The following is a 57,138-nucleotide window of genomic DNA, read 5'->3' as shown; positions in this document are numbered from 1 at the left end:
CGACGCGCTGGAGACCCGAGGCCACCGACGGCGGGGACTCGACCTGGACGACGAGGTCCACCGCGCCCATGTCGATGCCGAGCTCGAGGCTGGAGGTCGCCACGACGGCGGGCAGCCGGCCCGCCTTGAGATCCTCCTCCACGAGCGCGCGCTGTTCCTTCGAGACCGAGCCGTGGTGGGCGCGCGCGATGACGGGCGGGGCGCCCTGGGCAGCACCCGAGCCACCCATGAGCTCCGCGGGCGAGTGGTGCTCGTCCAGCGGCTCGCCGGTGGCCCGCTCGTAGGCGATCTCGTTGAGCCGGTTGCACAGGCGTTCGGCGAGACGGCGGGAATTGGCGAACACGATGGTGGAGCGGTGGGCCTGGACGAGGTCGGCGATCCGCTCCTCGACATGCGGCCAGATCGACGGGCGCTCCGCCCCTTCCGAGCCTTCGGCGACCGGGGAGCCGCCCAGCTCGCCCAGATCCTCCACCGGGACGACGACCGAGAGGTCGAACTCCTTGCCGGACTTCGGCTGGACGATCTCCACCTTGCGCTGCGGGGAGAGGTAGCGCGCCACCTCGTCGACCGGCCGGACCGTGGCCGAGAGGCCGATGCGGCGGGCCGGCTTCGGCAGCAGTTCGTCCAACCGCTCCAGGGAGAGGGCCAGGTGCGCGCCGCGCTTGGTGCCCGCCACCGCGTGCACCTCGTCCAGGATCACCGTCTCGATGCCCGTCAGCGCGTCGCGCGTGGCCGATGTGAGCATCAGGAACAGCGACTCGGGGGTCGTGATCAGGATGTCCGGGGGGCGGGTGGACAGCGCGCGGCGCTCGGCGGGCGGGGTGTCGCCGGAGCGGATGCCGACCTTGACCTCGGGCTCGGGCAGGCCGAGACGCACGGACTCCTGACGGATGCCGGTCAGGGGGCTGCGCAGATTGCGCTCCACGTCGACCGCGAGCGCCTTGAGGGGGGAGACGTAGAGGACCCGGCAGCGCTTCTTCGGGTCGGCGGGAGGAGGTGTCGAGGCGAGCTGGTCCAGGGCGGCGAGGAAGGCGGCCAGGGTCTTCCCGGAGCCGGTCGGGGCCACCACCAGCACGTCCGCGCCCTCGCCGATGGCCTGCCACGCGCCCGCCTGGGCCGCGGTGGGCGCGGAGAACGCCCCCGTGAACCAGCCGCGGGTCGCGGGGGAGAAGCCGTCGAGGGCTCGGTGTGCGGAGCTGACCATGCGTCCATCCTGCACCCGGCCACTGACAATTGCTCTGACCTGCGCAGATACGGCGTTCCCGGGTCCAGGCTGTCGACGCCCTCCGTGCCGGTCTGCCGGTGCCCTCCGCGCCGGGCTGTCGGCGTTCGCCGTGCGGCGGGGCGCGGTGGGCCGGTGGCGCGGTGGTTCGGTGGTGCGTCGCGGAGAATGGGTGGGTGGTGCGTTCGGGTTCTGGTTCGGGTGAGCGGGCGCGGCACTGGCGGTATGCGGAACTGCCCGGTGTCGATCTGCTGCGGGCCCGGTATGTCCGAAAGACCTTCGTGCGGCACACCCACGAGCACTTCGTGATCGCCGCCATTGCCGAGGGCGTGGAGGTCTTTCACCACCGTGGGGCCGATCAGTACGCGGGAGCGGGGGCGCTCGCACTGGTCAACCCGGACACGCCGCACACCGGGCGGGCCGGCGTGCCGGAGGGCTGGCGGTACGGGGCCGTCTACCCGTCGCCCGACGTGGTGGCCGAGATCGCGGCCGAGACCACGACCCTTCGCGGCACCCCGGGATTCCTCAGCCCCGTGCTGGACGACGCGTACGCCGTCGGGCTGGTGCATCAGGTGCTCCGAGCCGCCGAGGAGGGCAATGCCCTGGCCGCCGACACGCTGCTGCGGGTGGCCGTGACGCGGCTGCTGCGGCTCAACGGCGGACCGCTGCCGCAACGGGAGGTGAGGTCGGCCGGGGCGCGGATCGCCGCACGCGCGCGTGGCGTGCTGGAGGAGCGGCTGGCCGATCCGCCGACGCTGGAGGCACTCGCCGCGGACCTGGGGACCAGCTCGTTCGCGCTGCTGCGGGCCTTCCGGGACGCGTACGGGTTGCCGCCCCATGCCTGGCTGACGGACGCCCGCGTGCGACGGGCGCGGCGGCTGCTGGACGCGGGGACCGCCCCCGCGGAGGCGGCCGTCGAGGTGGGATTCACCGACCAGCCGCACCTCAACCGCCACTTCGCCCGGATCGTCGGAGTCCCTCCAGGGGCGTACCAGCGTGAGCGCAAGAACGTACAAGACCCGCCCGGAGGGCTGCTCCTACCCTCGGGGTCGTGGCAGAACAGAAAGCTCTCACGGACATACGCGCCGACAGCGGGGGACGGCCGGACGCCGCCGTCGTACGGGACGCCCTCGGGGTCGGGGTCGCCGTAGGGCTCTCCGGGTTCGCCTTCGGGGTGACCTCGGCGGGCAGTGGACTCTCGGTGTGGCAGACCTGCGCGCTCAGTCTCCTGGTCTTCACGGGGGCGTCCCAGTTCGCGCTCGTCGGGGCGCTGGCAGCGGGTGGCAATCCCCTGACGGCGGCCGCGGGCGCGTTTTTCCTGGGTGCGCGCAACGCCTTCTACGGCCTGCGTCTGTCGCAGTCGCTGGCCCTCCCGCGCGCGGTGCGCCCGTTCGCCGCCCAATGGGTGATCGACGAGACGGCGGCGGTCTCGCTCGCCCAGACCGGGCGGCGTGCCGCGCGGATCGGCTTCGGCGTCACCGGGCTGACGCTGTACGTGCTGTGGAACCTCACCACGCTGCTGGGTGCCCTGGGCGCCGAGGCCATCGGGGACACGGACGCGTGGGGGCTCGACGCGGCCGGTCCTGCCGTCTTCCTCGCACTGCTCGCGCCCATGCTGAAGACCACCGCCGAGCGGGCCGTCGCCGGGCTCGCGGTGGTCCTGGGGCTGGGCCTGCTGCCTGTGCTGCCCGCAGGGGTGCCCGTGCTGACGGCCGCGCTCGCCGCGCCGGTCGTCCTGTACCTCGAGGGCAGGCGCCGGGCCGGTCGGACGGCCGGGCGCGTCGACACGGGGGAGGAGGAGCGTTGAACACCTGGATCGCGATCGGCGCGACCGCTCTCGGCTGCTATGCCGTCAAGCTCGCCGGACTGCTCGTCCCCGCAGGCATTCTCGAACGGCCTCTTGTCAGGCGGTTCGCCGCCCTGCTTCCCGTCGCCCTGCTCGCCGCCCTCACCGCCCAGCAGACCTTCGCGGACGGGCACGCGCTCGTGCTGGACGCGAGGGCCGCGGGGCTCGCCGCGGCCGTCGTCGCCCTCGTACTGCGAGCGCCCTTCCTGCTGGTCGTCGCGGCCGCCGTGGTGGTGACGGCGGGGGTGCGGGCCCTGGGCGGGTGAAGGACGAGAGGCAGGTCCGGCGCGGGGGGATGGGCGGGCTCCGCCGGGACGGGCGGGGTCAGCCGATGGCGCGGCCGTAGGCCCTGAGGGTGCGCAGGGCCTCGATCGTCACCATGGGGCGGGCCTCCAGGGCGGTGCCGGGTGCCCAGCGGCGCCACCGGATGGGCCAGCCGCCGTCCTGCTGCTGATCGTCGGCGAGGTGGTCCAGGGAGCGTGCGATCTCGTCGTCGGTGAACCACGCCCGCGCGAGGGAGTGCGGTGTCCGCGCGAAGTCGTACGGGAAGTGGTGCTCGCCGGGGGCGTAGCCGGGTGCGACCGGATACGCGTCCAGGTGGTCCGGGTCCAGCGCGGCGAGCCGGTGCGCGCGCACCAGGCGGCCCAGCCGGTCGGCGGCCGCCTCCGCGCGCGGGCGGTCGGTGGCGGAGTCCAGGAAGGCCACCGCGGCCTGGATCTCGTAGGGATGGGACCGCTCCAGGGAGTCGATCGCCTGCCAACAGAAGTCCGTGGCCCTGAACAGCCAGGCGTGCCACACGTCGTTGCGGTGCAACAGGCCCACCACCGGTCCGGTGGACAGGAGTTCGCTGGGCGGGTCGTCCACGATCGGAATGAAGGGTGCCGCCGGGTACCCGCGCTGGCTGGGATGGATCGCCGGCAGTGCGCCGTCGCCGGTGGAGACCGAGGTCAGATAGCGGCACACCCGCTCCACGCGCCGGCCGCCGAGGCGCCCGACGGAGTCCAGGACGCGCAGTGCCCGCACGGTGTGCAGGGGCTGGCTCACGGGGCCGCGCAGATCGGGCTCCAGCGCGTGGCCGTATCCGCCGTCCTCGTTGCGGTAGGCGTCGAGGGCGGTCTCGACGGGGTCGGCGGCGCCGTGCAGGAAGTCGTGCGCGAAGAGGCGCTGCTCCAGCACGCGCGCGGTGAGCCAGACGAAGTGCTCGGCGCGGAAGAGCGGGGAGCGCGCCGGGGGCGTCGGGGGGAGTGGGGATGCTCCGGATTCGGCCATGCGTCAGACCGTAGGGCGGAAAGCGGTCTCGGCAGGCGGTCCCGGCGAGGGGCACCCCCGCGCGCGGGATACTGGTGTCATGCGGTTGACGGTCTTCTGGCAGCGAATGGACGAGCACTTCGGTACGGGGTACGCGGAGACGTTCGCGCGCGATCACGTGATGGCGGAACTCGGCGGACGCACGGTGGACGAGGCGCTGGCCCACGGCTGGGAGGCCAAGGACGTGTGGCGCGTGGTGTGCACGGTGATGAACGTTCCACAGGAGATGCGCTGATCCCACAAGAAGGTCGGAGGCGGTTCTCCGATTGTCGGTGCCGTAGGCGAGACTTGGTCCGTGGCACCCACTGACGAGACCGGGCAGGTCGCCCGGCACACACCCCCGCTCGGCGCGAAGCCGCCCACCGGGCCGCCCCCGGCCGACGGCGGCGCCGAGCAGGGAGCGCGCATGCCGCGCTGGCTTCCGCGCGCCATGGTGCTCGCGCTCGCTCTCATCGGTGTGTTCCAGCTGGGCCTCTGGGCCTTCCACCAGCTCATCGGTCTGCTGCTCAACATCCTGATCGCGTTCTTCCTGGCCCTCGCCATAGAACCGGCGGTCAGCCGGATGGCGGCCCGCGGGATGCGCAGGGGGCTGGCCACCTTCCTGGTCTTCTTCGGCCTGCTGATCGTGGCCGCCGGCTTCTTCACGCTGCTCGGCTCGATGCTCGCGGGGCAGATCATCAAGATGATCGAGGGCTTCCCGGACTATCTCGACTCGGTGATCAACTGGATCAACACCACGTTCCACACCGAGCTCAGGCGCGTGGACATCCAGGAGGGCCTGCTCCACTCCGACTGGCTGAGGAAGTACGCGCAGAACAGCGCCGCCGGGGTGCTGGACGTCTCCACGCAGGTCCTCGGGGGTCTCTTCCGGCTGCTGACCATCGCCCTGTTCTCGTTCTACTTCGCCGCCGACGGACCCCGCCTGCGTCGCGCGCTGTGCTCCGTCCTGCCGCCCGCCCGGCAGGCCGAGGTGTTGCGGGCGTGGGAGATCGCCGTCGACAAGACCGGCGGCTATCTGTACTCGCGCGGACTGATGGCGTTGGTCTCCGGCGTCGCGCACTACGTACTGCTCGAGGCGCTCGGCATCCCGTACGCGCCCGTGCTCGCCGTCTGGGTGGGTGTGGTCTCGCAGTTCATCCCCACCATCGGCACCTATCTCGCGGGCGCCCTGCCCATGCTGATCGCCTTCACGGTCTCGCCCCTGTACGCGCTGTGGGTGCTTATTTTCGTCGTGGTCTACCAGCAGTTCGAGAACTACGTGCTTCAGCCCAAGCTGACCTCGAAGACCGTCGACATCCATCCCGCCGTCGCCTTCGGCTCCGTCATCGCGGGCACCGCCCTCCTCGGTGCCGTCGGCACGCTCGTCGCCATCCCGGCCGTCGCGACGCTCCAGGCGTTCCTGGGCGCCTATGTGAAGCGCTACGACGTCACGGACGACCCCCGCGTCCACGGACACCGGGGACGCGGGGAGGGGCCGGGCCCGCTCACGCGCGCGCGGCGGCTGTGGGGGCGGGTGCGGCACCGGCAGGACGGGTCGCGGGACGCGTCCGGCTGAGGGAGAGCGGCGGTCAGTATTCGAGGACCGCCCACACTCCGGCCGCGCCGACCGCGGCCGTGTGGCAACCCACCGCCGCGGCCACGATCCGCCGGCGTACGGCCTCGCTCCAGGGCGTGCGGGAGAGCAGCCAGGCCAGGGCGGGCAGCACCAGGACGGCGTGCAGGCACACCCCGTGCAGGGGCTTGAGCGAGGCCGTCGAGTGGTACGCCGCCTCCTGGTGTCCGGTGCGGGTGAGCACGACACCGCGCGCGATCATCGCCGCCCCCGAGGCGAGCGCGACGAGCAGGATCGCGAAACCGGAGCGCACCGCGAGGGCCATCCCGGCCGGGCCCGTCGGCCGGTGCCGGAAGGACGCCACGGCGAACCCGGCGAGCAGCACCACGAGAACCCCGCCGCCGACCGCCAACACCATGGACACGGCCGTGTCGAAGGGCGTCTCCACGTCCAGGTGCGAGGGCACTGCGCGCCACGCCTGGAGGGTGATGCCCGCGACCTCCACGACGCAGTCGGCGGCGAACACCCCGAGCAGCGCGGCGCGCAGCCGTGGTCCGACACGCACATACGAAGTGACCCGGACGACCGCGAGGAGTGTCACCCCGAAGGAGAGCCCGAAGGTCACCGGCTTGCGCCAGGAGACGGGTCCGTTCCAGGGGCCGCCGTCTACGGCGAACACCACGAGGTGGACGAGTCCGGAGAGGATCAGCAGGAGTGCCGTCGCCTCGTAGAGGTGGTATCGGCGGTGTCGGGGGTACCGGACGTACGGGTCGTCCTGGTCGTCGTGGCCGTCCTGGGGGTACGGGTGCGGGATCGGGTGCCCGGATCCCGCTGCGCCGCGGGCGTGCCCGGTCTTCTGCTGGTCCATGCACCGAGCGTCCCGGTCATGTCGGACGCAGTCGTCGTCCTGCCGAAGACACCCGCCGTACGCCCGGGGAAGTAGCCGGGAGCGTGCGGGACGGAGGCTCGCGCGAGAAGGATCGGGGGTGGTGTCGGCGTGTGAACGTAGCCTCGGAAGTGCCGCGTGGTGCGCTTGACACGGAAATCGAACATCCATTCTTATTAAGGCTCCGGTGAGACTCTGGTCGGGCGTTACGTCCAGGTTTGGGCTGATAAGCACCCGAGTTATCCACAGGCCGGACCGGCGTCGGGGCGCATTGTCAGTGGCAGGCGTTAGCGTCTTTGACGTGAAGCGATCGACTCAAGCAAACCGGGTGGAACCCATGGCAGGAACCGACCGCGAGAAGGCACTGGATGCCGCACTCGCACAGATTGAACGGCAGTTCGGCAAGGGCGCCGTGATGCGTCTCGGCGAGCGACCGAACGAGCCCATCGAGGTCATCCCCACCGGGTCGACCGCACTCGACGTCGCCCTCGGGGTCGGCGGGCTGCCGCGAGGCCGCGTGGTGGAGGTGTACGGCCCGGAGTCCTCCGGTAAGACGACGCTGACGCTGCACGCCGTGGCGAACGCGCAGAGGGCCGGCGGACAGGTCGCCTTCGTGGACGCGGAGCACGCCCTCGACCCCGAGTACGCGAAGAAGCTCGGCGTCGACATCGACAACCTGATCCTCTCGCAGCCGGACAACGGCGAGCAGGCCCTCGAGATCGTGGACATGCTGGTCCGTTCCGGCGCCCTCGACCTCATCGTCATCGACTCCGTCGCCGCGCTCGTCCCGCGCGCCGAGATCGAGGGCGAGATGGGCGACAGTCACGTCGGTCTCCAGGCCCGTCTGATGAGCCAGGCACTGCGGAAGATCACCAGCGCGCTCAACCAGTCCAAGACCACCGCGATCTTCATCAATCAGCTCCGCGAGAAGATCGGCGTGATGTTCGGCTCCCCGGAGACCACGACCGGTGGCCGGGCGCTGAAGTTCTACGCCTCGGTGCGCCTCGACATCCGGCGCATCGAGACGCTGAAGGACGGTACGGACGCGGTCGGCAACCGCACCCGCGTCAAGGTCGTCAAGAACAAGGTCGCGCCCCCCTTCAAGCAGGCCGAGTTCGACATCCTCTACGGGCAGGGCATCAGCCGCGAGGGCGGTCTGATCGACATGGGCGTGGAGAACGGCTTCGTCCGCAAGGCCGGTGCCTGGTACACGTACGAGGGCGACCAGCTGGGACAGGGCAAGGAGAACGCCCGTAACTTCCTGAAGGACAACCCCGACCTCGCCAACGAGATCGAGAGGAAGATCAAGGAGAAGCTGGGCGTCGGCGTGCGTCCGGAGGAGCCCGCCGCGGAGCCGACCGCGGCCGCCGCTACCGCGGGCACGCCCGCGGACGACGCCGCCAAGGCCGTTCCGGCTGCCGCGGCCAAGACGGCCAAGACCAAGGCCGCGGCTGCCAAGAGCTGATCCGTGACGCGACGAACGGACTGGGCCGAGTACGTCCACCCCGACACCCCCCGGGGGGCGGGGGGCGGGGCCGACGACGGCCCCGCCCAGGCCGGCGACGACCGGCCGGAGGGCGGCTCGCACCGCGGTGAGGGGACGGACGGCGACGACCGGCCCCGTGGCGGTCGGGCACGGCGCGGCGGCGACGGAGGTCCACGCGGTGGGCGCCGTCGGCGCGGCTTCGGAGAACCGTCCGCCGAGGACGAAGGCACCTCCTCCTCGTCGAGGGCCGAGCAGGGGGCGTCTTCAGGGGACCCGGCTGAGCGGGCACGGGCGATCTGTCTGCGCCTGCTCACCGGGACCCCGCGCACCCGGAAACAACTCGCCGACGCCCTGCGTAAACGCGAGATCCCGGACGAGGTGGCGGAGGAGGTGCTCTCGCGGTTCGAGGAGGTCGGGCTGATCAACGACGGCGCCTTCGCGGACGCCTGGGTCGAGTCCCGGCACCACGGTCGGGGGCTGGCCCGGCGAGCGCTCGCCCGGGAGCTGCGGACCAAGGGAGTCGACTCGGAGCTGATCGAGGAGGCCGTCGGCCGGCTCGACTCCGAGCAGGAAGAGGAGACGGCACGTGAGCTCGTCGCCCGCAAGCTGCGCTCGACCCGCGGCCTCGACCGCGACAAGAGGCTGCGCCGCCTCGCCGGCATGCTCGCGCGCAAGGGCTATCCCGAGGGCATGGCCCTGCGAGTGGTCCGGCAGGCGCTGGAGGAAGAGGGCCAGGACACGGAGTTCCTGGACGGCGAGGGATTCTGAGCGCGGGGTTCTGAACGCAGGGTCTCCGGTAGTGGGGTGGGGACAACCCCCCGCTGAAGACGCCGGACCACCGCAGTGCACAGGCACCTGTGCACAGACGAGTGTGTACGCATGCCCCAGGAATCCGGTGCCCACAAACTCCCGGAAGCGGAACCCACCTCGGCGGCCCCCTTGGAACTCGGCGACCTTGCCGCGCTCAGGGCGCTCGCCCAGCCACGCCGTCAGCGCATGCTCGAACACCTCACCCTGCACGGCCCGGCCACCTCGGCGACCCTCACCCGCGCCCTCGGCCTGAACACCGGATCCACCAGCTACCACCTGCGTGAGCTGGCCAGGTACGGCTTCGTCGAGGAGACCGACGCAGAGAAACCGTGGCACCGGGGCGAGCACCCGGCCGCAGCGAGGCGCGCGGAGCCGTCCACGCATCGGGAGCGCTGGTGGCGGGCGGTCCCCGGGGACCGCCGATTCCCCCCCGCGCAGTCGTCAGAGTCCCGAGATGCGGCTCGTCATGGACGAGCTGAACCACCATGCCTACGCAGCCGATCCGGACCTCTTCGAGCGGCTCCAGAGGGACGCGGAGGACGACGACCCGTGGGGGGACGCGTTCCCCTGCTCACGCGGCACCATCCGGCTCACACTGCCCGAACTCCGGGACTTCTTCGAGGAGTACATCGCTCTCCTCAACCGCTACAAGCGACCCGAATCGGCGACACCTCCCGGCGCGCGCACCCTGCTCACCCGTTTCCTCGCCTTCCCCGCCTGCCCCGCCTCCTCTTCCGGTCCCGCCTCCTCTTCCGGACCCATCCCTTCCGTGCCCCTCTCCGACAGTGAGGGAAGAGAGGCCGATCCCTCATGATGCTGCGCTATGCCCTGAAGACCGTCCGTGCCCGCAAGGCGGGCTTCCTCGGCGCCTTCCTCGCGCTGCTGTGCGCGGCCGCCCTGATCAGCGCGTGCGGCACCCTCCTGGAGACGGGGCTGCGAGGCACCATCCGCACCGAGCGTTATGCCGCGGCGCCGGTCGTCGTCTTTGCCGACCAGAACGTCCACCGGACCACCGTCACGCACAAGAAGGGCAAGACCAAGGTCAAGCACAAGGCCAAACCCATCGCCGAACGCGCCTGGCTCCCGGCCGGCCTGGAGCGCAGACTCGCCACCGCGCCCGGTGTCGCGCGCGTGATCCCCGAACTCACCTTCCTCGCCGAGCCGTTGATACCCGCCGGTGCATCGGGCGCCGACGGCAGGCCCGCCTACGGCCACGCCTGGGACTCCGCCGCGCTGACGCCCTACCGGCTCACCGCGGGCACCGCTCTGGCAACCGCCACCGACGTCGTCGTCGACAGTGACCTCGCCGCACGAGCCCGCCTCGCCCCCGGCGACCGGCTCACCGTCCAGTCGACACAGGCCCCCCGTACCTACCGCGTCTCCGGCATAGCCGCCCCCGCCACAGCCGTACGCCACCAGAGCGCCCTCTTCTTCTCCCACGGCGAGGCCCGCCGTCTCGCCGCACACCCCGGGCAGGTCACCGCCTTCGGCGTGCTGCCGAGGCCGGGCATCGACCCGGACCGGCTCCGCGAGGCCGTGGCCACGGCGCTGCACGGCACCGGAGCTCAGGTCGGCACCGGTGACGACCGAGGGCCCGTCGAGTTCCTGGACGCCGCCGCGGCCCGCATCAAGCTGGTCAGCATGGGCGGAGCGATGGGCGGCACCTCACTGCTCGTGGCGGTCCTGGTGGTCGTCGGGACCTTCGCGCTCTCCGCCCAGCAGCGCCACCGCGAACTCGCCCTGCTGCGGGCCATCGCCGCCACCTCCGGGCAGATCCGCCGCCTCCTCGGGCGCGAGGCCCTGATCGTCGCGCTCGCCGCGGGCACGGCCGGCGCGCTCCTGGGGCTTCCCCTGGGGGCCTGGCTGCACGGCAGGTTCGTCGCCCTGGGCGCGGTGCCCGCCACGCTTCAGCACACCGTGAGCGCGCTCCCGCCGCTCGCCGCGGTCGCCGCCACCTGTTCGGTGCCTGGGCCTCCGCGCGGATCGCCTCCCGCCGAGTGGCCCGGATCCGCCCGGCCGAGGCGCTGGCCGAGGCCCGGACCGAGCGCACCCGGCCCGGCTGGGGGCGCCTCCTCGCCGGCCTGTTGCTGCTCGCGGCCGGGGCGGTTCTCGTCACCCTGCTCGGTTTCCTGCGTACCGAACCCGCCTCGACGCTCGTGACCTTCCTCGCCGTCGTCGTACTGTCCACCTCCGTCGCGCTGCTCGGACCGCTCCTGGTCAAGGCGGCCGCGTTCCTCTTCGCCGGTCCGCTGCGCCTGACCGGTCCCGGCGGCAGGCTCGCCACCGCCAACCTCCGCGGAAACGCCGTCCGCATGGCCTCCGTCGTCACCCCGCTCACCCTGCTCATCGGCATGACCTGCACGGTGCTGTTCGTCCAGCCCACCCTCGGCGACGCGGCCCGCGCCCAGGTCCGCGAGGGCGTACGCGCCGACTGGGTCGTCACCGCCCAGGGGCCCGGTGTGCCCGGCGAAGCCGCTCGACGCCTGCGTACACACCACGATGTCGTCACCGAAGTGGTCCGCACGACCGTCCGGGTCGGCCTCGACAAGTACGCGGCTCAGGGCGTCACTCCGGCCGCCGTCAACCGCACCTGGGACCCCGAAGCCACCGGCGGCTTCCTCGACGGGCTCACCGCGCACACCGTCGCCGTCAGTGAACTGGCCGCGGACCAGCTTCACCTGGCGCCGGGAAGCACCCTGAAGCTCACGCTCGGCGACGGCACGCCCGCCACGCTCACCGTCGCCGCCGTCTATGCCAGGGGTCTCGGCTTCGGAGATCTCACCTTCGCGCACGACCTGGTCGCGCACCATGTCGACAACCCGCTCGCCTCCTCCCTGCTCGTCAGCACGGCCCGTACACAGACACAACTCGCGAGCACGCTGCGTGAGTTCCCGGGACTCCAGGTGATGTCGCCGACCGCGGCCGACTCGCTGCGGGCCGCGCGGGAGCAGGCGAACGCCGAGGTCAACTTCCTGGCCATGGGACTCGTGGTGGCGTTCACGGCGATCGCCGTGGTCAACACGCTCGCCATGTCGGTCGCCGAGCGGGTCCGGGAGTTCGCGCTGTTGCGCCTCGCGGGAGCGACGCGTCGGCAGGTGCTGCGCATGCTGCGTACCGAGGCCCTGGCGGTCCTGCTCCTCGCCGTCGCCCTCGGCAGCGCCATCGCCTTGGCGGTCCTGACCGCGTTCAGCATCGGTATGACCGGGCGGGCTGCGCCGGCGGTCGTACCGCTCGTGTACGCCACGGTGGTCGCCGGGGCCGGGCTTCTCGCGCTGGTCGCCACCGCTGTGCCGGGACGCGTGGCGTTGGGGGTGCGCGCGGTGACGGTGGCGACGGCGAATGAGTGAGCGATCCCCCGGTCCTCTGCCGGGAGGCGTGATCTTCGAGACCCCCGGGGAGCGCAGGATTACCTTGCGCTCCCGGAGGGGTGAGCTCGCCCGGCCTGCCGGTACCGTCTGCTGCCGCCCGTGAACCCCCGCCTGACTTGCGGGGGTTGTCTCCCGCACCTCCTGAAAGGCGGCCCCACCATGCCCGTGCCCACCCGCTCCCGAAGACCGCTCGTCGTGTCGGTCCTCGGCGCCGGTCTGCTGCTCACCGGCTGTGGAGTGTGGCCCTCGCAGGCCACGGCGCCCGCGGGCGCGGTCAAGGGGAGGATCACGCTGGGCTTCGTCAACGGCGGTACCACCGAGTTCCATACGTGCCTTCAGGAGTCCGTCGAGCGGACGGCCCGCAACAACGGCGTCCATCTCCTCACGGCCAACTCGCGCCAGGACGGCGACGCGGAGGTCTCCAACATCGAGGCCATGATCGCCCGCAAGGTGGACGCGCTGATAGTGCAGACCGTCGACGTCGAGGCCCTCAAGGGGGACATCGCCGAGGCGAAGGCGGCCGGGGTGCCGATCTTCCTCACCTCGGTCGCCCCCGACGACACGTCCGACCTGCTGGGGGCCGTCGTGGTCGACCTGAAGGAGGTGGGGGAGCTGGACGCCGAGTGGATCGAGCGGGACGCCGCCGGCCGCAAGGTGAGCGTCGCGGTGATCGCGGGAGCCCCCGGCGCCGCCTCCGACCTGCTCACCGAGGCCTTCACCCAGAAGCTGCCGGACAATGCCGGGGTGGTCGCGAGCCGGCCCGGCATGTACGACCCCGTCAAGGCGCGGACGGTCGCCGCAGCCATGATCAAGGAGAATCCCGGCCTGGACTACGCCTTCGTCGCCAATGAGGAGATGGCGTTCGCCGCCCGCAAGGCCTTCGACGCCGCCGGGGCCGAGGACGTCAGGATCGTGACGGTGAACGGCACCGACGAGGCACTGGCCGCGCTCAAGGCCGGCAGCCTCGCCGCCACCGTCTCCAACTCGGCGGCGGACACCGGTGAACTGGCGGTGCAGAACGTCGTCTCCCTGCTCCGCAAGGACCAGAGGGCCGACAGGATCGACAAGACGCCCGTCCGCCTGGTCACCCGGGACAACGCGGACACGGCCCCGCTGTACTGCCCGCTGGACTGAGCCCGCCGCGCCGGCAGCCCCGCTACGACGTCACGGGGAGCCCCGCCGCACGCCACGCCTGGAAACCGCCGACGAGGTCGGTGGCCCGGTGCAGCCCCAGTTGGTGCAGGGAAGCGGCGGCCAGGCTCGACGCGTAGCCCTCGTTGCAGATCACCACCGCCCGCACTTCATGACTCGTGGCCTCGGGGAGGCGATGGCTGCCCTGGGGGTCGAGGCGCCACTCCAGTTCGTTGCGCTCGACGACCAGGGCACCGGGGATCAGACCGTCCCGCTCGCGCAGGGCCGCGTACCGGATGTCGATCAGCAGTGCCTCACCCGCGCGGGCGGCCTCGTACGCCTCTCGTGCCTCCACGCGCGCGTACCCCGCACGCACCCGCTCGAGCAGCTCGTCCACGCCCGTCGGCCGGTCGCCGTCCGGCCGACGCTCCTGAGGTATGACCGGGCCGCTCACTGCCAGTCCTCCGGGCGCTCGACCTGCTCCAGCCGCAGCACGTGTCCCGTACGGCTGTACCGGCGGATGCGCGGCAGCGGGGGGTAGTAGGCGTGGACGGAGACGGCGTGTTCCTCGGTGGACCGGTTGAGGACCTCGTGGACGTGGTGCCGTCCGAAGGAGCGGCCCCGGCCGGCCTTCAGTGTGCGCTCCCGGTCCACGTCGTCCGTCAGCTCCAGGGTCTTCCAGCCGTCGGTGGGCAGCCGCGCGGCGAGCGAGTACTCCTTCAGCTCACCCTGTGCGGTCAGGAAGGCGCCGACCGAGTCGGCGTGGTCGTGCCAGCCGGTGCCGGTGCCGGGCGGCCAGCCGATCAGCCAGGCCTCGCTGCCGCCGGGGCCCTCCAGGCGCAACCAGGTGCGGCCCTCCGGGTCGAGCGGGAGCGAGGCGATCAGCTCGGCGTCGGCGGCCGTACGCCGGACGAAATCGAGGAGGTCCGCCTGCGATGGTGCGGCGACGGCGGTGCTGGGCACGGGGGAAGAGACAGACATGGAGACCGTCCTGAGAACGTTCGCGGGGAGCGCGCGGCGGCGCACGGGGTGAGGTGCGCATCGGCGGCACGCGCCGGTGGGACAGGGGATGCGAATTCAGCAGGACGGACGACACACGCAGCCCGCATAGCGGACGAGGTCCATATGGACCCTCCGCCACAGGCGCACATCGGTGTCGGTCACGATCCGGAGTACACCACGCCGGTGCACCCCGGTCAACTCACTGTCACCCTGTGGACCGCACAGTCACAGCCGGTGCGATCGTACGTTCGTCGTACGGCTCTTTTCAGGGTCTCGTCGGGTTCTCGTCTTCCGGTTCACGTCCGGTGGGCGGCCGGTCGCCTCCGGTTCTCGTACGGGCGGGCGCCGGGTGGGGCTGCCCCGGCACTTGGCCGGGGCCGTACCGTCAGTCACTTGGCCGCGGAGCCCGCCGCGGCCCCCGCGTCGGACGTCTCCCGTGCCCCGGTGGGCCCGCCCACGGTCGCCTCCGCCGCCGCGTACAGGTCGGCCGCGCGTACTCCGTCGAGCGCGGTGACCAGATGGCCGTCGGGCCGGATCAGCAGGACGGTGTGCGCGGCCGCGCCCGGATAGCTCTCGGCCACCAGCAGCTCGGCCGGGCTCGGCAGGGCCGTCACCGCGGCGGCGAGCCGGGGCATGATCCCGGCGCCCACCCAGTGCCTGCGCTCCCACACGCCGGTGCCCGGCGCGATCAGCAGGACGAGCAGGGCGCCGCGCCCCAGCCGGTCCCGCAGCCGTACGAACGAGCCGTCCTCCGCGGTCACGCGCACGTCCTCGACCGGCGCGCCGGGAGGCGTGCCCACGGGCACCTCCGCCTCCAGATGCCGGGGCGCGAGCGGCGAGCCGTCGTAGGTGCCCGGCGCGCCCAGTGGACCGCGGCCCAGGTGACCGTCGGTGAGCAGCACGTCGTGGCCGCGGGCCGTGCCGGGGACGTACGCCCTTATCCCCGCGCCGCCGCGCAGCACCGGCAGTGCCTGGTCGGCGGCGCGCAGCCGGGCGGCGACGGCCGCGCGCCGCTCCGCCTGGTAGCTGTCGAGCAGCGCCTCGTGCGACCCGTGATGCCAGGCCAGGGCCAGTTTCCAGGCCAGGTTGTCGGCGTCCCGCAGGCCCTCGTCGAGGCCCTGGGTGCCGAACGCGCCGAGCAGATGCGCGGCGTCCCCGGCGACGAAGACCCGCCCCACGCGCCAGCGGCGGGCCAGCCGGTGGTGCACGGTGTGGACACCGGTGTCGAGCAGCTCGTAGGCGGGTGTGGAACCGCCGCTCCAGCCCGCCAGCGTCTCGCGGACGCGGGCCACCAGCAGCTCGGGCGTGACGAGGTCCTTGCCGGGCGGCAGCAGCCAGTCCAGGCGCCAGACGCCGTCCGGCAGCGGGCGTCCGGTGACCTCCCCGGCGGAGGGGCCGGACACCCGCCACGGTGGTGTCCGATGGAGCAACGCCTCGTCGGGCCAAGGAAGTTCCGTGCGCAGCGCGGCCACGGCGTGTCGTTCCACCGCGGTACGGCCGGGAAAGCGGATGTCGAGGAGTTTGCGGACGGTGGAGCGCGGGCCGTCGCAGCCGACCAGGTGGCTGCCCCGCCACCAGGTGCCCTGGGGGCCGCGCGTGTGGGCCGTGACACCGGAAGGTTCCTGCTCGATGCCGTCCAGGCGGCTGTCCACGGCGATCTTCACCAGCCGCTGGCTCACGAGGGCTGCGCGCAGGACGCCCGTCAGCACATGCTGGGCGATGTGCAGGGGAGCGGGATCCGTCGCGTCGTCGAACCTGACCTCGCGTGTCACCTGCTTGCGCCGCATCGACCGCCATCCGGCCCAGTGGACCCCGGCCCCGTCGAGGGACGTTCCGGTGAGCCGCTCGATCAGGGCGGCGGTGTCCTCGCGCAGGACGACGGTGCGCGCGAGCCGTGGTTCGTCCTTGCCGGGGCCCTCGTCGAGGACCACGGACGGCACCTGCTGGCGCGCCAGCGCCAGGGCGAGCGTGAGCCCCACCGGCCCCGCTCCGACGATGATCACCGGGTCCACGGCGTGCCGCCCCCTGCCCACGACGGTGTCCTCAGGGACGTAAGGGAACAAGAGGTAGGAGCAGGGTGCACGATCACAGAACGTATGCAACCCATTGCCGCTGCTTGCGTCAAGTGACGGAGGCAGCGGCGCGCACGCCACTGCCTCCGTACAGGTCACACCACTTGAGCGGGCGTCAGGCGGACGCGCCGCTCCCGAAGCCGCCGCCGACCTCGGCCGCGTTCAGGTCGTCCACCTTGTCGACGCCGAGCACCGCGCCCGTGCTGCGCTTGCTGCGCCGCAGGTAGCGCTCCAGCCAGCTCGCGAAGCTGGTGAGGATGAAGTTGAGCACGATGAACATGATCGCGACGACGATGAAGCTCGGGATCACGTTGGCGTAGTTGGCCGCCAGCGTGCCGCGGGAGTTGAGCAGTTCGGGGAACCCGAGCATCACACCGCCGAGCGCGGTGTCCTTCACGATGACCACCAGCTGGCTGACGATCGCCGGGAGCATCGCGGTGACCGCCTGCGGAAGCAGGATGCTGCTCATCGTCTGGCCCTTGCGCAGGCCGATCGCGTACGCGGCCTCCGTCTGTCCCTTGGGCAGCGAGAGGATGCCGGCCCGGACGACCTCGGCGAGGACCGAGGCGTTGTAGAGCACCAGGCCGGTGACGACGGCGTAGAGGGGTCGGTCCCCGCTGGTGACGTCCGTGGAGCGGGCGTAGAACTCGTTGGCGAACAGCATCAGCAGCAGCACCGGGATCGACCGGAAGAACTCGACCACCGTGCCGGACACGGCCCGTACCCACCGGTGGTCGGACAGGCGGGCGATACCGAAGACCGCGCCGAGCGGGAGGGCGATCACCATCGAGAGCGCGGCCGCTTTGAGCGTGTTCTCGAGGCCGGGCAGCAGGTACGTCGTCCAGGCCTCGGACTCGGTGAACGGCTTCCACAGCGCGGAGGTGAGCTGGTCCTTCTCGTCCATCTTCTGCCACACCCACCACAGGAGCAGGGCGAGGAGGACGAAGAAGACCACCGAGAAGAGGACGTTGCGCCGCTTGGCGCGGGGTCCGGGAGTGTCGTAGAGGACCGAGCTCATCGCTTCACCGCCAGTCGCTTGCTGAGCCAGCCGAGGATGAGGCCGGTCGGCAGGGTCAGTACCACGAAGCCGAACGCGAAGACCGCGCCGATGAGCAGCGTCTGCGCCTCGTTCTCGATCATCGTCTTCATCAGGTAGGCGGCCTCGGCGACGCCGATGGCGGCCGCCACCGTGGTGTTCTTGGTCAGGGCGATCAGGACGTTGGCCAGCGGGCCGATGACCGAGCGGAACGCCTGCGGCAGCACGATGAGCGACAGGGTCTGGGTGAAGCTCAGCCCGATGGCCCGGGCCGCCTCCGCCTGCCCCATGGGCACCGTGTTGATGCCGGAGCGGATCGCCTCGCACACGAAGGCCGCGGTGTAGGCGGACAGACCGAGCACGGCGAGCCGGAAGCCCTGGATCTTGAAGTCCTGGGCGCCCAGGGTCATACCGAAGACGTCGGCCAGGCCGAGCGAGCTGAAGAGGATGATGACCGTCAGGGGGATGTTCCGGACGATGTTGACGTAGGCGGTGCCGAACCCGCGCATCAGGGGGACCGGGCTGACCCGCATCCCGGCCAGCAGGGTGCCCCAGACCAGGGAGCCCACGGCGGAGAGGGCGGTGAGCTTCACCGTCATCCAGAACGCCCCTAGGACGTCGTAACCTTCAAGAAAGTCGAACACGATCTCCCGCGCTTCCGGGTGGGTGGCCTATGTGGAGGGCGGGGCGCGCCGCCGCCGTGATCGCGACGGACGGCGGCGCACCGCGAATACCCCGCTTGCTGAGCTGTGGTTACGAGGCGTTCGGGACGATGACGCCGATCTTCGGGGCAGGCTCGTTCTTGTAGCCGGCCGGGCCGAAGTTGGCGTCGACGGCCTTCTGCCAGGCGCCGTCGCTGACCATCTGCTCCAGCGCCTTGTTGATCTTGTCCACGGTCGCGGAGTCGCCCTTCTTGACGCCGACGCCGTAGTTCTCGTTGCTGAGCTTCAGGCCCGCGAGCTTGAACTTGCCCTTGTACTGGTCCTGCGAGGCGAAGCCGGCGAGGATCGAGTCGTCGGTGGTGACCGCGTCCACGGAGCCGTTCTGGAGACCGGCGATGCACTCCGAGTAGGAGCTCACCTCCTTGAGGTTCGCCTTGGGCGCGATCGACTTCTGCACGTTCTGCGCCGAGGTCGAACCGGTCACGGAACACAGGTTCTTGCCGTTGAGGTCGTCACCCTTGGCGATCTTCGAGTCCGACTTGACCAGCAGGTCCTGGTGGGCCAGCAGGTACGGACCGGCGAAGTCGACCTTCTGCTTGCGCTCGTCGTTGATCGAGTAGGTGGCCGCGATGAACTTCACGTCACCGCGCGCGAGGGCGTTCTCGCGGTCGGCGCTCTTGGTCTCGACGAACTCGATCTGGTCCGGCTCGTAGCCGAGCTGCTTGGCGACGTAGGTTGCGACGTCCACGTCGAAGCCTGCGAAGGACCCGTCGGGCTTCTTCAGACCGAGGCCGGGCTGGTCGTACTTGATGCCGACCTTGATCTTGCCGCTGCCGCCGCTGGAGCTGCTGCTGCCGCTGTCGTCCTTGTTGTCGTCGCCGCCGCAGGCGGTGGCGGTCAGGGCGAGGACGAGGACTGCGGCGGAGGCGGCGGTGACCTTGCGAAGCTTCATGAGGAACTTCCTTAGAAGAGTGGTGAAGTACTGCGTGCGGTGCGGGTTCCGTCAGATGCAGGTCAGTGGTGCAGGATCTTCGACAGGAAGTCCTTGGCACGGTCGCTGCGCGGATTGCTGAAGAACTGGTCGGGCGCAGCCTCTTCGACGATGCGTCCGTCCGCCATGAACACCACGCGGTTTGCAGCCGATCGTGCGAAACCCATCTCGTGGGTGACGACGATCATCGTCATGCCGTCCCGGGCCAGCTGCTGCATGACTTCGAGGACCTCGTTGATCATCTCGGGGTCCAGAGCCGACGTCGGCTCGTCGAAGAGCATGACCTTCGGGTCCATCGCCAGCGCCCGCGCGATGGCGACGCGCTGCTGCTGACCGCCGGAGAGCTGTGCGGGGTACTTGTCGGCCTGGGTGGCCACACCGACCCGGTCGAGGAGGGCGCGCGCCTTCTCCTCGGCCTTCTTCTTGTCGGTCTTGCGGACCTTGATCTGGCCGAGCATCACGTTCTCGAGCACGGTCTTGTGCGCGAACAGGTTGAACGACTGGAACACCATGCCGACGTCGGCGCGCAACCGGGCCAGCGCCTTGCCCTCCTGGGGCAGCGGCTTCCCGTCGATGGTGATCGCGCCCTCGTCGATCGTCTCCAGGCGGTTGATGGTGCGGCACAGGGTCGACTTGCCGGACCCGGAGGGTCCGATGACCACGACGACCTCGCCGCGGTCGATCGTGAGGTCGATGTCCTGGAGAACGTGCAACGCGCCGAAGTGCTTGTTGACGCTCCTCAGGACGACCAGTTCACCGCTCGCGACCGCGTCTTCCTTGGTCACCGATACTTCGGTCATCGCTCTGGTGCTCCGTCCTCCTCGGTTTCGGAGGACAGTAGTGACCTGCCGCGACCAGCGTCATTACATCTGAGGGGAATCTGAGCATCACGATCCGATAGCAATCGGACACGTGTCGTAGCACTTGTGACCTGCGGGCGTATCGGGCGGATAACGGTGGCCCGGTGCAACCGGAACCCTCTTGACGGCGTCCTCGTCCATCAGCGTGACTGCCATGATGCACACACGCGTGTGCCCGTGTTCTCCCGACCGGAGAACCGAACGCCTGTTTTAGTGAGTCAGACCGTATGCCCGATGAACCGGAGGAGGCCGGCATGAGACTGCTGCTCGTCGAGGACGACAACCACGTCGCCGCCGCGCTGTCCGCGGTCCTGAAGCGGCACGGTTTCGACGTCACCCACGCGCGTAGCGGCGAGGAGGCCCTCCAGGCGCTCGTCCCGGAGGGCCCCGGCTTCGGGGTCGTGCTGCTCGACCTGGGCCTTCCCGACCAGGACGGGTACGAGGTCTGCGGCAAGATCCGCAAGCGCACCGCCACACCGGTGATCATGGTGACCGCCCGCTCCGACGTGCGCTCGCGCATCCACGGCCTCAACCTGGGCGCCGACGACTACGTGGTGAAGCCGTACGACACCGGGGAACTGCTCGCCCGTATCCACGCCGTCAGCCGCCGCACCGTGCACGAGGACGCGGAGGCCGGCGGGGAGGACGCGCTGCTCCTGGGCCCCGTGCACATCGAACTGCCCACCCGGCGCGTGACCGTGGACGGCGCGGTCGTCCAGCTGACCCGCAAGGAGTTCGACCTGCTGGCGCTGCTCGCCCAGCGTCCCGGTGTGGTCTTCCGCCGGGAACAGATCATCAGTGAGGTGTGGCGCACCAGCTGGGAGGGGACCGGGCGCACCCTGGAGGTGCACGTCGCCTCGCTGCGCGCCAAGCTGCGCATGCCCGCGCTGATCGAGACCGTGCGCGGCGTCGGCTACCGGCTCGTCGCCCCGGGCGCGTAGCGGGGACCGCGGTTGCGTACTCGTCTCCTGCCGCTGCTCATCGTGCTGATGGCGGCCGTACTGCTGGCCCTCGGGGTGCCGCTGGCCGTCAGCGTGGCGGGCGCCCAGCAACAGAACGTGGTCGTCGACCGCATCGACGACACCGCGCGGTTCGCTGCGCTCGCCCAGTTCGTCACCGCCTCGTCCGGCGTCAACGACTCCGCGTCGGCCACGGACGAGCGACGCGCGACGCTCAGCCGGGAGCTCGACAGCTACTACGACGTCTACGGCATTCGTGCCGGTGTCTTCTACGGCACCGACACTCCCATGGCTCATGCCCCGAGGGACTGGTACCTCCCCGAAACGGGGGAGGTGCGGGAAGCCTTCGAGGAGGCTCTGCTCAGCCGTCGCAGCCACGACCCCCGGCAGGTATGGCCATGGCAGCGCAACCGGCTCGTCGTGGCGTCGCCGGTCATCCGGGACGGTGATGTCGTCGCCGTCGTCGTCACCGACTCGCCCACCGGGCCGATGCGGTCGCGGATCCTGCACGGCTGGCTGGTGGTCGGCGCGGGCGAGATCGCCGCGATGCTGCTGGCCATCGGTGCCGCCCTGCGGCTGACCGGCTGGGTGCTGCGGCCGGTGCGGGTCCTGGACGCCACCACCCACGAGATCGCGAGCGGCCGCCTGAAGTCCCGGGTCGCGGTGGCCGGCGGGCCCCCGGAACTCCGGCGCCTGGCCGGGGCGTTCAACGAGATGGCGGACAACGTCGAGGACGTGCTGGAGCAGCAGCGCGCCTTCGTCGCCGACGCCTCGCACCAGCTGCGCAACCCGCTCGCCGCACTGCTGCTGCGCATCGAACTGCTCGGGTACGAACTCCCGGAGGGCAACGAGGAGATCGCCTCCGTCCAGAACGAGGGCAAGCGCCTGGCCCAGGTCCTGGACGACCTGCTCGACCTGGCCCTGGCCGAGCACGCGGATGCCGATCTGCGGGTCACCGACATCGGCGCGTTGGCCGCCGAGCGCGTGGCCGCCTGGGCGCCCACCGCCGCGGCCAAGGGCGTCCGGCTGGTCGGCGACTGCCCGCCCACCACGGCATGGGCCGACCCGGTGACGCTGTCCAGCGCGCTGGACGCCGTGATCGACAACGCGGTGAAGTTCACGCCGGAGGGAGAGAGCGTCACGGTCACGGTCACGGCCGACGGCGAGACCTCGACCGTCGTCGTCACCGACAACGGGCCCGGGCTGACCGACGAGGAACTCACCCGCGTGGGCGACCGTTTCTGGCGCAGCGGCCGTCACCAGAACATCAAGGGCTCGGGTCTGGGCCTGTCCATCTCCCGGGCCCTGCTCGCGGCGGGCGGTGGCTCCCTCTCGTACGGCCATCACGAGCCCAGTGGACTGACGGCGACCGTGTCGGTGCCGCGGTCGCCGACGTCGTAGCCGGGAGTCCTACGGCTTGACGGAGCGGTAGTAGCGGCGGGCGCCCTCGTGCAGCTTCAGCGGGTCGGTGTAGATGGCCGTACGCAGGTCGACAAGCTGCGCGGAGTGCACATGCGCACCGATGCCGTCCCGGCTCTTGATCACGGTCCGGGTCAGCCACTCGGTGAGGCGGGGCGCCATGTCCGTCCGGGTCATCAGCAGGTTGGACACCGCGATCGTCGCCACGGTCGAGCCGTTCTGGATGGTGGGGTACGCCGACTCCGGCATGTTCGTGGCCCGGTAGAAGCCGGTGGAGTCGTCCTGGTCGTGCATCTTGGCGACCAGGTCGGGGCCGATCGGCACGAACCGGAAGGTGAAGGTGTCGGCCAGCTTCTCCAGCCCGGCCGTCGGCACTCCGCCGGACCAGAAGAAGGCGTCGATCTTGCCCTTCTTCAGCTCCTCGGGGCCGGTGTCGATGCCCTGCGACGCGGCCGTGATGTCCTTCGCCGGGTCCAGGCCCGCAGCCTTGAGCACCCGCTCGGCGATCAGCCGCACGCCCGAGCGGGGCAGCCCGGTCGCCACGGTCCTGCCCCGTAGGTCGGCGACGGACCGGACGTCGGAGTCACGCGGCACCACGAGCTGGACGTAGTCGTCGTACAGGCGGGCCACCCCGCGCAGCCGGGCGGCCGAGCCGGGGTGCTGCCGTTCGTACGTCTCCACCGCGTCGGCCGCGGCGATCGTGAAGTCGGCCTCGCCGGTCGCCACGCGCGCGACGTTCTCCTGCGATCCGTTGCTGGTCGACAGCTTCACGTCCAGGTCGGGCATGTCACGGGCGAGCTCCGCGCGCAGGCGGCTGCCGTACTCGTAGTAGACGCCGCTCGTCGTGCCCGTGCTGAAGGTGATCGACCCGCTCGGCGGGTCCTCGCCCAGCGGCAGCAGCCACCACAGCAGCAGCCCGAGGACGACGACACCGGCTGCTGTGCCCTGGAGGGCACGGCGCCTGCCGATACGGGAGAACAACGGGGACATGGCCGCGATCCTGCCAGCCGGAACGCGGTGCTGACCAGGGCGGGGCTCACAGGGCCGGTTCCGGACCGGAGTGTCGGTGGCCGTCGTTACAGTCGGTGCATGAGTTCCTCGCCCGCCGAACTGGTCCGTGAGTTCCACCGTGCCTTCGGGCTCGACGCCCGCAGCACGCCGACGGAGGTGTCGCCCCGCCTCGCCGCGCACCGTGGCGAGCTCCTCGCCGAGGAGGCGGCGGAGGTCGCCGAGGTGTCGGTGAGCGGCCCGCTGGACCGGCTCGCGCACGAGCTGGCCGACGTCGTCTACGTCGCCTACGGCACGGCCCTGGTGCACGGGATCGATCTCGACGCGGTGCTCGCCGAGATCCACCGGTCCAACATGAGCAAGCTGGGCCCCGACGGCCAGGTCGCCCGTCGTGCCGACGGCAAGGTCCTCAAGGGGGAGCACTACGAGATACCGGACGTGTCCGCGGTGCTGCGCCGGCAGGGGTGGACCCCCGGCGGCGCGGCCTGAAGCCGGTGGACCGGTCAGGAGGGTGACCCGCCGCCCGCCGGCTTCCCCTCCCGGTGCAGCGCGCCCAGTGGGATGTCCCGCTGGAACACCGGCGTGCCGAAGATCGTCGGCTGGAGCCGCAGGGTGCCGCTCAGGTCGACACCGCCGTACACGGCCCAGGAAACGTCGGCATCGAACACCGAGTGCCGGTGACCGTGCCGGTGCCCTCGCCGCGGACACAGGGCGCCAGATCGGCGACGACGCCGGCGCTGCCGTACAGGCCGACCGTGGCCTGGGCGCCGAGGGCCGCCCGCCTGCTGCCGGCGGTGGTGACGGAGGTGTGCACCGCTGTGCTCGTCATGTCCGAGGAGCTGACGGGGGTCCAGCACCGGACGAGGCCGAAGGTGCCGCCTGCCTCGAGGTCGTCCTGGAGGCTCTGCTCCACGTCGACGGTGTTCCTGCCGTCGCCGCTCACCTGGATGCAGCAGGTCAGGTGCAGGTTGACCACGACGGGCACGGGCCGATCCGGAGGACCGGATCGGCGCGCCACGGGGCGCCCGCCGTGAGTGCCGTGGGCGTCCGGAGTGCGGTCCGGGCTCCCACCGCGCCTGTGGCACACCTCCATCGCTCACCTCCATCGCTCTCGTTCACCTCGGTCGCACACCTCAGTCGCGCACCGCCGTCTGCGTCCTCGCCTCGGGAAGTCGCTCGGTGGTGCCGTGGTCGGGAGGCGTCCGGCGTCGCGCCCACCAAGCCGCCAGTGGCTCTGTGTAGCGGGCCGTCAGCGGGCCCAGCACGACCAGGATCAGGACGTACGCCGTGGCCAGCGGTCCGAGAGAAGGCTCTATCCCCGCGGTGACCGCCAGCCCCGCGATGACGATCGAGAACTCCCCGCGCGCGACCAGCGCGCCGCCCGCACGCCAGCGCCCCTTGACCGAGATCCCGGACCGCCGGGCGGCCCAGTAGCCGGTGGCGATCTTGGTCGCGGCGGTGACGACGGCCAGCGCGAGGGCGGGCAGCAGGACGGGAGGGATGCTCGCCGGGTCGGTGTGCAGCCCGAAGAAGACGAAGAAGACGGCGGCGAACAGGTCGCGCAGCGGGCTCAGCAGCGTGTGCGCGCCCTCGGCGACCTCGCCGGACAGGGCGATGCCCACCAGGAACGCCCCCACGGCAGCCGACACCTGGAGCTGCTGTGCCACACCGGCGACCAGGATGGTGAGCCCCAGCACGACGAGCAGCAGCTTCTCCGGGTCGTCGCTCGACACGAACCGGGAGATGACCCGGCCGTAGCGCACCGCCGCGAACAGCACGAGCCCCGCGACGCCCAGCGCGATCGCCAGGGTGACGCTGCCGGCCGCCAGCCCGACCCCGGCCACCAGGGCGGTGACGATGGGCAGGTAGACCGCCATGGCCAGGTCCTCAAGGACCAGCACGCTGAGGATCACCGGGGTCTCCCGGTTGCCGACCCGGCCCAGGTCGCCCAGCACCTTGGCGATCACCCCGGACGAGGAGATCCAGGTGACGCCCGCCAGCACCACGGCCGCCACCGGCCCCCAGCCCAGCAGCAACGCGGCGGCCGCGCCCGGCAGGGCGTTGAGGGCGCAGTCGACGAGACCGGCCGGATAGTGGGCCTTGAGGTTGGAGACCAGATCGCTGGCCGTGTACTCCAGGCCGAGCATCAGCAGCAACAGGATGACGCCGATCTCGGCACCGGTGGCGACGAACTCCTCGCTCGCGCCGAGCGGCAGCAGCCCGCCCTCGCCGAAGGCCAGACCGGACAGCAGGTACAGCGGGATCGGCGAGAACCGGAAACGGGCGGCGAACCGGCCGAGCAGGCCGAGGCCGAGGATGATGGAACCGAACTCGATCAGCAGGACTGCGGAGTGCACTCGATCACTCCCTACCGAGTATGGCCGCGGCCGCGTCCACACCTTCGCGGGTGCCGATGACGATGAGGGTGTCGCCGCCCGCCAGACGGAAGTCCGGCGTCGGGGACGGGATCGCCTCGGCCCGCCGCAGCACCGCGACGATGGAGGTGCCGGTCTCCGTGCGCATCCGGGTGTCGCCCAGCAGCCGCCCGTTCCAGCGTGAGGTGGCCGCGACCTCGATGCGCTCGGCGACCAGCCCCAGGTCCGTCGTGTACAGCAGGCTCGCGCTGTGGTGGGACGGCATCAGCGCGTCGATCAGCGAACCCGCCTCGGCACCGGTCAGCCGCAGGGAATGGGCGCAGGAGTCGGGGTCGTCCGCCTGATAGAGACCGACCGTCCGCGTACCGTCGCGGTGGGCCACCACGGACAGGTGGCGCTGCTCCCGCGTCACGAGGTCGTACTGGACTCCGATGCCTGGCAGCGGTGTCGTCCGGAGGCGTGGAGCAGACACGTTTCTTCCCCTTGCTGGTCGTAGCTGGTCGTTTCCTGTGACGTCTGGGACGGGTGCCCAAAACCGCCATGCTGCCATTCCCCCGTACGGTGACGACATGGGTGTCGTGACGGATGGACAGGGCCGACGGTGGGCGGAGAGGCTGGTCACGGCAGTGCCCTGGAGAAGCAGAGGAGCGGCACGAGCCGAGCGAGTCGGACGAGACGGACGAGATCAGCCGGGCGGAAACGAAAAGCGAGACGGACGAGACGAGCCGGCCCGACACGACAAGCGAGACGCACGCGACACGGGAGTCGGACGAGACAGGCGAGTCGGTCGAGTCGGTCGAGCAGGGCAGGGAGGAGCCGCGCACATGTCACTGTTCTGGCGGATCTTCGTGCTCGACGCCGTCGGTCTGATCGTCGCGGCCGCGCTGCTGCTGGGCCCGGTCACCGTCTCCACGCCCATTCTGCCGGGCGAGGTGCTGGTCGTGGTCGCGGGTCTGGCCGCGCTGCTGACCGTCAACGCGGTCGTGCTGCGCGTAGGGCTGGCCCCGCTGGGGCGGCTGGGACGGGCCATGGCCGACGCCGACCTGCTGCACCCCGGGGCCCGTGCCGTGGTCTCGGGACCGGTCGAGACGGCCGAGCTGATCACGACCTACAACGCCATGCTGGACCGGCTGGAGGCCGAGCGCGCCGCCAGCGCGGCCGGGGTGCTGTCCGCCCAGGAACGTGAGCGCCACCGCATCGCCCGTGAACTCCACGACGAGGTCGGCCAGACCCTCACCGCCGTGTTGCTCCAGCTCAAGCGCGTCGCCGACCGGGCCCCTCGGGACCTGCGCGAGGAGTTGGGCCAGGCACAGGAGGCCACCCGGGCCGGCCTGGACGAGATCCGCCGTATCGCCCGTCGGCTGCGCCCGGGCGTCCTCGACGAACTCGGACTGCTCAGCGCCCTGCGCTCGCTCGCGGGAGAGTTCACCACCCATGGACTGACGGTGCGCCACGACCTTCGCACCGGGCTGCACCCGCTGACCGAGGAGACGGAACTCGTGCTCTACCGCGTGGCCCAGGAGGCCCTCACCAACACCGCCCGGCACTCCGGCGCCGACCGTGCCGAGCTGCGCCTGCGCCCGGTCACCGACGGCGTCGAGCTCCTCGTACAGGACAACGGGCGGGGTCTGGGCGCGGCGGCCGGGGAGGGCGCCGGGATCCGGGGGATGCGGGAGCGGGCCCTGTTGATCGGCGCGACCCTCACGGTGTCGTCGAGGGCCGACGGCGGCGGGACGGACATACGGCTGCGGGCGGCCGCGAGGGCCGGCCGGGCGGACGCCGCGGCCCCTGCGGGAGGCCGCTGATGGCGGACGGCACAGCACCGACCGCACCCGGGTCGGCGTCCTCTCCGACCCGCGTCCTGCTCGCCGACGACCACACCCTGGTACGCCGGGGGGTACGGCTCATCCTGGACGGCGAGCCCGATCTGACGGTGGTCGCCGAGGCCGGGGACGGCGCCGAGGCGGTCGAGCGCGCCCGGGCCGGGGACATCGACCTGGCCGTCCTCGACGTGGCCATGCCGCGGATGACCGGTCTTCAGGCGGCCCGGGAACTCTCCCGCCGCCTCCCGGCCCTGCGCATCCTCATCCTGACCATGTACGACAACGAGCAGTACTTCTTCGAGGCGCTCAAGGCCGGAGCCGGCGGGTACGTCCTGAAGTCGGTCGCCGACCGGGACCTGGTCGAGGCGTGCCGGGCGGTGGTGCGGGACGAGCCGTTCATCTATCCGGGCGCGGAGCGGGCCCTGGTCCGCTCGTACCTGGACCGGCTGCACCGCGGCGACGGTGTCGACGGACTGCCCGAGCGGCCCATCACCGAGCGCGAGGAGGAGATCCTCAAGCTCGTCGCGGAGGGGCACACCTCCAGGGAGATCGGCGCGCTGCTGTTCATCAGCGCCAAGACGGTGGAACGGCACCGCGCCAACCTCCTGCACAAACTCGGCATGCGCGACCGCCTGGAGCTCACCCGCTACGCGATCCGCGCGGGCCTCATCGACCCCTGACGCCCTGACGCCCTGAGAGCCTGGCGGCGGAGGGCGCAGAGGAGGCCGGGCGGGCGGGCGTTCCTCGGGGAGCGCCTACCCTTGAGCCATGACCAGCAGCAGCGACCGGAGCCTCGCAGTGGACGTTCACACACCCAAGAGCTATGAGATCCGCACCTACGGGTGCCAGATGAACGTCCATGACTCCGAGCGATTGTCCGGGCTGCTCGAAGAAGCCGGGTATGTGCGCGCCCCCGAGGGGTCCGACGGTGACGCGGACGTCGTCGTCTTCAACACCTGCGCGGTGCGCGAGAACGCCGACAACCGTCTCTACGGCAACCTCGGCCGGCTCGCGCCGAGGAAGGCGAGCCGGCCCGGGATGCAGATCGCGGTCGGCGGCTGTCTCGCCCAGAAGGACCGCGACACCATCGTGAAGAAGGCGCCCTGGGTGGACGTCGTCTTCGGCACGCACAACATCGGCAAGCTCCCCGTCCTGCTGGAACGCGCGCGCGTGCAGGAGGAGGCCCAGGTCGAGATCGCCGAGTCGCTCGAGGCCTTCCCCTCCACCCTGCCGACGCGGCGCGAGAGCGCCTACGCGGCGTGGGTGTCGATCTCCGTCGGGTGCAACAACACCTGCACCTTCTGCATCGTCCCGGCCCTGCGGGGCAAGGAGAAGGACCGCCGCACCGGCGACATCCTCGCCGAGATCGAGGCGCTGGTCGGCGAGGGCGTCTCCGAGATCACCCTGCTCGGCCAGAACGTCAACGCCTACGGCTCCGACATCGGCGACCGCGAGGCCTTCAGCAAGCTGCTCCGCGCGTGCGGCGCGATCGAGGGCCTGGAGCGCGTCCGCTTCACCTCCCCGCACCCGCGCGACTTCACCGACGACGTCATCGCGGCCATGGCCGAGACGCCCAACGTGATGCCGCAGCTGCACATGCCCCTCCAGTCCGGCTCGGACACGGTCCTGAAGGCGATGCGCCGGTCGTACCGGCAGGAGCGCTACCTGGGGATCATCGAGAAGGTGCGGGCCGCCATCCCGCACGCGGCGATCACCACCGACATCATCGTGGGCTTCCCCGGCGAGACCGAGGAGGACTTCGAGCAGACCCTGCACGCGGTCCGCGAGGCCCGTTTCGCGCAGGCGTTCACCTTCCAGTACTCCAAGCGCCCCGGCACCCCTGCCGCGACCATGGAGAACCAGATCCCCAAGGAGGTCGTGCAGGCGCGCTACGAGCGTCTCGTCGCCCTTCAGGAGGAGATCTCCTGGGAGGAGAACAAGAAGCAGGTCGGCCGCACCCTGGAGCTGATGGTGGCCGAGGGCGAGGGCCGCAAGGACGGCGCCACCCACCGCCTGTCCGGCCGCGCCGCCGACAACCGCCTGGTCCACTTCACCAAGCCGGAGCAGGAGGTGCGCCCAGGCGACGTCGTGACCGTCGAGGTGACGTACGCCGCCCCGCACCACCTGCTGGCCGAGGGCCCCGTCCTGGAGCTGCGCCGCACGCGCGCGGGGGACGCCTGGGAGAAGCGCACCGCCGAGAAGGCGGCGAAGCCGGCCGGCGTCCTGCTCGGCCTGCCCAAGATCGGCGCGCCCGCGCCGCTGCCGGTGGCCACGGGCAGCGGCTGCGGCTGCGACTGACAGCCGACGCCACGCCCGGTCGGTGGCCCCTCGGGTCCGGTACGGGGTTACCCTGCCGATCATGCTTGTCGCCGCCGCAGTCTGTCCCTGTCCGCCCCTGCTGGTACCCGAGGTCGCCGCGGGCGCCGCTGCCGAGCTGGACACCGCGCGAGCCGCTTGCTCGGACGCGCTGGCCGTGCTGGCCGCCGCCCGGCCCGACCGGCTCGTGGTCGTCGGGCCGGCCGAGCAGTTGGGGCGTGGCCCGCACCCGGAGGGCAGCCGGGGTTCGTTCGCCGGCTTCGGGGTGGATCTCGACGTACGGCTGGGCCGGGGCGGCGGGGACCCGCCGTCCGCACGCGAACTGCCGCCGTCCCTCGCCGTCGCCGCCTGGCTGCTCGACCGGACGGAGTGGTCGGCCGCTCCCGTCGAGGGACTCGGCGTCGGGGAACCGCTCGCGGCCGACCGGTGCGTCGAGGTCGGGCGGGGCATCGGCGCGGCGGCGGACCGGGTCGCGCTGCTGGTCATGGGCGACGCCAGCGCGTGCCGGACAGTGAAGGCGCCGGGCTACCTCGACGAGCGTGCGGCACCGTTCGACGCCGAGGTCGCACGGGCGCTCGGCACGGCGGACCTCGCGGCCCTCAAGGCGCTGGACGCCGAGCTGGCGTACGAGCTCAAGGCCTCGGGCCGGGCGCCCTGGCAGGTGCTGGCGGGCGCGGCCGAGGACGCCGGGCTGGCGGGCGCGCTGCTCTACGAGGACGCGCCCTACGGGGTGGGATACGTGGTCGCGACCTGGTCGTAGGCGGTCGGACGGCGGCGTCGTACGGCTCCCGGCCGAGCGGCGCCGACCAGCGGAACGGCGGACGGCCGCGAGCGTTTCCGCCGCGCGGCCGTCCGCCGATCGATGGGCCGGCGTGAGGTGTTGCTCAGGAGGCCGGCGGGGGAGTGCTCGGCGGGGTGAAGGTGTCGCCGCCCCCGGCAGATCCGTCCTTGTGCGCGAGCCGGTCCATGGCGCCCTTGGCCTTGCCGGTGCCCGTCTCGATCCGGTCGCTGTACTTGCCCTTGGTCTTCTCGTCGACGACCTTCGCGGCCTTGTCGAGACCGTGCTGGACCTTGTCCCCGTGCTGTTGGGCGAGGCCCGAGACCTTGCCCTTGGCCGGGGAGAGCCTGGCCTTCAAATTGTCCAAAAGACCCATGGAGCACCTTCCTCGCGGGTTCCGCTACGTGCGGGCGCCGTCGCCCGCTTCGCTGTCGGCCGCCTCTTCGGCGGACTGCTGCCGGGGAATCTCGACCCCGTCGGTGCCGGCCACGGCAACCGGTTCTGTCGTCTTTTCCGTCTCCGGCTCGGCCGCGTTCCCGGCCTGCTCGGCCTCGGCGGACTCCTGCGCCGTCGTCGGCTCGCCCGCCTGCTCCGCCCCGATGCCCTCCGCCGGAGTTCCGGTCGATGCGTCGGCCGCGCTCGCCGTCTCCGCCGTCGCTTCCTCCGCCGCCTTCGACCTCCGAAGAATTCGCGCCAATACGCCCATATCCACTCCATACGGTACTCGTGCGGGCGAAATCCCGCGTTGGCCGGTGCGTCCGTTTGCGCCACCGGGTCACCGCCTCCGCGAAGGGCGACGGGAATCTCGCAACGGGAACGACCTCGGAGCGACGTCGTCACGTAACTCGTTCGAGGGCGGTGGTCGGGGTTTGCGAGACTGGTGCCGTGAGCAGCGCACCCCCCGCCCCCCGCGTCATCGCCGTCGTCGGACCGACCGCGGCCGGAAAGTCCGATCTGGGCGTCTTTCTGGCCCAACGGCTCGGCGGCGAGGTCGTCAACGCCGACTCCATGCAGCTCTACCGAGGGATGGACATCGGTACCGCCAAGCTGACGCCCGAGGAGCGCGGCGGTGTCCCGCACCACCTCCTGGACGTCTGGGACGTGACGGAGACCGCCTCCGTCGCCGAGTATCAGCGGCTGGCCCGGGAAAGGATCGACGCCCTGCTCGCCGAGGGCCGTTGGCCGATCCTCGTCGGCGGCTCCGGGCTGTACGTCCGTGGCGCCGTCGACAACCTGGAGTTCCCCGGCACCGACCCCGAGGTCCGGGCCCGGCTGGAGGAGGAGCTCACGCTGCGCGGTTCAGGCGCGCTGCACGCCAGGCTGGCCGCCGCCGACCCCGAGGCCGCGCACGCCATCCTGCCCGGCAACGGCCGCCGTATCGTGCGGGCCCTCGAGGTGATCGAGATCACCGGCAAGCCCTTCACGGCCAACCTGCCCGGTCACGACTCGGTCTACGACACCGTCCAGATCGGCGTCGACGTGGCACGCCCCGAACTCGACGAGCGCATCGCCCGCCGCGTCGACCGGATGTGGGACGCGGGGCTGGTGGACGAGGTCCGCGCGCTGGAGGCGCAGGGCCTGCGGGAGGGGCGCACGGCCTCGCGCGCGCTCGGCTACCAGCAGGTCCTCACCGCCCTGACCGGCGAGTGCACACAGGAGGCGGCGCGCGCCGAGACGATCCGTGCCACCAAGCGCTTCGCGCGCCGTCAGGATTCGTGGTTCAGGCGCGATCCGCGGGTGCACTGGTTGAGTGGGGCCGCGGCTGACCTCACAGAACTTCCGGAGCTCGCGCTGGCGTTGGTGGAACGACCGGTCACAGCCTGATCACGTCATGGCATCGGGACGCCCAGGCCGTCATCCGGGCATCCAACGCCGTGCCATCATCGAGCTTCGATCGACCAAGTGGAGTCCGAGTTGGGAGGGCGCGTGGCGATGGAGGCCGGCCCTCGCGACACCGCAAAAGGCACCGAGCACCTCACCACCGAGCGTGGTGAACCGGAGCCCGAGGAAGGCAGTCTGAGCCCCGACGGGCCGGACGAGGACGACACCCGGGACGGCGTGAGCGACGACGGTCCCGAGCCCGAGGAGATGTACGCGGGCGGACCCGAGGTCGAGGTCGAGCTGCGCCCGCAGCGCCGGCTCCGTATCTGGCAGCTCGCGCCCATCGTGGCGCTGGCCGCCGGCGGCTCCCTGATGTTCGCCTTCCCGCTGGCCTTCGACTTCGGTGACAGCGGCGCCATGATCGCCATGCTCGGACTGCTGATCTGCTCCTGCGCGGCCGGCTGGGGCATGATGGCCGCGCGCCGCGTGGGTTACACGTGGCCCGGTCTGCCCCAGCGCGGCTCCGGGCGCCGTCCCGACTGGCGGGTGGTCCTCGCGTACGTCGTGATGGTCGCCGCGGTGGTGGCCCTGGCCGTCGGGCGGGTCGCCCGGCTGCGCTGAGATCCACGCGCGCGTGCCCACCGGCGCTGCCGCCCCGGGACGGGGTGTCCTGGCCACCCCGTACGATCGTGGAATGAGCACGCGGATCGCCTTCCTCAAGGGTCACGGCACCGAGAACGACTTCGTGATCGTCCCGGACCCCGAGAACGCCATCGACCTCCCCCCGGCCGCCGTCGCCGCCCTGTGCGACCGCCGCGCGGGCATCGGCGGTGACGGGCTGCTGCACGTCGTACGGTCCGTCGCGCACCCCGAGGCGAAGGACATGGCGGCCGAGGCGGAGTGGTTCATGGACTACCGCAACGGCGACGGCTCCGTCGCGGAGATGTGCGGCAACGGCGTCCGGGTGTTCGCGCGCTACCTCCAGTACGCCGGGCTCGTCACCGAGGGTGACATCGCGGTCGCCACGCGCGGGGGCGTGAAGCGCGCGCACCTCGACAAGGAGGGTGACGTCACCGTCGGCATGGGCAGGGCCCGCCTCCCCGAAGGGGACGTCACGGTGAGCGTCGGCGAGCGCAGCTGGCCCGCGCGGAACGTGAACATGGGCAACCCGCACGCCGTCGCCTTCGTGGCGGACCTCGCGCACGCGGGCGACCTGTCGGCCCCGCCGCCGTTCAGCCCCGCCTCGGCGTACCCGGACGGGGTCAACGTCGAGTTCGTCGTGGACCGCGGTCCGCAGCACGTCGCCCTGCGCGTGCACGAGCGCGGGGCCGGCGAGACCCGCTCGTGCGGCACGGGCGCGTGCGCCGTCGCCGTGGCGGCCGCGCGCCGGGACGGCGCCGACCCGGTGGCCACCGGTGTGCCGGCGACGTACGTCGTGGATGTCCCCGGCGGACGCCTGGTGATCACCGAGCGACCCGACGGCGAGATCGAGATGACCGGGCCCGCAGTGATCGTGGCCACAGGCGAGATCGATCCGGAGTGGCTGGAAACGGTCGCCCGCTGAGGCCACGGAGGCTTGGCATCGGAGGCGGGAGCGGCCTGACGGCCCGAAGGGTCGCCCTCGGGGGCCCGGTCGTGGGCTCGAATTCACGATCGAGATCAGGCCGGGTGGCGCAAAACCGTAAACCCCCGATCCGTCGCTCGAATGGGTGATCCGTTTCACGCTCGGCGAGAGGCGGTCGGTCACGCGTGGTGGGCTCGGTAGCATCAAGCACCGGCCCGGACGGGGGACCGTTCGCCAGTCCCCTGAGCCGTGTCCGCCCTGGGACACCCCGTCCGCCGGTCCACGCAGCCGGAGGTGCCCATGAGTGCGGAGGCCACGAATCCCGCGACCCCAGGCCCGGTAGTGCCTTCAGCGCCCCGCAGGCGCAGTCGCCCCCGGATCGACCTGCGTCGCCTCGGCCGGGCGGCGCTGCTCGGCCCGGCCTCCCGTGGCCGGCTGCCCGACGCGATCGGTCACGTGGTCGAGGCCCACCGCGCCCACCACCCCGACGCCGACCTGGAACCGCTGCACCGCGCCTATGTGCTCGCCGAGTCCTCGCACCGCGGCCAGATGCGCAAGAGCGGCGAGCCCTACATCACCCACCCGCTCGCCGTGACCCTGATCCTCGCCGAACTCGGCGCGGAAACCACGGCCCTGACGGCATCGCTGCTCCACGACACCGTCGAGGACACCGATGTGACGCTCGATCAGGTCGGCGAGGAGTTCGGCGCCGAGGTGCGCTATCTCGTCGACGGTGTCACGAAGTTGGAGAAGGTCGACTACGGCGCGGCCGCCGAGCCCGAGACGTTCCGCAAGATGCTCGTGGCCACCGGCAACGACGTCCGAGTGATGTCGATCAAACTCGCCGACCGACTGCACAACATGCGCACCCTGGGCGTGATGCGGCCCGAGAAACAGGAACGCATCGCCAAGGTCACCCGCGACGTCCTCATCCCGCTCGCCGAACGCCTCGGTGTCCAGGCCCTCAAGACCGAGCTGGAAGACCTCGTCTTCGCGATCCTCCATCCCGAGGAGTACCAGCACACCCGCGAAATGATCGTCGACAACGCCTCCCGCGCGGACGACCCCCTCGCGGAGTTCGCCGAGGCGATGCGCGCGGTCCTGCGCGACGCCGACATCCAGGCCGAAGTCCTCATCCGGCCACGGCACTTCGTCTCCGTGCACCGCGCGTCCCGCAAGCGCGGCCGGATGCGGGGCGCCGACTTCGGCCGGCTGCTGGTGCTGGTGAACGAGGACGCCGACTGTTACGCCGTCCTGGGCGAACTGCACACCTGTATGACGCCGGTCGTCTCGGAGTTCAAGGACTTCATCGCGGTTCCCAAGTTCAACCTGTACCAGTCGCTGCACACCGCCGTCGCCCGCGAGGACGGCCAGGTCGCCGAAGTCCTCATCCGCACCCACCAGATGCACAAGGTCGCCGAGGCCGGCGTCATCGCCCTCGGCAATCCCTACACGGCTCCCGCGGAGGAGCAGGCCCGGGGGCGGGTCCCGGCCGACGAGGAACGCGTCGACCCGACCCGGCCCGGCTGGCTCTCCCGCCTCCTGGACTGGCAGGAGGCGGCGCCCGATCCCGACACCTTCTGGTCCACCCTGCGCGAGGACCTCGCCCAGGACCGCGAGATCACCGTCTTCCGCCCCGACGGCGGCACGCTCGGCCTGCCCGACGGCGCCACCTGCGTCGACGCCGCGTACGCGCAGTACGGCGAGGACGCCCACGCCTGCATCGGCGCCCGGGTGAACGGCCGTCTGGCGACCCTCAGCACCGTTCTGCGGGACGGCGACACCGTCCAGCTCCTCATGGGCCAGGACCCCGCCTCGGAACCCTCCAGGGAGTGGCTGGAGCACGCCCACACACCCGCCGCCCGCATCGCCATCCAACGGTGGCTGGCGACGCACCCCGCCCCGGCCGAGCACGAGGGCGCCGAGCCGGCGGAGGACTCCGGGGTCACCAAGGCCGCCGAGGCGACGGCCCGGCCCGCGGCCGACACGGCCACGCCAGGCGTCCCCGTCTCGCGGCCCGGCGCCGCGATCACGGTCGTCGACCGGCCCGACGCGAGCGTCCGGCTCGCCGGGTGCTGCACGCCCGTGCCCTTCGACGAGGTCACCGGCTTCGCGGTGCGCGGGGGAGTGGTGACCGTGCACCGCGCCGAGTGTTCCGCCGTGGCGCGCATGGCGAACGCGGGGCGCGAAGAGGTCGACGTGCGCTGGGGCGACGCCAGCGGCTGCCGGGTCACCCTGGTCGCCGAATCGTTCGGCCGCCCCCATCTGCTCGCCGACCTCACCGAGGCCATGGCACTGGAGGGCGCCGAGATCGTCTCCGCGACCGTCGAGCCCCCGAGCCAGCAGCGGGTGCGCCACACGTACACCGTGCAACTCCCGGACGCCGGCCACCTGCCCACCCTCCTGCGCGCCATGCGGAACGTGCCCGGCGTCTACGACGTGGGCCGCGCGCAGCATCACGCTCCCGCCTCCCCGGAACCGGCGTAGGCCCTGCCCACGCGCGTGACATGGACGGCCTGCGCCGGCGTCCACGCGCGCGTGGAGCGAGGGTGCGGCGCGCGGTCGTCCTCCCGAGCGTCAAGCACGTGCGCGTGCGCAACCCGTTCGAGTGGGCCGGGCGCGCGTCGCCGACGCCACGGACGTGTGCGCTGGTAGCGGTGGTGCATGCTGCTCACCCCTCGCGCCCGGCTGAAATCCGCGCTCCTCGCCTCGGCCGTATCCGTCTGCCTCGTCGCCGCGAGTGCCCCGGAGGTCCCGCTCGGCGTCGGCGACCGCCTCTTCCCGTACCTGGGCAACCCCGGGTACGACGTCGCGTCGTACGACCTGGCCTTCACCTATCCCGGCACCAACACCCAGCCCCTCCAGGCGGTCACCACGATCGACGCGTGGACCACCACCGCCCTGGACCGGATCAACCTCGACTTCGCCCAGGGCAAGGTCGAATCGGTCGAGGTCGACGGCGCACCCGCCACGTTCAGCAGCGCCGGCGACGACCTGGTGGTCACCCCGGAGGACTCGCTGCCGGCCGGCAGCTGGATGCGGATCACCGTGCGGCACACCAGCGATCCGGTGAGCACCGGCGGCCGGGACGGTGGCTGGGTACGGACCGCGGACGGCCTCGCCATGGCCAATCAGGCGGACGCCGCGCACCTGGTCTTCCCGTGCAACGACCACCCTTCCGACAAGGCGATGTTCACCGTCCGGATCACCGCTCCCAACGGCTACACGGCCGTCGCGGGCGGGCTGCCGACCGGGGTCGAGCGGGCCGGCGAGACCACCACCTGGACCTATCGCACCCAGCACCCCATGGCCACCGAGCTCGCCCAGGTGTCCATCGGCCGCTCCACGGTCGTGCACCGCGAGGGGCCGCACGCACTGCCCGTGCGGGACGTCGTGCCCACGAAGGACCGCGAACTCCTCGAACCGTGGCTGAAGAAGACCCCCGACCAGATCGCCTGGATGGAGCGCAAGGTCGGCCCCTACCCCTTCGAGACCTACGGCCTGCTCATGGCGGAGGCCTCCACCGGGTTCGAACTCGAGACACAGACCCTGTCCCTCTTCGAGCGAGACCTCTTCACGGAGCCCGGCTACCCCAAGTGGTACGTCGAGTCGATCATGCTGCACGAGCTGTCCCACCAGTGGTTCGGCGACAGCGTCAGCCCGCACACCTGGTCCGACCTGTGGCTGAACGAGGGACACGCCACCTGGTACGAGGCGCTGTACGCCGAGGAGAAGGCGGGACGCACCCTGGAGGCGCGGATGAAGGCGGCGTACGGCGCCTCCGACCGCTGGCGCACCACGGGCGGCCCGCCCGCGCAGCCCAAGGCCCCCAACCCCGGCCAGAAGATCAGCATCTTCCGGCCCAACGTCTACGACGGCGCGGCCCTCGTCCTCTACGCCCTGCGCCAGGAGATCGGCCGCACCGCGTTCGAGCACCTGGAGCGGGCGTGGGTCCACAATCACCGGGACTCCACGGCGACCACGGCCGACTTCGAGCGCCTCGCCCAGGAGATCTCCGGACGCGACCTGGCCCGGTTCTTCAAGGACTGGCTGTACGGCGAGAAGACCCCGCCGATGCCCGGCCACCCGGACTGGAAGCCGGCGGCACCGCTCGCCAAGGGCGAACCGAAGGCCGTACCGAAGGTCGCCCCGCCGGCAGCGCGGGCCGCGAAATAAGGCCGTGACGAGACGGGCCGTACCGTGCGACCATCGTGAGGTCGGTGCAGCGCGGGACACGGGAATCTCCCGGTGCCCTCGCGCGTTGAACACCATGAAGGCAGCCGTACCGGCATCCAACGACGTAAGGACCCAATGACCTCCTCTTCTTCCCCTTCCCAGGACACCCAGCGCGTCACGAACGCCTACCCCGAAGGTCTCCGGGCCGATGCCCTGATGGAAGAGGACGTCGCCTGGAGCCACGAGATCGACGGAGACCGGGACGGCGAGCAGTTCGACCGCTCCGAGCGCGCCGCCCTGCGCCGCGTTGCGGGCCTCTCCACCGAACTCGAGGACGTCACCGAGGTCGAGTACCGCCAGCTCCGGCTGGAGCGGGTCGTGCTCGTCGGTGTGTGGACCACGGGAACCGCACAGGACGCGGACAACAGCCTCGCGGAGCTGGCCGCCCTCGCGGAGACGGCGGGCGCGCTGGTGCTCGACGGCGTCATCCAGCGCCGTGACAAACCCGACGCGGCCACCTACATCGGCTCCGGCAAGGCCCAGGAGCTGCGCGACATCGTGCTCGAGACGGGCGCGGACACCGTCATCTGCGACGGTGAACTCAGCCCGGGCCAGCTGATCCACCTCGAGGACGTCGTCAAGGTCAAGGTCATCGACCGTACGGCCCTGATCCTGGACATCTTCGCCCAGCACGCCAAGTCCCGAGAGGGCAAGGCGCAGGTCGCGCTCGCGCAGATGCAGTACATGCTGCCGAGGCTGCGCGGCTGGGGTCAGTCGCTGTCCCGGCAGATGGGCGGCGGCAAGGGCGGCGGCCTGGCCACCCGTGGTCCCGGTGAGACCAAGATCGAGACGGACCGGCGCCGGATCCGCGAGAAGATGGCGAAGATGCGCCGTGAGATCGCGGAGATGAAGACCGGCCGCGAGATCAAGCGCCAGGAGCGCAAGCGCCACAAGGTGCCGTCCGTCGCCATCGCGGGCTACACCAACGCCGGCAAGTCGTCGCTGCTCAACCGCCTCACGGGCGCGGGCGTCCTGGTCGAGAACGCCCTGTTCGCGACCCTGGACCCGACCGTGCGCCGGGCGGAGACGCCGAGCGGCCGCCTGTACACGCTGGCGGACACGGTCGGCTTCGTCCGGCACCTGCCGCACCACCTGGTCGAGGCGTTCCGCTCCACCATGGAAGAGGTCGGCGAGTCCGACCTGATCCTGCACGTGGTGGACGGCTCGCACCCGAACCCGGAGGAGCAGCTGGCCGCCGTACGCGAGGTGGTCCGGGACGTCGGCGCCACCGGCGTGCCCGAGATCGTCGTGATCAACAAGGCGGACGCGGCCGACCCGCTGACGCTCCAGCGGCTCATGCGGATCGAGAAGCGCTCCATCGCGGTCTCGGCCCGTACCGGTCAGGGCATCGACGAGCTGCTCGCGCTGATCGACAACGAGCTGCCGCGGCCGTCGGTCGAGGTGGAGGCGCTCGTGCCGTACACCCACGGTGGCCTGGTCGCCCGCGCACACACCGAGGGCGAGGTGATCTCCGCGGAGCACACGGCGGAGGGCACCCTGCTGAAGGTGCGGGTGCACGAGGAGCTGGCGGCGGACCTCGCGCCGTACGTACCGGCTCCGCTCGGCTGAGCCGTCCCGGCCACGCTACGCCCGAAGGCCCGCCCCCCGCGTCGAGCGGGGAGCGGGCCTTCGGCGTGCTCGGCTCACTGACCGCCGTACGTCTTGCTCATGTTCTGGTAGAGCGCTTCGGCCTCCCGGCCGAGCTGGGGTCCCGCCAGCCAGCTGTTGTCGGCCGGGCCGATCGAGGTGTTGGAGACCAGCTCGGTTGTGCCGTCCACCACCCGGAACCAGCCGCCGCCGGACGAACCGCCGGTCATGGTGCAGCCGATGCGGTACATCGTCGGCAGCGACGGGTCGAGTGAGAACCGCCCCGGCCGGTCGAGACACTTGAACATCTTCAGCCCGTTGTAGGGCGGTGCCGCCGGGTAACCCCAGGCGCCCATCGAGGCGACCTCGGTCGCGGACGGCGCGGAGAAGTCCACGTCCAGCGCCGTGCCGACCGTCTCCTCCAGCGACTTGGAGCCCTGCTCCGGGGTCACGTGCAGCACGGCGTAGTCGTACGCGGCTCCCGCGCCGCCGGTGTCCGAGCCGCCGGCGATCCACTCGTTCGACGTCGACGCCCAGTCGGCCCACCAGTTGCCGTAGGGGGCGATCTCCGAGGCCGTGGCGTCGCCGAGCCGGGCCTCCGTCTTGCCGAGGTCGTTGTAGGCCGGGACGAAGACGAGGTTGCGGTACCAGCCGCCGTCGCCCCCGGCGTGCACACAGTGCCCGGCCGTCCACACGAGGTTGGACCTGCCCGGGTGGTTCACGTCCTTGACGACCGTGCCGGAGCAGACCATCGTGCCCTCGGGCGAGTCGAAGAAGACCTTGCCGACCGGGGCCGCGTTCTCGTGGTACGGAGTCTTCTCGGCCTCCGCCTTCACGGCCGTCGGATCCGGGTCGCTGACTCCCTGGTCGGCTGCGGCGTCCTTGGTGGTGACGGTCTTGTTCGCCTCCTTCGCGGACTGCATCCGCTCGGGCTTCCACAACCCCTCGATCACCGGATTGACGAAGTCCTCGGCCGCGCTGAGCCACTTGTCCTTGTCCCAGTCCTGCCAGCCGCCCTCGGCCCACTTGTCGACGTCGACGCCGTGCTTCTCGAGCTTGTCGGCGATGCCGGCCGGGACCTGGACCTTGCCGTCGCCGGAACCGGTGGCCGTCCCGGAGGCGGTGGCGTCGGCCTTGGTGTCGTCGGAACCGCTGCACGCGGTCGCCGTCAGAGCCAGGGCGGTGACGAGCCCGGCCGCGAGCAGGGTGCGCCGTCGGCCGTGTGGGCGCGCGACGGGCGTACGTGTCAAACGCATGGTGCGATGTCCCCCGTTGAAGCGTGTGAAAGTGAAGCGTGTTGATCGTTGGACGTCCGAGCCGACCTGGAGTGTCATGAGCCTGACAGGCCCGGTGTCGGATCGACGCCGAGCTCGCTCACAGGCAACACCCCATCATGCCCGGGGAATTCGGGACGAACGGCGGTGGGACGGTGAAGGTTCCCGTCAGGCGTCCCACCGCCGATCAAGCTACTGACCGGCGAACTTGTCGCTCACCGAGTCGTACACACCCTTGGCCACATCACCCAGTCGCGGCCCCGCGAGCCACCCCGCGTTCACCGGGCCGATCGAGGTGTTGGACACCAGCGCCGGCTTCCCGTCCGAGCCCGCCGCGACCCAGCCGCCGCCCGACGAACCGCCGGTCATCGTGCAGCCGATGCGGTACATCGTCGGGTCCGAGGAACTGAGCGAGAACCGTCCCGGCTTGTCCTGGCACTGGTAGAGCTTCTGCCCGTCGTACGGTGCCGCCGCCGGGTAGCCGGTCGCGGTGATGCTGCTCACCTTCGGCACCGCCGGGGCGTTGAAGTTCACCGGGAGCGCCGAACCGACCGTCTCCTCCAGGGACTTGCCCGTACCGCCCTCCTCCGGTGTCACATGGATGACGGCGTAGTCGTACGAGGCGCCGTCACCGCCGGTCTGCCCGCCCTGCGCGATCCACTGGTCGGACGTCTTCGTCCAGTCGCCCCACCAGACCCCGTAGGGAGCCACCTGCTCCTTGGTGGCCGTCTCCAGCTGCGCGGCCGACATGCCCGAATCGTTGTACGACGGCACGAACGCGATGTTGCGGTACCAGCCGCCGCCCTTGCCGGCGTGCACACAGTGGCCGGCCGTCCACACCAGGTTGGACTTGCCGGGGTGAGCGGGGTCCTTCACGACCGTCGCCGAGCAGACCATCGTGCCCTCGGGGGAGTCGAAGAGCACCTTGCCCGCCTCGGCGGCGTTCTCGTGGTACGAGGGCGAAACGGCCTTCGCGTCCACCTCCTGCGGCGTCGGGTCGGTCACGCCCTGGTCGCCGGAGAGGTCGTTCTCGTCGACACTCCGGTCCGGGTCCTCGGCCTCCCGCATCCGGTCCGGGTCCCACAGCCCTTCGATGATCGGGTTGACGTAGTCCTGCGCCTCACGCAGCCAGTCGTCCTTGTCCCAGTTCTTCCAGGCGCCGTTCTTCCACTTGTCGAGGTCGATCCCGTGCTCTTTGAGCCTGTCCTTGATGTCGTCCGGGATCGTGATCTTGCCGTCGGCGCCGGCCGACGCCGTCGCGCCGGCCTGGTTGTCCGCGTTGGTGTCGCCCGAATCACAGGCGGTCGCGGTGAGCGCGAGCACCGAGGCGAGGGCCATGGCGCCCAGTACGGGGGAGGTTCTGCGGCGCGCGTTCCTCCCCCGCCGAGCGGTGAACGACGGCCGTATGGATCGCATGATCTGACTCCCCCTGCTGTCAACGAACTTGAGGTACCGGCCGCCCCGCCGAGTGGAACTCATGGTGATCTCACACCGAGTTCAAGCGGGTCTCACGGCCATGTGTGATGCCACCACACGATATGCGGTCGCCGCGGGGGACTCCCGACCGAATGGCAACTGTTCCGCCACAGACCGCAGACGGAACCGGCCAGGAACGGGACCGCGGTGGGCGATGCGGGGCCGCGCCGGCGCCGACGTGGCCCCGGTCATTCTCGTGACGACCCGTAACCGGCACGGCCGTCCGGTGTTGGTAGCGATGAGGGCTGTTGTGTGTGCTCGCCCCTTCGACGGGCGGGAGGACAGGGGAGGCGTGGCCTTGACCGAGCCAGTACCCGAGGAGGCCCCCTCGGGGCGTGCCACCGGAACTCGCCCCGACGGAGCCCCGGACGTCGGATCGCCCGTCGCCGCCTCCGTCGCCGCACCTTCCGCCGCTGGAGCCCTCGTCGCCGGAACGGCCGCCGCGGGGAGCCCGACGGATGGCCGGCCCGCGCACGAGGGGATCCTGCGGCGTCAGTCGGCTCGCGAGTCCGCGGCGCGCACCTATGCGCGTGCGCTGCCCATCGTGCCGGTCCGGGCACGCGGGCTGACCATCGAGGGCGCGGACGGCCGCCGTTACCTCGACTGTCTCTCGGGCGCCGGAACCCTCGCGCTCGGCCACAACCATCCCGTCGTGCTGGAGGCCATCCGCAAGGTCCTCGACTCGGGGGCGCCCCTGCACGTCCTCGATCTCGCCACCCCGGTCAAGGACGCCTTCGTCACCGAACTGTTCCGGACACTGCCGCCCGGTCTCGCCGACCACGCGCGGGTGCAGTTCTGCGGACCGGCCGGCACGGACGCCGTGGAGGCCGCACTCAAGCTGGTCCGGGCCGCCACCGGCCGCTCCGGCGTCCTGGCCTTCACCGGGGCGTACCACGGGATGACCGCAGGATCCCTCGAAGCCTCCGGGGGCGCCTTCGACGTGCGGGTGGCGCGGCTGCCCTATCCGCAGGACTACCGCTGTCCCTTCGGCATCGGCGGCGAGCGCGGCGCCGAACTCGCCGCCCACTGGACCGAGTCCGTCCTCGACGATCCCAAGTCGGGGTTGCGGCAGCCCGCCGGGATGATCCTCGAACCGGTCCAGGGCGAGGGCGGTGTGATTCCCGCGCCGGACGGGTGGATGCGGCGTATGCGGCAGATCACGGCCGAGCGGTCGATCCCGCTGATCGCCGACGAGGTCCAGACGGGCGTGGGCAGGACCGGTGCCTTCTGGGCGGTGGAGCACAGCGGGGTCGTCCCCGACGTGATGGTCCTGTCCAAGGCCATCGGAGGCAGCCTGCCGCTCGCCGTCGTCGTCTACCGTGACGCCCTCGACGTCTGGCAACCCGGTGCCCACGCGGGCACGTTCCGCGGCAACCAGCTCGCCATGGCCGCCGGTACGGCCACCCTCGCCTACGTCCGCGAGAACCGTCTCGCCGAGCGCGCGGCCACCCTGGGCGGCCGCATGCTGGGCCAACTCCGCCTCCTCGCGCAGGAGTTCCCGTGCATGGGGGAGGTGCGGGGGCGCGGGCTGATGATCGGGGTCGAGATGGTGGACCCCGAGGGGGGAAGCGGATCCGGCGCGATCGGCGCAGCGCAGGCCCTCGCGCGGACCGGTGACGAGCCCGGCGCGCCGGCCGACGGTGTCCATGTCCATGACGTCCCGCCCCGCCGGACGCCGCCTTCGGCTCCCGGGCGCGCCCCCTACCCCGCCGCCCCCGCGCTGGCCGCCGCCGTCCGACGGGAGTGCCTGCGCCGGGGCCTGATCGTCGAACTCGGCGGGCGTCACGCCAGCGTCGTACGGCTGCTTCCGCCCTTGACGATCACCGACGAGCAGGCCGCCGCGGTGCTCGACCGGCTGTCGGACGCGATGGCGGCGGTGTCCCGCAGCCACCTCCGCGGTGCGGGCCCGAGGGTGCCGGATCAGCCGAACCATCAGCCCGAGCGCCCACACCGGCCGGAGCACCGACCGCAGCATCAGCCCCAGCCACTGAACCGGCCGGGCCGGCCGCCGGGGCCGGACCGGCGCCAGGACGGCCATGCCGGGTGGACGGGGTAGCGCCGGGCAACCGTCGGCATACCCCCGGGTCCGCGGACGCCGGGGGCACCGGTGCCGACCCGTCCATCGGCGTGCGGAGCCCACGCGACCCGCGGGCGCGCGGGCTCCGCACCACCGCCTGCTCCCGGCCGACCCCACCACTTCACGAGGAACGACCTTGACCACCTCCTCCCACCAGTCCACCTCCCGTACGTCCCCCGTCCCCCACCAGCAGGGCGACGCCGTCCACGTGGCATCACCGAGCCGCGTCGCCGATCTCCTGGACCACCCCGATCCGCACACGGCGGCCGACGCGGCCGCCGTGGAGAACCTGCTGCGCTGCTGGGTGCGCGAGACGGACTTGCCCGCACCCCATGACGGCGTCCTGCGCGTGCCGCTGCCCGCCAGTGGCATCACCTTGCTCGCCCCCGTCCACTACTGGTCGCCGACCGGCTGGCACCGCTTCGGCCTCCCTCGCCTGGCCGGCGCACCCGAGCACTCCCCGCCCGCGGACGCCGTCACGGTCGCCGCCCTGCTGGTCCGCGAGAAGCTCCGGGAGCGTGGCCCCTCCGACGGAACCGCCGAAGCCGTGACGGCGGCCCGTGCGGGCGCCCTCCCGGTGGAGCGCGCCACCGCTGCCGAGCCGACGCCCTGTCCCGGGCACACGAACAGGAGCAGCGGCGAAGGCACCGACCTCGTCACCCGCGTCGCCGACTCCGTCCGCCGTACCGCGGTGTTCATCGCCGAACGCCGGAAACGCCCCGAAGACCGGCCAGAAGACCGACCCGACCTGTTCCTGACCGCCGAACAGGCACTGCTGCTCGGGCATCCGCTGCACCCGACGCCGAAAAGCCGGGAAGGCCTCTCGGAGGGCGAAGCGCGTCTCTACTCACCGGAGTCGTGTGGTTCCTTCCCCCTTCGCTGGCTCGCTGTCGCTCCTTCCGTGGCCGCCACCGACTCAGCCTGGACCGAAGGCGGCCGTCCCGTCCCCGCCGCCCGGTTGACGGCCCGACTCGGCGGCGCCGGGCTGCCGTTGCCGACCGGGTTCGCCGCCCTGCCGGTGCACCCCTGGCAACTGCGCGAGACCCGACACCGCCCCGAGGTCGAGGCCCTGTTCGACGCCGGACTCCTCCAGGACCTGGGCGCCCAGGGCCCTTCGTGGCATCCGACCTCCTCCGTACGCACCGTGTATCGGCCCGGAGCCCCCGCGATGCTCAAGCTGTCGCTCGGTCTGCGCATCACCAACTCCCGTCGTGAGAACCTCCGCAAAGAACTCCACCGTGGTGTCGAGGTGCACCGGCTTCTGCGCGCGGGCCTGGCCCAGCAGTGGCAGGCTGCCCACCCGGACTTCGGCATCGTCCGAGATCCGGCCTGGCTCGCGGTCGACGGTGCCGACGGTCTCCCGCTGACCGGTCTCGACGTGATGATCCGCCACAACCCGTTCGCCCCGGAGGACGACGTCTCCTGCATCGCCGCTCTCGTCGCACCCCGGCCGGACACGGCTTGCGCCCGCCGCTCCCGGCTGACCGTGATCGTCGGGCACCTCGCCGCACGGACAGGCCGGCCGCTGTCGGCTGTCGCCGCCGAGTGGTTCCTGCGCTACCTGGAGCAGGTCGTCCGCCCCGTCCTGTGGCTCGACGGTGAGGCAGGGATCGCCCTGGAGGCGCATCAGCAGAACACGCTCCTCCTCCTGGACCCCGACGGCTGGCCCGCAGGCGGCCGCTACCGCGACAACCAGGGCTACTACTTCCGCGAGTCCAGCCGCGCGGAGCTCGAGGCCCGGCTGCCCGGCATCGGCGAACACAGCGACACCTTCGTGTCCGACGACGTCACCGACGAGCGCTTCGCCTACTACCTGGGCATCAACAACGTGCTCGGACTCATCGGCGCGTTCGGTTCCCAGCGGCTCGCCGACGAGCAACTGCTGCTCGCCGCCTTCCGGCGCTTTCTCGCCGACGCCGCCTCCGGCCCTCGCCGGCTGCCCGGCTCGCTGCCCGCCCGACTGCTCGACTCGCCCCGCCTGCGCTGCAAGGCCAATCTGTTGACCCGATTGCACGGCCTCGACGAACTCGTCGGTCCCGTGGACACCCAGTCCGTCTACGTCACCATCGCCAACCCCCTGTGCTCCTGAGCCGTCGCTTCACCGGCCACCCCGGCCCCTGTCCTTCGCCGAGGGACACATCCCGCCCGACCTGCCGAGAGGAGCTGCCGTGGCTCCCGTCGAGACAGCCTCCGACAGCCGCCGTACCCTTCCCGCCGCCCCCGATCTGCTCGACAGCGTCGGCCGCTGGGGGCCCGCCGCCACCCCGGCGGGTGCGTTCCGCCTGGTCCCCGTACAGGTCGAGAGGGACCTCCCGCTCGTCTGCCGGTGGATGAACGACCCCGTCGTCGCGGCGTTCTGGGAACTGGCGGGACCCGAATCCAGGACGGCGCGACACCTGCGTCGTCAACTCGACGACGACGGGCGCAGCATCCCCTGCCTCGGGGTACTGGAGGGCCGGCCCATGAGCTACTGGGAGATCTACCGGGCGGACCTCGACCCGCTCGCGTGCCACTACCCGGCCCGACCGCACGACACCGGCGTCCACCTGCTCATCGGCGGCGGGGCCGACCGTGGGCGAGGCCTTGGCAGCCGTCTGCTCCAAGCCGTAGTCGGCCTGATCCTCGACAGGAGGCCCGCTTGTGCCCGCGTCGTCGCCGAACCCGACCTTCGCAACATTCCGTCCATCGCCACCTTCCTGAGCGCGGGATTCCGATTTCTCGCAGAGGTCGACCTGCCCACCAAGCGGGCGGCCCTCATGGTGTGGGACCGGGTCCCGAGTGATCCGTCATGACGCTGAGTGATCGAGCCGTCACATCTGGAACGCCCGTCGCGGCGCATCGGTTCCCGCCCCCGCCGAAGCCCGGCTTCCCCACCCCCACCGAGAAGCCCACCTTCTCGATCCCTTCCCTCCCGTCCGTCTTGACCACACGTTTGTCAGTGCCGCGCCGTAGGGTGGTCGCGCTATGACGAAGCCCTCACTCCCCGAACTCCTGCACGCTGCCGTCACCGCTGTCGGCGGCACGGAGCGCCCCGGCCAGGTGACCATGGCCGAAGCCGTCGCCGAGGCGATCGACGACGGATCCCATCTGCTGGTCCAGGCCGGCACCGGCACCGGTAAGTCGCTCGGCTACCTCGTGCCCGCACTCGCCCACGGGGAGCGCGTCGTGGTCGCGACCGCCACGCTGGCCCTCCAGCGCCAGCTCGTGGAGCGGGACCTGCCGCGTACGGTCGACGCGCTGCATCCGCTGCTGCGCCGTCGCCCGGAGTTCGCGATGCTCAAGGGCAGATCGAACTACCTGTGCCTGCACCGACTCCATGAAGGCGTCCCGCAGGACGAGGAGGAAGGCCTCTTCGACCAGTTCGAGGCGGCCGCACCCACCAGCAAGCTGGGCCAGGACCTGCTCCGGCTGCGGGACTGGTCGGACGAGACCGAGTCCGGTGACCGGGACGACCTCACGCCGGGTGTCTCGGACCGGGCCTGGGCGCAGGTGTCGGTGTCCTCCCGGGAGTGCCTCGGGGCCACGAAGTGCGCCTACGGCGCCGAGTGCTTCGCGGAGCTGGCCCGCGAGCGCGCCAAGCTCGCCGAGGTCGTCGTCACCAACCACGCGCTGCTGGCCATCGACGCCATCGAGGGTGCGCCGGTCCTGCCGCAGCACGAGGTGCTGATCGTCGACGAGGCGCACGAGCTGGTCTCGCGGGTCACCGGTGTGGCCACCGGCGAGCTCACTCCCGGCCAGGTCAACCGGGCCGTACGCCGGGCGGCGAAGCTGGTGAACGAGAAGGCGGCCGACCAGCTGCAGACCGCCGCCGAGGGCTTCGAGCGGCTCATGGAACTGGCGCTGCCCGGTCGTCTGGAGGAGATCCCGGAGGATCTCGGGTATGCCCTCATGGCACTGCGCGACGCCGCGAGGACCGTCATCTCGGGGATCGGCGCGACCCGCGACAAGTCCGTCCAGGACGAGGACGCGGTCCGCAAGCAGGCCCTGGCGTCCGTGGAGAGCGTGCACGACGTGGCGGAGCGGATCGTCAACGGTTCCGAGTACGACGTCGTCTGGTACGAGCGGCACGACCGTTTCGGCGCCTCCGTGCGCGTCGCGCCCATGTCCGTGTCGGGCCTGCTGCGGGAGAAGCTCTTCGCCGACCGCTCCGTGACCCTGGCCTCGGCGACCCTGAAACTGGGCGGGGACTTCAACGGTGTGGGCGCCTCGATGGGACTGGCGCCGGAGGGCACCGAGGGCGAGGACATCCCGCAGTGGAAGGGCATCGACGTGGGGTCGCCCTTCGACTACCCCAAGCAGGGCATCCTCTATGTGGCCAAACACCTGTCGCGCCCCGCGCGGGACGGCGACCGCGGCGACATGCTCGACGAACTGACCGAGCTGATCCAGGCGGCGGGCGGGCGCACGCTGGGCCTGTTCTCCTCCATGCGGGCCGCGCAGCTCGCCGCCGAGGAACTGCGCGCGCGTGTCCCCGAGTTCCCGATCCTCCTCCAGGGCGAGGAGACGCTCGGTGAGCTGATCAAGAACTTCGCGGCGGATCCGCAGACCTGCCTCTTCGGCACGCTGTCGCTCTGGCAGGGCGTCGACGTCCCCGGTCCCAGCTGCCAGTTGGTCGTCATGGACAAGATCCCGTTCCCGCGCCCGGACGATCCCCTGATGAGCGCCCGCCAGAAAGCGGTGGAGGATTCGGGTGGCAACGGCTTCATGGCCGTCGCGGCCACCCATGCGGCGCTGCTGATGGCCCAGGGTGCGGGACGACTCGTGCGGGCGTCGGGGGACCGTGGTGTGGTCGCCGTACTGGACCAGCGGCTGGCGACGGCCCGCTACGGGAGCTACCTGAAGGCGTCCCTGCCGGACTTCTGGTACACGACGGACCGCAATCAGGTCCGCAGGTCCCTCGCGGCGATCGACGCGGTGGCCAAGCAGGCGGAGGCACAGTGAAGGAGGGGGCCGTCCCGCTCCGGGACGGCCCCCTCCTTCACTGCTGATCGCCTTCACTGCTGATCGGGCACAGCACAGGGCCCCGGAACCGGCGCAGGGATCCCGGGGCCCAGTTTCAGGGGGCGGACGGAGGCGTCCCGTCCACCGCCGTACTCAGACGCGGCGGAGTACGGCCACCACCTTGCCGAGGATGGTCGCGTCGTCACCCGGGATCGGCTCGTAGGCCGCGTTGTGCGGGAGGAGCCACACATGGCCGTCCTCGCGCTTGAAACGCTTGACGGTGGCCTCGCCGTCCAGCATCGCCGCCACGATGTCGCCGTTCTCGGCGACGGGCTGACGGCGGACGGTGACCCAGTCGCCGTCGCAGATCGCGGCCTCGATCATCGAGTCACCCACGACCTTCAGGACGAACAGCTCGCCGTCACCCACCAACTGCCGCGGGAGGGGGAAGACGTCTTCGACCGACTCCTCGGCGAGGATCGGGCCACCGGCTGCGATGCGTCCGACCAGCGGGACGTACGACGCGGCGGGCTTGCCGGCGGTGTCCGTGGGCTGCACGGAGCTGGCCTGGTCGGAACCTCGCACCTCGTAGGCGCGTGGCCGGTGCGGGTCGCGGCGCAGGAAGCCCTTCCGCTCCAGTGCCATCAGCTGGTGGGCGACCGAGGACGTGCTGGACAGGCCGACCGCCTGACCGATCTCCCGCATGGACGGCGGGTAGCCGCGCCGCTGTACGGAGTCCCTGATGACCTCGATCACTCGGCGCTGCCGGTCGGTGAGTCCCGAGCTGTCGGCGCGGATGCCTGGAGGTCGCCCAGGCAGAGAGCGCTTGTGACCCTCGGGATTCGTGGCTTCGTTCATCGCATGCACCGGCTCGAGTCGGCCCTGGGAGCGGTCCTGGGCAGTGATGGTGGCACTGTCTGCGGTGGTGGTCACGTCGGCCCCTCTCGATTGTCTCCCTGCTGGACAACGGTAGTTGCTTTCGAAAGGTTGCGCCAAACACACGTTCGAGTGAAAAAGCGTGGATAGCCTGTCTTGATCATGTGCCTGGGTGTATGGCTAACATGCCGCCCGGCGGACAAAAGGGCTCATTGTTGTACTCTTCACCGCCGAGACGGATGACCTTGTGAGGTGTGGCCTCAGTCTGCCATCCGGTGCCCCGCAGACCGGGAATTGGCCCGGCTCTGCGCGAGAGTCCCACCTCTCCTCCCTGCGGCGCCCACGGTATCGCCGTATCCGGCGCGCCGGATACGGGTGCACGCACGCGTGCGCGGGTGGTTTTCGGGTGCTGGGTGTGACGGCGGGATCGCGAGGGGTGAAGGCGTCGGACGCGACACGCGTCGCAGCCTGGACGTATGGGCCAAGCCCCCATATGTAGTGGTTGGATTGCACCAGTGGCCCAGAAGTTGTGGTCCCCGGTGTCTTTGGATGCTCGTGGATCCCCTATGCTTGGGGCTGCTTCGAGGGGCCCGTGAGGTCCGGCGAGGCCATTGAGTCTGCTGTGAGGAGGGTTGGAGTTCATGCACTGCCCCTTCTGTAGGCACCCCGACAGCCGTGTCGTCGACAGCCGTACGACGGATGACGGCACGTCGATCCGCAGGCGCCGCCAGTGCCCTGACTGCTCCCGTCGTTTCACGACCGTGGAGACGTGCTCGCTCATGGTGGTGAAGCGGTCCGGAGTCACCGAGCCCTTCAGTCGTATCAAGGTCATCAACGGCGTGCGCAAGGCATGTCAGGGGCGGCCTGTCACCGAGGACGCGCTGGCTCAGCTCGGCCAGCGGGTCGAGGAGGCGGTCCGGGCCACCGGAAGCGCCGAGTTGACCACTCATGACGTGGGGCTGGCCATACTCGGCCCGTTGCAGGAGCTCGACCTCGTCGCCTATCTGCGATTCGCCTCCGTCTACCGGGCGTTCGACTCGCTCGAGGACTTCGAGGCCGCCATCGCGGAACTCAGGCACCAGACGGCACGCCCTGCCGCGGACGACGACGACCGCGAGGGCGATGCAGGGACTGTAGTGGGGAGCCGGGAAGACGACGGCGGGCCCGGAGGGACCGTGCAGGTCCCCGAGCCTGCCCACGCCGCCGACTGACCGAAGGGCCGGAACCGGGGTTTCGAGTCCGGGGACGGCCGGGCGGCGGCGGACCAAGACCTGCTGTGGGTGATAGCGCGTGGGTGCCCACAGCACAAGACAGAACACCGTGTCACGGGAACAAACGTGGCATTTTAGGGCGTTTTCGCCCGTAGAGGGAGGCGGCATGACAGAGACGGCGAGCGGTCCGGCACGAGGTTCCCGCGCCAAGGGAACCAAGACCACCAAGGGCCTGCGTATCGAGCGCATCCACACGACCCCCGGCGTGCACCCTTACGACGAGGTGGCCTGGGAGCGTCGTGACGTCGTCATGACCAACTGGCGCGACGGCTCGGTCAATTTCGAGCAGCGTGGCGTCGAGTTCCCCGACTTCTGGTCGGTGAACGCGGTCAACATCGTCACCAGCAAGTACTTCCGCGGTGCCGTCGGCACCCCGCAGCGCGAGACCGGCCTCAGGCAGCTGATCGACCGCATCGTGAAGACGTACCGGAAGGCCGGTGAGGACCACAAGTACTTCTCCTCGCCCGCCGACGCCGAGATCTTCGAGCACGAGCTGGCGTACGCCCTCCTGCACCAGATCTTCAGCTTCAACAGCCCTGTCTGGTTCAACGTCGGTACGCCGCAGCCCCAGCAGGTCTCCGCCTGCTTCATCCTGGCCGTCGACGACTCCATGGAGTCGATCCTCGACTGGTACAAGGAAGAGGGCATGATCTTCAAGGGCGGCTCCGGCGCCGGCCTGAACCTCTCCCGCATCCGCTCCTCCAAGGAACTCCTCTCCTCCGGCGGCAACGCCTCCGGCCCGGTCTCCTTCATGCGTGGTGCCGACGCCTCCGCCGGCACCATCAAGTCCGGTGGCGCCACCCGTCGCGCGGCCAAGATGGTCGTCCTCGACGTGGACCACCCGGACGTCGAGGACTTCATCGCCACCAAGGTGAAGGAGGAGGAGAAGATCCGCGCCCTGCGTGACGCGGGCTTCGACATGGACCTGGGCGGCGACGACATCACGTCCGTCCAGTACCAGAACGCCAACAACAGCGTCCGCGTGAACGACGAGTTCATGACGGCCGTCGAGAACGGCACCGAGTTCGGCCTCCGCGCCCGTATGACCGGCGAGATCATCGAGAAGGTCGACGCCAAGGCGCTGTTCCGCAAGCTCGCCGAGGCCGCGTGGGCCTGTGCCGACCCGGGCATCCAGTACGACGGTGTGATCAACAACTGGCACACCTGCCCCGAGTCCGGCCGGATCACCGCGTCGAACCCGTGCAGCGAGTACATGCACCTGGACAACACGTCCTGCAACCTCGCCTCGCTGAACCTGATGAAGTTCCTCAAGGACGACAGCAAGGGCAACCAGTCCTTCGAGGCCGACCGATTCCAGAAGGTCGTCGAGCTCGTCATCACCGCGATGGACATCTCCATCTGCTTCGCGGACTTCCCGACCCAGAAGATCGGCGAGAACACACGCGCGTTCCGCCAGCTCGGCATCGGCTACGCCAACCTCGGCGCCCTGCTGATGGCCACCGGCCACGCCTACGACTCCGACGGCGGCCGCGCGCTGGCCGGCGCCATCACCTCCCTGATGACGGGCACGGCCTACCGCCGCTCCGCCGAACTGGCCTCCGTCGTCGGCACGTACGACGGCTACGCCCGCAACGCCGACGCCCACAACCGCGTCATGAAGCAGCACTCCGACGCCAACGGGACGGCCGTCCGCATGGACGACCTGGACTCCCCGGTCTGGGCCGCCGCCACGGAGGCCTGGCAGGACGTGCTGCGCCTCGGTGAGAAGAACGGTTTCCGTAACTCCCAGGCGTCCGTGCTCGCCCCGACCGGCACCATCGGTCTGGCGATGTCCTGCGACACCACCGGCGTCGAGCCCGACCTCGCCCTGGTCAAGTTCAAGAAGCTGGTCGGCGGCGGCTCGATGCAGATCGTCAACGGCACCGTCCCGCAGGCCCTGCGCCGCCTGGGTTACCAGGAGGAGCAGATCGAGGCGATCGTCGCCCACATCGCCGACAACGGCAACGTGATCGACGCCCCCAGCCTCAAGCCGGAGCACTACGAGGTGTTCGACTGCGCCATGGGCGAGCGTGCCATCTCCCCGATGGGTCACGTCCGCATGATGGCCGCGATCCAGCCCTGGATCTCGGGTGCCATCTCCAAGACGGTCAACATGCCGGAGACGGCGACCGTCGAGGAGGTCGAGGAGATCTACTTCGAGGCCTGGAAGCTCGGCGTCAAGGCGCTCGCGATCTACCGCGACAACTGCAAGGTCGGTCAGCCCCTCTCCGCGAAGACCAAGGAGAAGGAGAAGACCGAGATCACCGAGAAGGCCGAGGAGACGATCCGCACCGCGGTCGAGAAGGTCATCGAGTACCGCCCGGTCCGCAAGCGTCTGCCCAAGGGCCGGCCCGGCATCACGACCTCCTTCACGGTCGGTGGCGCCGAGGGCTACATGACCGCCAACTCCTACCCGGACGACGGTCTCGGCGAGGTCTTCCTGAAGATGTCCAAGCAGGGTTCGACCCTCGCCGGGATGATGGACGCCTTCTCCATCGCGGTCTCCGTCGGTCTCCAGTACGGCGTGCCGCTGGAGACGTACGTCTCGAAGTTCACCAACATGCGCTTCGAGCCGGCCGGCATGACCGACGACCCGGACGTGCGGATGGCGCAGTCGATCGTCGACTACATCTTCCGCCGCCTGGCGCTCGACTTCCTGCCCTTCGAGACGCGTTCCGCGCTCGGCATCCACTCCGCCGAGGAGCGTCAGCGCCACCTGGAGACCGGTTCGTACGAGCCGACCTTCGAGGAGGAGAACGTGGACGTCGAAGGGCTCGCGCAGTCCGCTCCGCGGCAGACGGACCTGAAGGCCGTGGCCACTCCCAAGGTCGACGTCGAGGTGATCGAGCCCGCTCCGAAGCAGGCTCACACCAGCGCCGAGCTGGTGGAGATGCAGCTGGGTATCCAGGCCGACGCACCGCTGTGCTTCTCCTGCGGTACGAAGATGCAGCGGGCCGGTTCCTGCTACATCTGCGAGGGCTGCGGGTCGACCAGCGGTTGCAGCTGATCCCTGCCGTGCCGATCAGGTCGCGATGACCTGACAAAGGGCGGTGGAGCCGGTTCCCCCGGCTCCACCGCCCTCGGTGTTTTGCGGAGCCACCGTACGCGAGGCGTCGGTGGCATGGCGCCTTCAGGAGTGGCGCACCTGGCCCATGGTCCTCGTGAACGTCGCCGGGTCGTCCTCGAAGCCCTGGACGCCGGGGTGGAACGACCATCCGTCGGACGACTCGCGCAGGAACTCCCCGACCGTCGCCGCGGTCGCGCCGAGGACGCCGGCGAAGTCGTCCTCGTCCAGGACGGTGTAGCCCTCCCGTATCCGGAAGGCGGGGTTGAGCACACCGACGAACGTCCGGTGCTCCGGGTTCTGCTGGATGACGACACCGACGACCACGCGCGCGTACCGTGCGTCCAGGCGGTCGAGCTCCAGCGTCATCACCTCGTCCCAGCCGAAGCCCTTGCCGTCCTTGCTGTCCCGGTTGAGGTAGATCGTTCCGTCGGGGGAGCGACTGTCGAAGTGCACCACATAGGCAGGGGCACCATGCGGATCGCTCTCCAAATAGGTCGCGGCCACGATGTCGAGGTCGGTGGGTGGCTGACCCGTCGGACTCGGGTCCCACTTCAGCGCCATCTCGACCTTGCGGATTCCCTTGTTGAGGCCGCTCACCGGATTCCCCTCCCCGATTCCCCGTCTGATATCGCCCTGAACCCGCCGACTCTCAGGGCCGGTTGCCCATCCTGCCACGCGCGTGTGCGCCGTCGCAGCGTCGCTCTGTGAACGAGAGTGACCAACGCCACGCCCACTGGCCGTACGATGGCGCGGTGCTGGTCAAGTGGATTCGCTGCACCGTGGTGGACCGCCGCGGTTTCGAACGGGGACAGCGAAAGTGGGCGGGGCTTCTGGGGGAGCCGGGGTTCCGGGGGCAGGGCGGGGGCTGGAGCAGGGGGCGGCCCTCCGTCGCGCATGTCTTCGCGTTCTGGGAGAGCCGCGCCTTCTACGACTCCTTCATGGCGCGTTCCCATGACCGGCTGGCGGCGGCTCAGTCGGGCACCTTCAAGGACGCCCAGGTGCGTCTGTTCGACTACCGCTTCGACGTGAAGACGGGCTTCGAGCCGCGCTTCACCGACTCCGATCTGCTGCGGGTGGCCCTCTGCAGGGTCCACGAGGAACGCGCCGAGCACTTCACCCTCATGCAGGAGAAGGTGTGGAATCCGGCCATGGCCGGCTCGCCCGGCATGATCCGGGGGCTGTTCGCCGAGGCGCCCGGGCACGAGTTCATGGTGCTCTCGATGTGGCGCTCGGCGGCCGAACACGGAAAGTACCGAACCGAACGCGTGGAGCGGCTCGCACTGCGCGCCCAGACGGAGGCGGACATATCCGCCCTCACCGGTGACATCGTCGAACTCGAGTCGACCTGGACGGTTTGAAAGGCGGACTTGCCGACGGGCGCGTCGGAGGCGCCCCGGATGCGTCAGTCGTGTGTTGTATGCGCTTTCCGTTGCGGGATTTGTGTGACCTACGCTGTATGAAGGCCGTACGAGTGCTCAGTCGGCCGTCACCCGATCTAGGGTTTTGGCATGGCACGACCACGGCGCATCGTCCTTGTCCGGCACGGGGAGTCAACGGGCAATGTTGATGACACCGTCTACGAGCGTGAACCCGACCATGCACTGGCTCTGACCGAGCGAGGGTGGCAACAGGCGGAGGAGACGGGAAAGACCCTGCGGGAGGTGTTCGGCCACGAGCGGGTCAGCGTGTACGTCTCCCCCTACCGGCGTACGCATGAGACCCTCCGGGCCTTCCACCTGGACCCCGAGCTCATACGGGTACGCGAAGAGCCCCGGCTGCGCGAGCAGGACTGGGGAAACTGGCAGGACCGCGACGACGTACGGCTGCAGAAGACCTACCGGGACGCCTACGGGCACTTCTTCTACCGCTTCGCCCAGGGCGAGAGCGGCGCCGACGTCTACGACCGGGTCGGCGGCTTCCTGGAGAGCCTCTTCCGCAGCTTCGAGGCCCCCGACCATCCGCCGAACGTGCTCATCGTGACCCACGGCCTCGCGATGCGGCTGTTCTGCATGCGCTGGTTCCACTGGACGGTCGCTGA

The 57,138-nt window shown here is 71.0% G+C and carries 52 protein-coding genes and 2 pseudogenes (2 of these 54 only partly in view); 32 read left to right on the top strand and 22 right to left on the bottom strand.

Annotated features, from left to right (window positions below; all coding sequences use genetic code 11):
• A protein-coding gene (locus OHU34_RS11730; protein ID WP_405766203.1) for an ATP-dependent helicase crosses the window boundary here: on the bottom strand, nt 1-1,204 show its start. The gene continues 3,788 nt to the left of window position 1, outside the view; only the first 1,204 of its 4,992 coding nucleotides appear in the window; it begins with the start codon at nt 1,202-1,204; its stop codon lies beyond the left edge, outside the window.
• A 194-nt stretch (nt 1,205-1,398) separates the two neighbouring features.
• Between OHU34_RS11730 and OHU34_RS11725 the strand changes: the two genes are divergently transcribed.
• The 3 genes from OHU34_RS11725 to OHU34_RS11715 are packed head-to-tail and all read left to right on the top strand — an operon-like array spanning nt 1,399 to nt 3,334.
• Nucleotides 1,399-2,373: an AraC family transcriptional regulator gene (locus OHU34_RS11725; RefSeq protein ID WP_142266479.1), complete on the top strand. Its 975-nt coding sequence runs from the start codon at nt 1,399-1,401 to the stop codon at nt 2,371-2,373.
• A complete protein-coding gene (locus tag OHU34_RS11720) occupies nt 2,274-3,029 on the top strand; it encodes an AzlC family ABC transporter permease (RefSeq protein WP_142266480.1) in 756 nt (251 codons plus the stop codon). Before OHU34_RS11725 ends, OHU34_RS11720 begins: the two co-directional genes overlap by 100 nt.
• On the top strand, nt 3,026-3,334 hold the full coding sequence (locus OHU34_RS11715; RefSeq protein ID WP_142266481.1) for an AzlD domain-containing protein: 309 nt from the start codon (nt 3,026-3,028) through the stop codon (nt 3,332-3,334). Before OHU34_RS11720 ends, OHU34_RS11715 begins: the two co-directional genes overlap by 4 nt.
• A gap of 58 nt (nt 3,335-3,392) precedes the next feature.
• On the opposite strand, the gene OHU34_RS11710 is transcribed toward OHU34_RS11715, so the two are convergent.
• Entirely contained in the window at nt 3,393-4,337 is a 945-nt protein-coding gene (locus OHU34_RS11710; protein WP_020125035.1) for a hypothetical protein, read from the bottom strand.
• A gap of 79 nt (nt 4,338-4,416) precedes the next feature.
• On the opposite strand from OHU34_RS11710, the gene OHU34_RS11705 reads away from it, so the two are divergent.
• Both OHU34_RS11705 and OHU34_RS11700 read left to right on the top strand, forming a co-directional pair.
• Nucleotides 4,417-4,611, top strand: coding sequence for a DUF3046 domain-containing protein (locus tag OHU34_RS11705; RefSeq protein ID WP_020125036.1), 195 nt, complete (start codon nt 4,417-4,419; stop codon nt 4,609-4,611).
• A gap of 60 nt (nt 4,612-4,671) precedes the next feature.
• A complete protein-coding gene (locus tag OHU34_RS11700) occupies nt 4,672-5,931 on the top strand; it encodes an AI-2E family transporter (protein WP_142266482.1) in 1,260 nt (419 codons plus the stop codon).
• Between the two features lie 13 nt (nt 5,932-5,944).
• Here OHU34_RS11700 and OHU34_RS11695 read toward each other — a convergent pair whose 3' ends face one another.
• A complete protein-coding gene (locus OHU34_RS11695; RefSeq protein ID WP_405766200.1) occupies nt 5,945-6,796 on the bottom strand; it encodes a hypothetical protein in 852 nt (283 codons plus the stop codon).
• 355 nt (nt 6,797-7,151) lie between these two features.
• On the opposite strand from OHU34_RS11695, the gene recA reads away from it, so the two are divergent.
• The 6 genes and pseudogenes from recA to OHU34_RS11665 all read left to right on the top strand — a co-directional run bounded on the left by recA (nt 7,152) and on the right by OHU34_RS11665 (nt 13,612).
• Nucleotides 7,152-8,279 carry a recombinase RecA gene (recA, locus tag OHU34_RS11690; protein ID WP_230194460.1) on the top strand — a complete coding sequence of 376 codons (1,128 nt, stop codon included), beginning with the start codon at nt 7,152-7,154 and terminating at the stop codon, nt 8,277-8,279.
• 3 nt (nt 8,280-8,282) lie between these two features.
• Entirely contained in the window at nt 8,283-9,068 is a 786-nt protein-coding gene (recX, locus tag OHU34_RS11685) for a recombination regulator RecX (RefSeq protein WP_405766198.1), read from the top strand.
• A gap of 111 nt (nt 9,069-9,179) precedes the next feature.
• Nucleotides 9,180-9,362, top strand: a pseudogene (locus OHU34_RS11680) (ArsR family transcriptional regulator); the annotation flags it as partial.
• A 202-nt stretch (nt 9,363-9,564) separates the two neighbouring features.
• Nucleotides 9,565-9,924 (top strand): hypothetical protein, encoded by a 360-nt coding sequence (locus tag OHU34_RS11675; protein ID WP_405772561.1) that lies wholly within the window; start codon nt 9,565-9,567, stop codon nt 9,922-9,924.
• Nucleotides 9,921-12,457: pseudogene (locus tag OHU34_RS11670) on the top strand (FtsX-like permease family protein). The gene OHU34_RS11675 and the pseudogene OHU34_RS11670 overlap by 4 nt, the downstream one beginning before the upstream one ends.
• Before the next feature lie 180 nt (nt 12,458-12,637).
• Nucleotides 12,638-13,612, top strand: a complete 975-nt coding sequence (locus OHU34_RS11665) for a sugar ABC transporter substrate-binding protein (protein ID WP_142266487.1) — start codon at nt 12,638-12,640, stop codon at nt 13,610-13,612.
• A gap of 22 nt (nt 13,613-13,634) precedes the next feature.
• Here OHU34_RS11665 and OHU34_RS11660 read toward each other — a convergent pair whose 3' ends face one another.
• From OHU34_RS11660 to OHU34_RS11625, 8 genes are all read right to left on the bottom strand, one after another.
• Complete coding sequence (locus OHU34_RS11660; protein WP_405766197.1) at nt 13,635-14,063, bottom strand: rhodanese-like domain-containing protein; 429 nt, start codon at nt 14,061-14,063, stop codon at nt 13,635-13,637.
• Nucleotides 14,060-14,590: a cysteine dioxygenase gene (locus OHU34_RS11655; protein WP_142266489.1), complete on the bottom strand. Its 531-nt coding sequence runs from the start codon at nt 14,588-14,590 to the stop codon at nt 14,060-14,062. The genes OHU34_RS11660 and OHU34_RS11655 overlap by 4 nt, the downstream gene beginning before the upstream one ends.
• A gap of 96 nt (nt 14,591-14,686) precedes the next feature.
• Nucleotides 14,687-14,758, bottom strand: a complete 72-nt coding sequence (locus tag OHU34_RS11650) for a putative leader peptide (protein WP_309544753.1) — start codon at nt 14,756-14,758, stop codon at nt 14,687-14,689.
• A gap of 242 nt (nt 14,759-15,000) precedes the next feature.
• The gene (locus tag OHU34_RS11645; protein WP_405772235.1) at nt 15,001-16,623 is read right to left on the bottom strand and encodes an FAD-dependent monooxygenase; all 1,623 of its coding nucleotides are present in this window, start codon (nt 16,621-16,623) and stop codon (nt 15,001-15,003) included.
• A gap of 175 nt (nt 16,624-16,798) precedes the next feature.
• Complete coding sequence (locus OHU34_RS11640) at nt 16,799-17,701, bottom strand: amino acid ABC transporter permease (protein WP_142266490.1); 903 nt, start codon at nt 17,699-17,701, stop codon at nt 16,799-16,801.
• A complete protein-coding gene (locus OHU34_RS11635; protein WP_142266491.1) occupies nt 17,698-18,363 on the bottom strand; it encodes an amino acid ABC transporter permease in 666 nt (221 codons plus the stop codon). Before OHU34_RS11635 ends, OHU34_RS11640 begins: the two co-directional genes overlap by 4 nt.
• Nucleotides 18,364-18,472: 109 nt before the next feature.
• Nucleotides 18,473-19,333, bottom strand: a complete 861-nt coding sequence (locus tag OHU34_RS11630) for a glutamate ABC transporter substrate-binding protein (protein ID WP_142266492.1) — start codon at nt 19,331-19,333, stop codon at nt 18,473-18,475.
• Between the two features lie 62 nt (nt 19,334-19,395).
• Nucleotides 19,396-20,172 (bottom strand): amino acid ABC transporter ATP-binding protein, encoded by a 777-nt coding sequence (locus OHU34_RS11625; protein ID WP_054243698.1) that lies wholly within the window; start codon nt 20,170-20,172, stop codon nt 19,396-19,398.
• 314 nt (nt 20,173-20,486) lie between these two features.
• On the opposite strand from OHU34_RS11625, the gene OHU34_RS11620 reads away from it, so the two are divergent.
• Both OHU34_RS11620 and OHU34_RS11615 read left to right on the top strand, forming a co-directional pair.
• A complete protein-coding gene (locus tag OHU34_RS11620; protein WP_142266493.1) occupies nt 20,487-21,173 on the top strand; it encodes a response regulator transcription factor in 687 nt (228 codons plus the stop codon).
• A gap of 12 nt (nt 21,174-21,185) precedes the next feature.
• Entirely contained in the window at nt 21,186-22,592 is a 1,407-nt protein-coding gene (locus OHU34_RS11615; RefSeq protein ID WP_142266494.1) for a HAMP domain-containing sensor histidine kinase, read from the top strand.
• 9 nt (nt 22,593-22,601) lie between these two features.
• On the opposite strand, the gene OHU34_RS11610 is transcribed toward OHU34_RS11615, so the two are convergent.
• Nucleotides 22,602-23,600, bottom strand: coding sequence for a TAXI family TRAP transporter solute-binding subunit (locus tag OHU34_RS11610; RefSeq protein ID WP_142266495.1), 999 nt, complete (start codon nt 23,598-23,600; stop codon nt 22,602-22,604).
• Nucleotides 23,601-23,699: 99 nt separating this feature from the next.
• Here OHU34_RS11610 and OHU34_RS11605 point away from each other — a divergent pair, with 99 nt between their 5' ends.
• Nucleotides 23,700-24,107, top strand: coding sequence for a MazG nucleotide pyrophosphohydrolase domain-containing protein (locus OHU34_RS11605; protein WP_054243695.1), 408 nt, complete (start codon nt 23,700-23,702; stop codon nt 24,105-24,107).
• A gap of 14 nt (nt 24,108-24,121) precedes the next feature.
• On the opposite strand, the gene OHU34_RS11600 is transcribed toward OHU34_RS11605, so the two are convergent.
• From OHU34_RS11600 to OHU34_RS11585, 4 genes are all read right to left on the bottom strand, one after another.
• Nucleotides 24,122-24,259 carry a hypothetical protein gene (locus tag OHU34_RS11600; RefSeq protein WP_405766193.1) on the bottom strand — a complete coding sequence of 46 codons (138 nt, stop codon included), beginning with the start codon at nt 24,257-24,259 and terminating at the stop codon, nt 24,122-24,124.
• On the bottom strand, nt 24,238-24,603 hold the full coding sequence (locus tag OHU34_RS11595; protein ID WP_405766191.1) for a hypothetical protein: 366 nt from the start codon (nt 24,601-24,603) through the stop codon (nt 24,238-24,240). Before OHU34_RS11595 ends, OHU34_RS11600 begins: the two co-directional genes overlap by 22 nt.
• Before the next feature lie 148 nt (nt 24,604-24,751).
• Complete coding sequence (locus OHU34_RS11590) at nt 24,752-25,975, bottom strand: cation:proton antiporter (RefSeq protein ID WP_142266496.1); 1,224 nt, start codon at nt 25,973-25,975, stop codon at nt 24,752-24,754.
• A gap of 4 nt (nt 25,976-25,979) precedes the next feature.
• Nucleotides 25,980-26,465, bottom strand: coding sequence for a cation:proton antiporter regulatory subunit (locus OHU34_RS11585; protein ID WP_054243692.1), 486 nt, complete (start codon nt 26,463-26,465; stop codon nt 25,980-25,982).
• Nucleotides 26,466-26,817: 352 nt separating this feature from the next.
• Between OHU34_RS11585 and OHU34_RS11580 the strand changes: the two genes are divergently transcribed.
• The 4 genes from OHU34_RS11580 (at nt 26,818) to OHU34_RS11565 (ending at nt 30,892) form a co-directional block, all read left to right on the top strand.
• Complete coding sequence (locus tag OHU34_RS11580; protein ID WP_405766188.1) at nt 26,818-27,798, top strand: sensor histidine kinase; 981 nt, start codon at nt 26,818-26,820, stop codon at nt 27,796-27,798.
• Complete coding sequence (locus tag OHU34_RS11575; protein WP_230194453.1) at nt 27,798-28,496, top strand: response regulator transcription factor; 699 nt, start codon at nt 27,798-27,800, stop codon at nt 28,494-28,496. Before OHU34_RS11580 ends, OHU34_RS11575 begins: the two co-directional genes overlap by 1 nt.
• A gap of 88 nt (nt 28,497-28,584) precedes the next feature.
• Complete coding sequence (miaB, locus tag OHU34_RS11570) at nt 28,585-30,114, top strand: tRNA (N6-isopentenyl adenosine(37)-C2)-methylthiotransferase MiaB (RefSeq protein WP_230194452.1); 1,530 nt, start codon at nt 28,585-28,587, stop codon at nt 30,112-30,114.
• A gap of 61 nt (nt 30,115-30,175) precedes the next feature.
• A complete protein-coding gene (locus OHU34_RS11565) occupies nt 30,176-30,892 on the top strand; it encodes a class III extradiol dioxygenase subunit B-like domain-containing protein (protein ID WP_142266499.1) in 717 nt (238 codons plus the stop codon).
• Nucleotides 30,893-31,016: 124 nt separating this feature from the next.
• Here OHU34_RS11565 and OHU34_RS11560 read toward each other — a convergent pair whose 3' ends face one another.
• Together OHU34_RS11560 and OHU34_RS11555 are read right to left on the bottom strand one after the other, a co-directional pair.
• Nucleotides 31,017-31,286, bottom strand: a complete 270-nt coding sequence (locus OHU34_RS11560; RefSeq protein WP_142266500.1) for an antitoxin — start codon at nt 31,284-31,286, stop codon at nt 31,017-31,019.
• A 24-nt stretch (nt 31,287-31,310) separates the two neighbouring features.
• On the bottom strand, nt 31,311-31,616 hold the full coding sequence (locus tag OHU34_RS11555; RefSeq protein WP_230194451.1) for a hypothetical protein: 306 nt from the start codon (nt 31,614-31,616) through the stop codon (nt 31,311-31,313).
• Between the two features lie 179 nt (nt 31,617-31,795).
• Here OHU34_RS11555 and miaA point away from each other — a divergent pair, with 179 nt between their 5' ends.
• The 6 genes from miaA to hflX all read left to right on the top strand — a co-directional run bounded on the left by miaA (nt 31,796) and on the right by hflX (nt 40,100).
• Complete coding sequence (gene miaA / locus OHU34_RS11550; RefSeq protein WP_142266502.1) at nt 31,796-32,734, top strand: tRNA (adenosine(37)-N6)-dimethylallyltransferase MiaA; 939 nt, start codon at nt 31,796-31,798, stop codon at nt 32,732-32,734.
• Nucleotides 32,735-32,842: 108 nt separating this feature from the next.
• Entirely contained in the window at nt 32,843-33,352 is a 510-nt protein-coding gene (locus OHU34_RS11545) for a hypothetical protein (protein WP_142268098.1), read from the top strand.
• A gap of 73 nt (nt 33,353-33,425) precedes the next feature.
• Nucleotides 33,426-34,295: a diaminopimelate epimerase gene (gene dapF, locus OHU34_RS11540; RefSeq protein WP_142266503.1), complete on the top strand. Its 870-nt coding sequence runs from the start codon at nt 33,426-33,428 to the stop codon at nt 34,293-34,295.
• A gap of 300 nt (nt 34,296-34,595) precedes the next feature.
• The gene (locus tag OHU34_RS11535; protein WP_230194450.1) at nt 34,596-36,782 is read left to right on the top strand and encodes a bifunctional (p)ppGpp synthetase/guanosine-3',5'-bis(diphosphate) 3'-pyrophosphohydrolase; all 2,187 of its coding nucleotides are present in this window, start codon (nt 34,596-34,598) and stop codon (nt 36,780-36,782) included.
• A gap of 177 nt (nt 36,783-36,959) precedes the next feature.
• Nucleotides 36,960-38,471 (top strand): M1 family metallopeptidase, encoded by a 1,512-nt coding sequence (locus tag OHU34_RS11530; protein ID WP_142266505.1) that lies wholly within the window; start codon nt 36,960-36,962, stop codon nt 38,469-38,471.
• A 135-nt stretch (nt 38,472-38,606) separates the two neighbouring features.
• Nucleotides 38,607-40,100 carry a GTPase HflX gene (gene hflX / locus OHU34_RS11525; RefSeq protein ID WP_405766184.1) on the top strand — a complete coding sequence of 498 codons (1,494 nt, stop codon included), beginning with the start codon at nt 38,607-38,609 and terminating at the stop codon, nt 40,098-40,100.
• Between the two features lie 74 nt (nt 40,101-40,174).
• Here hflX and OHU34_RS11520 read toward each other — a convergent pair whose 3' ends face one another.
• Both OHU34_RS11520 and OHU34_RS11515 read right to left on the bottom strand, forming a co-directional pair.
• Nucleotides 40,175-41,374: a hypothetical protein gene (locus OHU34_RS11520; protein WP_405766183.1), complete on the bottom strand. Its 1,200-nt coding sequence runs from the start codon at nt 41,372-41,374 to the stop codon at nt 40,175-40,177.
• Nucleotides 41,375-41,584: 210 nt separating this feature from the next.
• Entirely contained in the window at nt 41,585-42,808 is a 1,224-nt protein-coding gene (locus OHU34_RS11515; RefSeq protein ID WP_142266508.1) for a serine protease, read from the bottom strand.
• Between the two features lie 352 nt (nt 42,809-43,160).
• Here OHU34_RS11515 and OHU34_RS11510 point away from each other — a divergent pair, with 352 nt between their 5' ends.
• From OHU34_RS11510 to OHU34_RS11495, 4 genes are all read left to right on the top strand, one after another.
• Nucleotides 43,161-44,924: a diaminobutyrate--2-oxoglutarate transaminase family protein gene (locus OHU34_RS11510; RefSeq protein WP_405766182.1), complete on the top strand. Its 1,764-nt coding sequence runs from the start codon at nt 43,161-43,163 to the stop codon at nt 44,922-44,924.
• A 157-nt stretch (nt 44,925-45,081) separates the two neighbouring features.
• Complete coding sequence (locus OHU34_RS11505; protein ID WP_372481694.1) at nt 45,082-47,034, top strand: IucA/IucC family siderophore biosynthesis protein; 1,953 nt, start codon at nt 45,082-45,084, stop codon at nt 47,032-47,034.
• Nucleotides 47,035-47,113: 79 nt separating this feature from the next.
• Entirely contained in the window at nt 47,114-47,737 is a 624-nt protein-coding gene (locus OHU34_RS11500; protein ID WP_230194446.1) for a GNAT family N-acetyltransferase, read from the top strand.
• Between the two features lie 172 nt (nt 47,738-47,909).
• Nucleotides 47,910-49,886 (top strand): ATP-dependent DNA helicase, encoded by a 1,977-nt coding sequence (locus tag OHU34_RS11495; protein WP_142266512.1) that lies wholly within the window; start codon nt 47,910-47,912, stop codon nt 49,884-49,886.
• Between the two features lie 153 nt (nt 49,887-50,039).
• Here the strand turns inward: OHU34_RS11495 and lexA are convergent, their stop codons facing one another.
• Nucleotides 50,040-50,819, bottom strand: a complete 780-nt coding sequence (gene lexA / locus OHU34_RS11490; RefSeq protein ID WP_142266513.1) for a transcriptional repressor LexA — start codon at nt 50,817-50,819, stop codon at nt 50,040-50,042.
• Between the two features lie 584 nt (nt 50,820-51,403).
• Here lexA and nrdR point away from each other — a divergent pair.
• Entirely contained in the window at nt 51,404-51,973 is a 570-nt protein-coding gene (gene nrdR / locus OHU34_RS11485) for a transcriptional regulator NrdR (protein ID WP_028806030.1), read from the top strand.
• 166 nt (nt 51,974-52,139) lie between these two features.
• Nucleotides 52,140-55,040, top strand: a complete 2,901-nt coding sequence (locus OHU34_RS11480) for a vitamin B12-dependent ribonucleotide reductase (protein WP_142266514.1) — start codon at nt 52,140-52,142, stop codon at nt 55,038-55,040.
• A 123-nt stretch (nt 55,041-55,163) separates the two neighbouring features.
• On the opposite strand, the gene OHU34_RS11475 is transcribed toward OHU34_RS11480, so the two are convergent.
• Nucleotides 55,164-55,697 carry a TerD family protein gene (locus tag OHU34_RS11475; protein WP_142266515.1) on the bottom strand — a complete coding sequence of 178 codons (534 nt, stop codon included), beginning with the start codon at nt 55,695-55,697 and terminating at the stop codon, nt 55,164-55,166.
• 155 nt (nt 55,698-55,852) lie between these two features.
• Here OHU34_RS11475 and OHU34_RS11470 point away from each other — a divergent pair, with 155 nt between their 5' ends.
• Together OHU34_RS11470 and OHU34_RS11465 are read left to right on the top strand one after the other, a co-directional pair.
• Nucleotides 55,853-56,458 carry a YdbC family protein gene (locus OHU34_RS11470; protein ID WP_020125079.1) on the top strand — a complete coding sequence of 202 codons (606 nt, stop codon included), beginning with the start codon at nt 55,853-55,855 and terminating at the stop codon, nt 56,456-56,458.
• Between the two features lie 150 nt (nt 56,459-56,608).
• On the top strand, nt 56,609-57,138 hold the 5' portion of the coding sequence (locus OHU34_RS11465; protein WP_142266516.1) for a histidine phosphatase family protein. Its footprint extends 130 nt past the window's final position; the window shows 530 of its 660 coding nt (coding positions 1-530); the start codon lies at nt 56,609-56,611; its stop codon lies beyond the right edge, outside the window.

The organism is Streptomyces sp. NBC_00080 (genome assembly GCF_045041255.1).
In the GTDB taxonomy this organism is placed as follows: Bacteria; Actinomycetota; Actinomycetes; order Streptomycetales; family Streptomycetaceae; genus Streptomyces; species Streptomyces coriariae.
Note: the sequence above shows the minus strand (reverse complement) of the source record. Positions and strands in the feature narration are given on the sequence as shown.

Coding starts and splice junctions, on each gene's coding strand:
- dapF (WP_142266503.1), top strand. CDS start 33,426: ATGAGCACGCGGATCGCCTTCCTCAAGGGTCACGGCACCGAGAACGAC.
- OHU34_RS11605 (WP_054243695.1), top strand. CDS start 23,700: ATGAGTTCCTCGCCCGCCGAACTGGTCCGTGAGTTCCACCGTGCCTTC.
- OHU34_RS11555 (WP_230194451.1), bottom strand. CDS start 31,616: ATGGGCGTATTGGCGCGAATTCTTCGGAGGTCGAAGGCGGCGGAGGAA.
- OHU34_RS11580 (WP_405766188.1), top strand. CDS start 26,818: ATGTCACTGTTCTGGCGGATCTTCGTGCTCGACGCCGTCGGTCTGATC.
- OHU34_RS11630 (WP_142266492.1), bottom strand. CDS start 19,333: ATGAAGCTTCGCAAGGTCACCGCCGCCTCCGCCGCAGTCCTCGTCCTC.
- OHU34_RS11575 (WP_230194453.1), top strand. CDS start 27,798: ATGGCGGACGGCACAGCACCGACCGCACCCGGGTCGGCGTCCTCTCCG.
- OHU34_RS11520 (WP_405766183.1), bottom strand. CDS start 41,374: ATGCGTTTGACACGTACGCCCGTCGCGCGCCCACACGGCCGACGGCGC.
- OHU34_RS11710 (WP_020125035.1), bottom strand. CDS start 4,337: ATGGCCGAATCCGGAGCATCCCCACTCCCCCCGACGCCCCCGGCGCGC.
- OHU34_RS11530 (WP_142266505.1), top strand. CDS start 36,960: ATGCTGCTCACCCCTCGCGCCCGGCTGAAATCCGCGCTCCTCGCCTCG.
- OHU34_RS11625 (WP_054243698.1), bottom strand. CDS start 20,172: ATGACCGAAGTATCGGTGACCAAGGAAGACGCGGTCGCGAGCGGTGAA.
- nrdR (WP_028806030.1), top strand. CDS start 51,404: ATGCACTGCCCCTTCTGTAGGCACCCCGACAGCCGTGTCGTCGACAGC.
- miaB (WP_230194452.1), top strand. CDS start 28,585: ATGACCAGCAGCAGCGACCGGAGCCTCGCAGTGGACGTTCACACACCC.
- OHU34_RS11495 (WP_142266512.1), top strand. CDS start 47,910: ATGACGAAGCCCTCACTCCCCGAACTCCTGCACGCTGCCGTCACCGCT.
- OHU34_RS11515 (WP_142266508.1), bottom strand. CDS start 42,808: ATGCGATCCATACGGCCGTCGTTCACCGCTCGGCGGGGGAGGAACGCG.
- OHU34_RS11705 (WP_020125036.1), top strand. CDS start 4,417: ATGCGGTTGACGGTCTTCTGGCAGCGAATGGACGAGCACTTCGGTACG.
- OHU34_RS11480 (WP_142266514.1), top strand. CDS start 52,140: ATGACAGAGACGGCGAGCGGTCCGGCACGAGGTTCCCGCGCCAAGGGA.
- OHU34_RS11610 (WP_142266495.1), bottom strand. CDS start 23,600: ATGTCCCCGTTGTTCTCCCGTATCGGCAGGCGCCGTGCCCTCCAGGGC.
- OHU34_RS11565 (WP_142266499.1), top strand. CDS start 30,176: ATGCTTGTCGCCGCCGCAGTCTGTCCCTGTCCGCCCCTGCTGGTACCC.
- OHU34_RS11655 (WP_142266489.1), bottom strand. CDS start 14,590: ATGTCTGTCTCTTCCCCCGTGCCCAGCACCGCCGTCGCCGCACCATCG.
- OHU34_RS11535 (WP_230194450.1), top strand. CDS start 34,596: ATGAGTGCGGAGGCCACGAATCCCGCGACCCCAGGCCCGGTAGTGCCT.
- OHU34_RS11545 (WP_142268098.1), top strand. CDS start 32,843: ATGGAGGCCGGCCCTCGCGACACCGCAAAAGGCACCGAGCACCTCACC.
- OHU34_RS11560 (WP_142266500.1), bottom strand. CDS start 31,286: ATGGGTCTTTTGGACAATTTGAAGGCCAGGCTCTCCCCGGCCAAGGGC.
- OHU34_RS11640 (WP_142266490.1), bottom strand. CDS start 17,701: ATGAGCTCGGTCCTCTACGACACTCCCGGACCCCGCGCCAAGCGGCGC.
- OHU34_RS11695 (WP_405766200.1), bottom strand. CDS start 6,796: ATGGACCAGCAGAAGACCGGGCACGCCCGCGGCGCAGCGGGATCCGGG.
- OHU34_RS11620 (WP_142266493.1), top strand. CDS start 20,487: ATGAGACTGCTGCTCGTCGAGGACGACAACCACGTCGCCGCCGCGCTG.
- recA (WP_230194460.1), top strand. CDS start 7,152: ATGGCAGGAACCGACCGCGAGAAGGCACTGGATGCCGCACTCGCACAG.
- OHU34_RS11675 (WP_405772561.1), top strand. CDS start 9,565: ATGCGGCTCGTCATGGACGAGCTGAACCACCATGCCTACGCAGCCGAT.
- OHU34_RS11665 (WP_142266487.1), top strand. CDS start 12,638: ATGCCCGTGCCCACCCGCTCCCGAAGACCGCTCGTCGTGTCGGTCCTC.
- hflX (WP_405766184.1), top strand. CDS start 38,607: ATGACCTCCTCTTCTTCCCCTTCCCAGGACACCCAGCGCGTCACGAAC.